Raw genomic sequence first — 57,671 nt, 5'->3', positions numbered from 1 at the left:
GCCGGGTCGTATACCGACCTGCCCGACACCGTCCAGGACGGCGCCGGCCTGCACGTCTCGATGCCCGCGTCCGACGCGCCGTTCGACGCCCTGGCCTACGTGATCAAGCTGACCTTCTCCGGCGGGATCCCCGACCTGCGCGGGTGAGGACCGCCCCGCACCGGCACTCCCGTCCCGACACCCGCATCCCCCACCCTGGCACCCGCAAAGGAGCAGCCAGTGCAGCCCTCATCGGTTCATCTCCCGGTACGCACCCCGCGCAGACGGCGCTCCCCGGCCGCGATCGCGGTGGCCCTCATGGCGCTGCTGGCCGCCGTGCTGGCCACCGCGTCGACGTCGTCCGCCGAGGTCTCGGCGCAGGCCGAAGGCCCCTGCGACATCTACGAGTCGGGCGGCACGCCCTGCGTCGCCGCGCACAGCACGACCCGCGCGCTCTACGGCTCGTACGACGGCAGCCTCTACCAGATCCGGCGTGCCTCGGACCGCACGACGCTCGGCATCGGCGTGCTGACGGCGGGCGGCCCCGCCGACGGCACGGCGCAGGACGCGTTCTGCGCCGGCACCTCGTGCGTCGTCACCGTCGTCTACGACCAGTCCGGCAACGGCAACGACCTCTGGTATCAGGGATCGGAGCAGGTCCCCGGCTCCGACCAGAGCAGCCCCGCGGACGCGATGACCGAGTCGCTGGCGGTCGGCGGCAGCAAGGTCTACTCGCTCCACATCAAGCCCGGGAACAGTTACTGGCGTGACGGCCACGAGACGGGCGTTCCCACCGGCAGCGAGCCCGAGGGCATGTACATGGTCACCAGCGGCACGCACGTCAACGGCGGCTGCTGCTTCGACTACGGCAACAGTGAGACGACGAGGACGGCCGACGGCGCCGGCACCATGGACGCGATCAACTTCAGCACGCAGTGCTGGTTCGGCGGGTGTGACGGGAGAGGGCCGTGGGTGCAGGCGGACCTCGAATGGGGCCTCTACCCCGGTGGCAGCCAGCAGTGGAATCCCCAGCAGCGTGCCTTCACCGACCCGTACGTCACGGCGATGCTCAAGAACAACGGGACGACACGGTTCGCGCTCAAGGGCGCCGACGCGCGGTCCGGCAGCCTCACCACGCTGTGGGACGGGTCGCTGCCCCCGGGATACAGCCCCATGAAGAAGCAGGGGGCCATCGTCCTGGGAAGCGGTGGCGACTGCTGCAAGCCCGGCGGCGGCGCCAACCTCAGCGAGGGCACCTTCTATGAAGGAGCCATGGTCTCCGGCTACCCGTCGGACGAGACCGAGGACTCGGTGCAGGCCAACATCACGGCCGCCGGCTACGCATCATCGACCGCCGGCGAGTGACACAGCGCCGGTCCGGCAGCGACGGTTCCCGCCGCCGCCCGGACCCGGCCCGCTTGCCCAGGACACCTTCCCTTCTCCGGCCGGCAGCGCCGGAGCCGCATCCCATTCGAGAGGAACCCCCCACATGAAGGAAGAACACCGCGGACGCCCACGCACCCTCGTGGCTCTCGCCCTGGCGCCGCTGCTCGCGGCCGGTGCCCTGATGACGACCGCGTCCCACGCGGAGGCCGCCGAGGACCGGGTCCTGCTCTTCACCAGGGCCGTCGGCTATGTCCACGGCTCCATACCGGCCGGCATCAGGATGTTCCAGGAGGAGGCAGCCGAGCAGGACATCGAGCTCGTCCAGACCGACGACCCGGCCGTCTTCAACGACGCGGAGCTCTCCGGCTTCGACGCCGTCATCATGCTCCAGAACTCCGGCATGGTCTGGAACACCGACGAACAGCGTCAGGCCATGCAGGACTACGTGACCGGCGGCGGGGGCGTGGTGGCCATCCACAACACCCTCGACGCGGGCATCGAGGGCGAGTTCCCCTGGTGGGACGAGGTCATCAACGGCGGCGCACACATGCCCGGCCACGCCGCCGGCATCCAGAACGGCACCGTCCACATCGAGGACCCGGATCACCCCTCGACCCAGGATCTTCCCGCATCCTGGACGCGGCCCGAGGAGTGGTACAACTTCGCCCCCAACCCGCGGCCGAACGTCCACGTGCTCGCCACCGTCGACGAATCGACCTACGACCCGGGCCAGTTCGCGATGGGTGACGACCACCCCATCTCCTGGTGCAGCGTCGCCTCCGGCGGCAAGGTCTGGGCCACCGCCATGGGACACGACGCCGCCGCCTACGCGGAGGAGGACTTCCGCAAGCACGTGATGGGCGGCGTGCAGTGGGCGACGGGCAGCCAGCCGGGAGAGTGCGGGGAGCCCGCACCCGCCCAGGCCACCTTCCAGAAGGTGACGCTCGACGACGACACCCTCGATCCCATGGAGCTGGACGTCGCACCGGACGGCCGCGTCATCTACATCCAGCGCGGCGGCGCGGTGCGCGTCTTCGACCCGGCGACCCAATCCGCCACCACCGCCGGAACCCTCAAGGTGTACACCGGAGGCGAGGACGGGCTCATCGGGCTGGCCCTCGACCCGGACTTCGCCACCAACAACAAGATCTACCTCAACTACTCCCCGGCCGACAGCGCCGAAGACGTCAACAGAGTGTCCGCCTTCACCCTTGCCGGAAACACCCTGGAGCTGGCGAGCGAGCAGAAGGTGATCGACATCCCCGCCTACCGGGACCGGACCTTCCCGGAACCCGGCCACACCGGCGGCAGCATCGAGTTCGGCCCGGACGGCACCCTCTACATCGGTGTGGGCGACGACACCGCGCCCAACCTCGAATCGGCCTGGCGGGGCTACGCCCCGCTGGACTGGCGCCCGGGCCACGAGATGCAGGACTCCGCGCGCACCGCCGGCAACACCAACGACCTGCGCGGCAAGATCCTGCGCATCCAGCCCACCAACGGCGGCGGATACACCGTCCCCGACGGCAACCTCTTCCCCGCGGGTACGGACAACACCCGCCCCGAAATCTACGCCATGGGCTTCCGCAACCCCTTCCGCTTCACCGTCGACCCCGCCACCGGCGACGTGCACATGGCCGACTACGGCCCCGACCGGCAGGGTGCCACCGACAACCGCGGCCCCGCGGGCCTGGGCGAGTACAACGTCATCACCGAGCCGGGAAACTACGGCTGGCCCTTCTGCCACGGCAACAACGAGCCCTACGCCCCGTACAACCCCGACAACGGCCAGGTCGGCCAGAAGTTCGACTGCGCCAACCCCGTCAACGAGTCCCCCAACAACACCGGCCTGACCGAGCTGCCGCCTGTCCAGAAGCCCGACATGTGGTACGGCTACGGCGCCTCGGCGGAGTTCCCCGAGCTCGGCTCGGGTGGCATCGCCCCGATGGCCGGACCCGTGTACCGCTACGACGCGGACAACCCCTCCACCACGAAGTTCCCGCAGTCGTTCGACGGCTCGGCGTTCTTCTACGAGTGGGACCGCGGCTTCATCAAGGAGATGCGCTTCGGCGGCGGCGGGCTGGGGTCCGTCAACGCCTTCATGTCCGGCACCAGGTTCATCAAGCCGATGGACATGACCTTCGGCCCGGACGGCTCGCTGTACCTGCTGGAGTGGGGCAGCGCCTTCAACGGCGGCAACAACGACTCCGGCCTCTACCGCATTGACAGCACCGGCTGACCCATCGACGTCCAGACGCCCTGAGGCGTCCCGACCCGGCACAGCACTCGTGCAGGCCCTCCGGCAAGGCGGAGGGCCTGCACGACCGTAACCCCCCGCACAAGGAGGCAACCCACCATGCGCAGACCCCACCGCAAGCGCCGCCCGCACCGCCTCGCCGCCGCCCTCGCCGCCGCGACGGCCACGCTTCTGATCACCACATCCCCGGGAGCCGCCCAGCCGCCGCCCCGGCCCCTCGACGACGCCGTCACCGTCGACTTCTCGGCCGACCTGGGCGCTCCGCAGCATCGCGCCTCCGGCATCCTCTACGGCATCACCGAGGACGGCGCCGATCCGCCGGACGAGTTCTTCACCGGCATCGACTTCCGCTACGAACGGGCCGGCGGCGCCCAACTGAGCCCCGGAGGGTGGGTCGCGGGAGGCTACGAGCGGCGCTGGAACTCCACGCTCGCCCAGTACCGGCGCACCGTGGACCTCGGCGGCACGTTCCAGATGCTGCCCCACGATCTCTGGGGTGCCGACGGCAGCGCCATCCCCCGCTTCCCCGGCGACAACGGCGACTGGTCGGACTACGACGCCTTCCTCGATCGCCTGATCTCGGACATCCAGACCGCCGGGATCAATCCCCAGTGGGATATATGGAACGAGCCAGACCTCTCGATATTCTGGAACAGGTCCCAGGAGCAGTACCTGGACATGTGGGACCGCACCTATGCCAGGATCCGCGAGGAACTCCCCGACGCGGTGATCGTCGGCCCGAGCAGCGCGAACGAGCCTACTGCGAACAACGGCTGGTGGAGCGCGTACCTCGACCACGTTGCGGCTGCCGGCACCGTGCCCGACATCCTTAGCTGGCACGAGATCGGCGGCAGCCCGCACGGCCAGGACCCGGTGGCCAGCAGGGCAGCCCTCCAGAACATGATCGCCGCGCGCGGCATCGCCGTAGACGAGTTTCAGGTCAACGAATACGCCTGGCCCGAGCAGCAGAACCCGGGCAACTCAGGATGGTTCATCGCCCGCCTGGAGCACGCCGACGTCGACGGCCTGCGCGCCAACTGGGGCTCGGGCAACGGCCTCCACGACAACATGGCCGCGCTTGTCACCCGGGTCGGCGGTGCCTACCAGCCACTGGGCGACTGGCAGCTGTACCGCGCGTACGCCCGGATGACCGGTACCCGCGCCGAGGTCACCCCGGGCGCCGATCTCGACGGATACGCGACACGCGACGACGAGGCGCACCGCGCCTCCGTCCTCCTCGGCACCAAGGGTTCCACCGGCAGCATGGCCGTCAACCTCACCGGGCTCGACGCCGTGACCGGCCTGATCCGGGACGGCGCCGTGCGCGCCGTCGTCGAGCGCGTGCCGTGGAACAACGGCGGGGTGGTGAACGGCCCACAAGCGGTGTCCGACGAGTTGGTGGCGGTCGAGGACAACGCGGCCACGGTCGCCGTCCCGTGGACCGACTTTCACGACGCCTACACCGTCACCCTGCTCCCGCCGGAGGCGTCATCGCCCTGACGTGTCGCACTCCCCGCCGGAGCCGGGTGGTGCCACCCCGACCGCCATCACCGCGGGCCGGTGCAGTCGGGCCCTGACCAGGACGTGCGTCCTGGTCAGGGCCGTTTCTCACGCAGCCTCTACTGGGCCGCCGGCTCGTAGGGGCATGTGTGCCGGTACCGACCAGGGACGCAGCCCCGACTCCGAAGCGAACTCCGCAGCAGCTCGGCCACCGCGTCCGCGCAGTCCGCGCACGCCGTCCAGGTTCGCAAGCGCCTACCGCCTACGCGGCGCGGCCGATCTCGCTGCGGGCTGCGGCACGCCTGATGTCACGGGCTTCCGGCCCGGTGATCACCCCGTCGTCCATGAGCGCGGCGGTCACCTCCCGTACGTGTCTACCGAACTCGCCCGGGCTGCTCCACGGCTGTTCGTCCAGGATGCGGTCGTTGATCGTGCACCCGCCGCCGGCCTCGTGGTTCCTCACCCCGCTGTCGACGTCGCCGACGACCACCGTCGCCCGCTGATCGGGAGTGGCGCACTCCCCCGGATCGACTCCGGACTTGCCGAACTCCATCCAGTTGACCCGCACCTGACCATCCGGGAAGACGAGGTACAGCGGGAACGTACCCTCGGTCGACTTCAGGTCCACCGTCACGTTCTGCCAGGTCGCAGCGGACTCGGCGAGTACGATGCGCGCGTCGTTGCCCTGCTCGGAGGAGTCCGCGACGTGCGCGCCGCCGTCCTCGTCGAACCGGTACCAGGCGATGTTTCCACCGCCCACGTCGCCGCCGGGGGCGGCGGTCAGCGACTTGATCTCTCCCGGCGCCAGCGCGCGGTCGAAGAGGTGGAAATCGTCGACCGTGCCGTTGAGCAGCGGGTCCGCCGACCACTGGGAGTCGCCGATCCAGTTCTGCGCCGTGGGGCCCAGATCCGACGGGTCCAACGTGATGTTGTCGTTGGTCCCGACCGGCTCTCCGTTGAGGTACAGCGTTCCCGTGGTGCCCGACAGCGTGACCGCGACGTGCTGCCAGCCGTCGGTGGGCAGCGGCTGCGAGCCGTCGATCTGCTGCTCGCCGGAGCCGGTCGTGATCGCGAACCTGAGGTTGCCGGTGCCGCCGGCGCTCGGCGTCAGGAACATGTAGGTGCCGGTGCCGGAGCCGAAGTCGAAGATCCGGGCCCAGCTCTGGCCGCCGGACCAGTTCACCCATGCCGAGGCGGTGAAGTCCTCGGCACCCTCGACGATGCCCGTGGGCAGTTCCACCTTCTCCGACTCGCCGGACCCGCCGAGTCGGACGGCGTTGCCGAAGCCCTCCGGGCCGCCGGCCCGCGGCACCTCGACGTTGCCCTCGATCTCCGCGCTGCCCAGCAGTTCGCCGTCGGGCGCACCGCGCCGTACCTCGACCGTGGCGTCCTCGGCCGCCGCCGCACGGAGCGTCACATCGCCGACGCCGTCGAGGTTGTAGGGGGCGTACGACGCCCAGGCGCCGTCCCCGGCGGTGATCGCCTCACCGCCCCCGGTCTCCTCGTCTTCCGCGTCGCCGACGCTCACCTTCGACGAGTCGCCGAAGTGCTCGACCTCCTTCCGCGTCTGCTGCAGGAAGTGCGTCACCCCGCCGGTGAGCGCAGGGGCGCCGGCCTCGCCACCGAGGTCGGTGTAGCCGGCGGTCACGGTGAGCGCGATGTCCGCGGCTTCGCCGTGCTCCGCGTCGCTCTGGGTGGCGAGTACGCCTTGGCACCCGTTCTGCGCCTCGCCCGGATGCACGTGCGCGTTACCGCCCTCGTCGTGGTAGAGCCCTTGCTGGACGGTCACGCGCTCGCAGTCGATCGCGTTGCCGGAGCCGTCCTCGGCGTCCGAGACCGAGACCTTGAAGGGGATCTCGTCGCCCCAGTCGAAGACCTGGCCGTTGTACGGCAGTTCCACGGTCACCTCGGGACGGGTGTTCCCCGCGGTGATCGTGACGTTGGAGCTGCTGGACCGTCCCGACGGGTCGCTGACCGTGAGTTGCGCGGTGTACTCGCCGGGCTCGGTGTAGGTGTGGGTCGGGTCGGGTTCGTCCGATGTCGTACCGTCACCGAGGTCCCAGGTGTACGTCAGTTCGTCGCCGTCCGGGTCGTGGCTGCCCTCGCTGGAGAAGGCGACGTCCAGCGGAGCGGGCCCGGAGTCCTTGTCGACGGCCGCCTTCGCGACCGGGGTGCGTGCGCCCTTGGTGTAGTTGATCTTGTAGAGGCCCGAGTCCGGGTTGACGTTCGCCCCGCCGTAGTTGAAGTCCATGCCCCACTCGATCAGGTACATCGCCCCGTCAGGACCGAACTCCATGTCGTGCGGGCTGCGGAAGGTGGTGTTCGGCATGAACCGCTCGAAGCTCTTGTAGTCGCCGTTCTCGTCCAGCCGGAGCGCGCCAATCCACTTGCGCGACCATTCCATGACGAAGACCGCGTCGTCGTAGTACTCCGGGAACTGCCCGTCTCCCAGCAGTCCGGGGTCGTAGTGGTACACGTCGCCGGCGTACGCGGAGCGCCCGCCGCCCTGGGGGAGCTCCGGGAACTGCGGCGACTCCCCGTACGGGTACCAGACGAAGGCGTCCTTGGCCGGCGGGACGGTCTCCAGGCCGGTGTTGAACGGGGACCTGTTGGCGGGACCGTTCTCGCAGTCGAAGGACTCACCCGGGGTGCCCGAGGCGAAGTCCCATTCGCGGTACGCCTGGTTGTCGGCGATGCAGTACGGCCAGCCGTAGTTGCCGGCCTCGCGGATCTGGTTCCACTCGTCGTAGCCGCGCGGGCCGCGGTCGGCGTTGTCGCTGCCCGCGTCGGGACCGACCTCGCCGGCGTAGACCCAGCCGGTCTCGTCGTCGACGGCGATCCGGAACGGGTTGCGGTGGCCCATCGTGTAGATCTCGGGCCGTGTCTTCTCCGTGCCCGGCGGGAACAGGTTGCCCTCCGGGATGGCGTAGGTGCCGTCGTCCTCGGGCCTGATCCGGAGGATCTTGCCGCGCAGGTCGTTGGTGTTGCCGGAGGTGCGTCGCGCGTCGTACGAGTGCTTGGCGTCCTCGCTGTTGTGGTCGTCGTGGACGCGCCCGTCGATCGGGGCGAAGCCGTTCGAGGCGAAGTGCGCGGTGTCGTCGCCGGTGGAGATGAAGAGGCTGCCGTCGGGACCGAACCTCATCGAGCCGGCGGAGTGGCAGCACACCTCCCGCTGGTGCGGGATCTCCAGCAGCACCTTCTCGGACTCCATGTCCAGGGTGTCGCCGTCGGCGGTGAATCTGGAGACGTGCTGTACCTCGGGCGACGGTGCGCTGTAGAAGAGGTAGACCCACTGGTTCGTCTCGAAGTCGGGGTCGAGGGCGATGCCCAGCAGCCCGTTCTCGTTGCCGCGGTGGACCGGGATCTGCGCTGCCGTCTGCACGCCGCCGGACTCGGGGTCGTAGAGCTTCACCGTGCCGCCCAGCTCGACGTAGAAGACACGTCCGTCGGGGGCGACGGCCAGTTCCATCGGGTTGGCCGTGTTGTCGTCCAGCGCGACCTTCTCGAAGGAGGACTCCGTCGGGCTCCCTTCGCGGGGCTCGCCGCAGTCGCCCTCGGCGGTGCCCGCCGCCCACTCGATGCCGCCGAGGATGTGCCGGCGCAACTGCGGCTCGTCGTAGTCGTCCGGGCTGTGGCCCAGCGCCGAGTACCAGGTCCGGCCGCCGTCGAAGGCGGAGCACCAGGCGATGGGGTGGTCCTCGCCCATGGCGTCCGGGCCCGGGTTGTATGTCGACTCGTCCAGCGTCGCCAGGACGTGGACGTCCTCACGCGGATTGGCGGTGAAGTTGTACCACTCGTCCTCGCGGACCCATTCGGCCGGCAGCCCGGCCGTCGACGGGTGGTCGGGGTCCTCTATCCGTACGGTCGCCTCCTGGAACTGGTCGGCCCCGGAGGGGTGGCTCTTGAAGAACGCGCCGCCCATGAGCTCGGACCACCAGGGCCAGTCCGTCTTGTCCATGTTCGACGACGAGTGCAGCCCGGCGAATCCTCCGCCGCGCTGGATGTAGCGCTCGAACGCGTGCCGCTGCCCGGTGTCGAGGGTTTTCTCACCGTCGGTGAAGAAGACGACGGCCTCGTACTGCGCCAGCCCTTCGTCGGTGAAGACCGAGGCGTCCTGTGTCTCGGTGACGGTGAAGCCGTTCTCCTGGCCGAGTTGTTCGACCGCCGCCAGGGCGGACGGGATCGAATCGTGCCGGAAGCCGGTCGTCTTGTGGAAGAAGAGCACATCGTATTCCTGCTCGGCGTCCTGTGCCGCGCTGGTGGCCATTCCTGGAAGGAACGAGACCAGGAGCGCGATCACCACCGTGAGCAGGGCATTTCTATGGCGTTGTCGCATAGTCCTCTCCGTCGCTTCGTGGCGGGTGCTGACCGAAGAATTCAGGGGGTGCGGTGGTGCCCGGCGGACAGCCCGGCGAGGAAGGACAGCCCGTCGACGGCGATCGCGTCCTGGCTCGGTGCCAGTGCCCGCCAGATCGAGGCGGCCGTCGCGATCGTCTCGTTGTCGCCGGTGAACGACTCGATCACGAGCGGCCCCCGGTAGCCGGCGGCGTCGAGCGCGGTGAGGATTCCCGGCCAGTCGAGGTGGTCCGCGCCGGGAGCGCCCCGGTCGTTGGCGCATACCTGGACGTGGGCGATCCGGTCGCCCGCCCTCCGGATGGCCGCCGGGATGTCCTGCTCCTCGATGTTCATGTGGTAGACGTCCAGAGCCACCCCGCAGCCTTCGGCCGGCAGCCCGGCCAGCGCGTCCAGAGTCTGGTCGACGGTGTTGACCACGCTGGTCTCGTACCGGTTGAGGGGCTCGACCGCCACGGTGACGCCGGCTGCACGCGCATGCTCGACCACCGGGGCGAGGCCGTCCCGCACCTGCGCGTAACAGGCGCGCCGCTCCGCGTCGTCCATCCGCCAGGTGCGCCCCACCGAGGCGTACAGCGGGCCCGCGACGACCGGCGAGGACACGGTGGCCGCCGCGTCGACCACGCGCCGCAGGAGATCCTGCGTGGCGGCGATCGTCTCCCCGCCGGCGGCCACCAGCTCGCGCCCCGGTCCCATCGCCACGACGAGGGTGGCCGACAGACCGAGCGAGTCGAGCAGCTTCGCCGCCCGGCCGGGATCCCAGTCGCCGACGTTCTCCACCGGGAGCTCGATCACGTCGAAGCCCCACTCCCGTACGCGGGGTGCCAGCTCGGCCAGCCTGCGGTCGGTCAGGGGCGAGGTCCACACCCAGGTGTTGACCCCGAACGTCCTTGTCGCCTTCATCGGTTCTCCCCTCGCGATCTTCTTCGTCCACCACACGGCGGAGCCGGACCTCTCACCGGAGTGCCCGGCCGGCGCCGCCGACGCCGAGGTACCTGCTCTGCAGGTCCGGCCGGTTGAGCAGGTCGTCGCCGGTGAACTCGGCCTCCAGCCGGCCGGACACCATCACGAGCTGCCGCCGGGCCATCCGGACCGCGGCGCGCAGGTTCTGCTCGACGACGAGTACGGCCACCCCCTCGTCGACGAGGTGGTGCACGACGTCGACGAGGACGTCGACGACGGTCGGAGCCAGCCCTTCGGACGGCTCGTCCATCACGATCAGGCGCGCGTTCAGCAGCAGCGCCCGTCCCACGGCGAGCATCTGCTGCTCGCCGCCGGAGAGGGCGGCACCGCCGTGCTTCTTGCGCTCGGCCAGCCGCGGGAAGAGTTCGTAGACCGCCTCGGGGGTCCATCGCTTGGCGCGTGCCCGCCTGGCCAGCATGGCCAGGTGCTCGTCGACGGTCAGCGACGGGAAGAGCCGCCGGCCCTGCGGGACGTAGGCGATACCGGCGCGTGCGATCTTCTCCGGCGTCCGGCCCTCGACCCGCTCACCGCGCAGCCTGACCTCCCCGCCCGACGCCGGAAGGAATCCGACCAGGGTGTCGCAGAGCGTGCTCTTCCCCATGCCGTTGCGGCCGACGATCCCGACGGCCTCGACGCCCATGCTGAAGCTGAGTTCCTCCAGGACCACAGAGGCGCCGTAGCCGGAGCGCAGCCGGCGAACGTCGAGAAGGGGGGCCGTGCTCATAGCGGTGCCTCCGTGCCCAGGTAGATCCGGTGGACGTGTGGATCACCGCGTACCTGGGCGGGGGTTCCGGCCGTGACCTGCTCCCCGTCGGCCATCACCACCACCCGCTGGGCGATGCTGAATGCCACGTCCATGTCATGCTCGACGAGCAGCAGGGTCAGCTCCTCGTCGAACGACTCCAGCAGTTCGACGAGGCGTTCGCGCTCGCCCCGCGACAGGCCGGACGCCGGTTCGTCGAGCAGCATCACGTCCGGCCTCGTGGCGATGGCCATGCCGAGTTCCAGTTGGCGCTGCTGCCCGTGGGCCAGTTCTCCCGCCGTGGCGTCGAGCTGTCCCGCCAGCCAGACCCGGCGCGCCACGTCGGCGGCCTCGTCGCTCATCCGCCGGTCGGTGGACGACCGCCACAGTGCCCGGTGCCGGCCCCGCAGTCCGGCGAGCGCGAGGTAGATGTTCTCGCGTACGGTGAGGCCGGCCAGGGCCCGGGCCTTCTGGTACGTCCGTGCGACTCCCAGCCGGGGGCGGTAGCGCGACGGCCGGTGGACGCACTCGACGCCCTTGATGAGGACGGATCCGCTGACAGGCGTCACATCGCCGGCGATCACGTTGAACAGGGTGGTCTTTCCGGCTCCGTTCGGGCCGATGACTGCCAGCCGCTCGCCCCGCGTGACGGCGAGGTCGATACCGTTCAGGGCGAGCAGCCCGCCGAACGCCACCGTGAGCGCGCGGACCTGGACGACGGGCGCCCTGCCGGCCGGCTCGGACGGCACCGTGCTGGTGTGGGCCATGACCGGGATCTCCTATCGCTGCGGGGCGCCGTCGACGACGGGGATGGCCTTGCCCTCCCAGGGCAGGTCCCGCTTCTCACACGCCGGGAAGTCCCGGCCCGGCGACGGGGTGTCCGGGCTGAACGTGCCGCCGAAGGTCTGGTCGACGCCGGGAACGACGGCCACGCTCTCCTGTACGACCTCGCCGGAGTCGTCGACGACGAGGCGCGAGAGCCCGACGTCGACGATGCCGCTGCGGTTCTCGTCCAGGCTGATGCTGCCGTGCGGCAGGTCGAGGGTGAGGCCGGCGACGGCGGCCTGGAACGCCTGGGGGTCGGAGATGTCGCCGTCGACCGCCTTGAGTCCTTCGACCAGCGCCACGCCGGCCGTGTAGTACCCGTAGAAGAAGCCGAAGGCCGCGGCGGTGGACGGTGGGGCGGGATCGTTGCCGCTCAGCGATCCCGGTATCGACTCCCACGTCTCGTCGGCGGCCGCCAGGTACTCCTCGATCTCCGGCGTCCGGATGTCGCCCGGCAGGGTGGCGAAGCCGCCGACGTGCGCGCCGGCGATGTCGGTGCCGAGCGCCTGGGCGAGGTCCGGGTTGAAGAAGAAGTTGCCCGCGTGCTCGTCGCCGGTGAGGTCGCCCTTGGCGTTGACGAACGCCTCAAGCGCGGCCTGCGTACCGGTGCCGCCCACGGCCCAGAAGTAGCCGTCCACCTCATCCGGGTTCGGGAGCTGGGAGATGTAGGAGGAGTAGTCGGTGGTGCCCAGGGGCGGGAACACCCGGTGGGTGACCTCGCCGCCGACGCCGCAGAAGTCGGCGATGAAGCCGGCCGCCGAGGTGTGGCCGAAGCTGTAGTCGTCGGCGATGACCGCGACCTTGCGCCAGCCCTCCTCGTGGTAGAGCAGGTCGCCGAGGCCGGCGTTCCAGATCGCGCCGTCCCCGTAGAAACGGAAGTAGTTCGGCGCCTGGACCTGCAGGGTCTGCTCCTGCGAGCCGGAGATGCCCGCGAACACCGTGAGGTCGGGCTTGCCCTTCGCGTACTCGGCGACCGCGATGCCCTCGTCGCCGGAGAGCGGGCCGATGATGACGTTGGCTCCCTGCTGCTCCACCAGGCGGCGTACCTCCTGGAGGATGCGGTCGGCGGTGTCGTCGCCGCAGCCGATGCCGACGAGTTCGATCGGGGTGCCCTCGACCTCCGCGCCGCTGAAGCCCTTCAGTGCGCTGGTGGACGAGTTCGGGCTCGCGCCGGCGAAGCGGGCGAAGGCGAGCGTCGTGCCCGCGGCCACGTCCTCGTGGAACCCGCCGAACGGGCCCTCGCACTGGCCCAGGATCCCGAGCCGGACGCCGTCGCCGTCCTTGGGCGAGAACGCGGACGACTGCTCGTCGGCGGGCAGCCCGGAGGAGCTGTCGTCCCCGCTGCATCCGGCGGCCACCAGAGCCAGGCTCGCCACCATGGAGAGTGTCAGTGCCACGGGGCGTCTGAGTGCACTCATGATCGTGTAACTCCCAGTTCCTTCTCGGTCGTACGGGTGGACGGCGCTTCTCCGGCGGACGGGTCCTGCCCTGTTCCGGCGCGCGGCCGGGGGCCGGGGCGCAGCCGCCGGGCGATTCCGGTGAGCCCTTCGGGAGAGAGCATCATGATCAGCAGGACGATCACTCCGATCACGGTGTTGAACCGCGCCTCGGTGATGCCGATCCGGTCGATCAGCGGCAGATCGCGCAGGTAGGTGAAGATCAGGACGTAGACGAAGGCGCCGAGCCAGGCGCCCTCGAAGGACGAGATGCCGCCGATCACCGCGATGATCAGCAGGATCAGGGTGGGTCCGATCGCGATCGACGCGGGGTCGATCTGGCCGTTCCACCAGACGTTGAGCAGGCCGCCCGCCCCGGCCACGAACCCGGCCATGGTGAAGGCCAGCGTCCGGTGCAGCGGCACGTTGAACCCCAGCGACGCCATCCGGACCGGGTCGTCGCGGACGCCCTGCAGCGTCAGCCCGAACCCGGTCCGCCCGACCGCCCGGAAGCCGAGGTAGGCCAGCACGGAGAGGCCGAGGCCCGTGTAGTACAGCCGCACGGGCGGCCCCAGGAGGTCCGGCCGCCGGATGCTGGTGAGCCCGCCGGGCCCGGAGATCTCGACGATCTGGGCGAACACGTAGTAGCCGATGACGGCGTAGACCATCGTGAGCATCAGGAAGTAGAGCCCTGTGGTGCGGCTGGCGAGGGCGCCGAGGACGAACGCGGCCGCGGTGGTGACCACGACGGCGAACGCGACCGCCGCCCAGGGGTGCCAGCCGAGGTTCAGGCCACGGGCGCCGGTCTCCTGGGCCGCGTTGCCGAACATGAAGCCGGCGATGCCGAAGAGCAGGAACTGGGCGAGCGAGGTCATCCCCCCGTACTTGGCGAGGAAGACGATGGTCGCCGCCGCCAGGCCCAGGATGAGCGTCTGCGTCATGACGAAGTTGACGAAGTACGCCGTCGCCAGATTCGGCAGGAGCAGCAGGACGACGACCAGGGCGGTCCCGAGGAGGTTGCTCCGGGTCAGCAGATGACGCGCCGTCATGCCGGTCTCCCGAACAGTCCGTAGGGCCGGATCGCCAGGACCAGCGCCAGCAGGACGAAGGTCATGATGATCGCGTAGTAGGAGTACGCGCTCGGCAGGTAGGCGGGCGAGAACGCGACGACGGTGCCGTACAGCAGCGAGCCGGCGGCGGCACCCCGGAGCGAGCCGAGGCCGCCGACGATGACGACGACGAGTGAGTTCAGCAGCCAGTTTCCGTCGGTGCCGGGCGCGGCTCCGGCGAAGGAGGCCCCGAGCACACCGCCCACCCCGGCAAGGAACGATCCGACGAAGAACGTGATCGCGAAGACCAGCTTGATGTTGATGCCGAGTCCGCGCACCATCTCGCGGTCGTCCACGCCGGCGCGTATCACCGTCCCCATGCCCGTCCTGGTGAGCCAGAGCCACAGCAGCATGCCGACCAGCACGGCCACGCCGAGGATGAACAAACGGGTGACCGGGTAGCGCTCGCCCTGGACGGAGAAGAAGTGCGTGACCGCACCGGGCCAGACCATCGTCTGGGCCAGCCCGCCGAACTCACGCAGCATCTGGTCGGCCAGGACGACCGTCAGGGCCAGCGTCATCAGCGCCTGGCGCAGTTCCTGGCCCTCGTTCCACTGCAGGAAGAGCTGCTGGATCGCCAGACCGGCGACGGCCGCGACGCCGGCGCCGGCCAGCATCGGCACCAGCCAGTCGAGCATGCCGACCTGTGCCGGTTCGATGTTGCGGGACTGGCCGACCATCGCCTCCTGCACGCGGATGGCGAGGTACGCGGCGAGCAGGAACAGGGAGCCGTGCGCCATGTTCACCGTGCGCATCAGACCGAAGATGAGGGTGAAGCCGGACGCCGCGACGAAGAGGAGCCCCGCGAAGGTGACCGCGTCGAGCACGGTGACGAGGAACTTGCCCGGGTCCTCCGCCGCGGGTCCGGCCGGTGTGCCGTCGGCGAGGAACGCCACCCACACGGCTACGGCGGTGACGGCCAGGCCGACCGCCCAGACCGGCAGCCTGCGGAGGGCCGTGCGCCCACGTGGTGCCCGGTGTCCCGGCCCGCGCCGCGGGCTCGTGTTCAGGCGGCTCCCGCCTTTGCGCGTACGGGCGCTCCCCTCTTCCGCATCGTCGTGCGCTGCCTGTGGTGGGTCGATCCGGGCAGGCTTCATCCATTCCTCCCGTTGCTCGGTGCCGTGCGGCGGCGCGTGTTCTGGTTCCCTCGGGCGGGCACACCGCGCGTCGCCGCACGCGCCCGGTCGATGCATCCGCCGCCGGTCAGTTCGCGGCGGAGCCCTGCTCGCGGAGTTCCTCGTAGTCGGGGACCGCCACCCGCGCTCCCCCGTCCATCGCCGACGCGTGCGCGCAGATGCCCACGGACGTCCAGTTCGCCGCGGTGACCTCGTCGATCGCGGACGCCCGCTCCTCGACGATGCTCCGGATGAACTCGTGTGCCAGATGCGGGTGCGAGCCGCCGTGGCCGCCGCCCTGGACGAAGGAGAGGTGCTCGTTCTCGTCGTCGTAGACGCCACGCGTCGTGAACGGAGCGATCTGAGGCGGCAGCCGGTGCCCGAAGTCCGGGATCCCGATGCTCTTCGGCTCCTCCCCGGTGTGCAGCACATGCCCGGAGCCCTGCGTCTGCTCCCATTCGAAGCTCGCCCGGCTCCCGAACACCGTGAAGCTCTCCACGTACTCACGTGCCGTCTCGAAGAGCGAACGCGCGATCTCGGCGCCGACGGGTGTACCGCGGAGGGTGATCAGGGCGCTTTCGACGGCGAACGGTGAACCGTACTTCTCGGCGAGGCGCGGGGAGATGCGGCCGGAACCGATGCACACGACGCTCTCCGCCAGCGCACCGGCGAGACTCAGCACCGGACTCACCGCGTGCGTCGCGTAATGCATGGGCGGCAGTCCTTCCCAGTACCCGGGCCAGCCCGCCATTTCCTGGTAGTGGGCGCCGCGCAGGAACTGGACCCGGCCAATGGTGCCGTTCGCCACGAGATCGCGGACGTGCAGGAACTCGCGGGAGTAGACGACCGTTTCCATCATCATGTAATTCCGGCCCGATTCCCGGACGGCGGCGACAATCTCCCGGCATTCGTCGAGCGTCGTGGCCATCGGCACCGTACACGCGACATGCTTGCCGGCCCGGAGCGCCGCGACGGTGTGCTCGGCATGTTCCGGAATCGGGGTGTTGATGTGGACGGCATCGATGCCGGGGTCCCGCAGCATCGCGTCGAAGCTGGTGAACCGGCCCGGGACACCGAAGTGATCGGCGACCTGCGTCAGCGCCGTCTCGGTGCGCTGGCAGACGGCCGCCAACTCGGCATCGGGGTGGGCCTGATAGATGGGGATGAACTCGGCACCGAATCCGAGGCCGGCAATCGCCACCCGTACCTTCTGCGTCATCGTTGACCTCCCATGGCCGTGTAGATTACGAACGGCGGTGGAGACCAAGCCATGCGTTATCCCGCAGTCTGGCTTAGAGTTTTTACATGCCCGCCCACCGGACTCGTCACGTCGCGCTGCTGGTCGAGACCTCGAACGCGTACGCCCGCGGTGTGCTGGTGGGCGTGAAGAAGTACGTCGAGGCCCACCCGGGCTGGTCGATGTATCTCGCCGAGCACAGCCGCCACGAGACCGACTTCTCCTGGCTCGAAGACTGGCAGGGCCACGGCGTACTGGCCCGCATCGAAAGCGCCGAGACCGCTTCTTTCATCCGGCGGCTCGGTCTGCCCACCGTCGATCTCAGCGCCGCCCGGCTCGTGCCCGAACTACCCGGCGTCGAGACCGACGACGGCACGATCGCGCGGTGGGCCCTCCGGCACTTCGAGGAACGCGGACTGCGCCACTTCGCCTTCTGCGGCGACGAGAGATTCGGCTGGTCCCTGAAGCGCGGCGCATGGTTCGCCGAGCACGTGCGCGAGCGTGGCTCGGTTCCGCGGGAGTTCCGGATGAAGTCCACGGGCATGCGCGCCGCCGACCGCGAACTCCTCGCGGAATGGCTCCGCGGCCTTCCCAAACCTGTCGGTGTCTTCGCTTGCTATGACATTGCCGGTCAGGAAGTGCTGGAGGCATGCAAGACCGCCGACCTGGCGGTGCCGGACTCGGTCGCCGTCATCGGTGTCGACAACGACGAACTCATCGGCAACCTCACGACCCCGCCGCTGTCGAGCATCGAGCCCGACACGACGCGGACGGGATATCTCGCCGCCGAACTCCTGGACCTCATGATGCAGGGCCGCGTCCTCGAACCGGGCCTGCGCCTGATCGAACCGACCCGGCTCGTCACCCGGCAGTCCTCGGACATCCTGGCCGTGGACGACCCCCTCGTCGCCGAGGCGCTGCGGTTCATCCGCGACCGCTCGGACCAGAATCTCGCGGTCACCGCCGTCCTCAGGCATATCGGGCTCTCCCGGCGCGCACTCGACCACCGTTTTCTCCGGAGCCTCGGCCGGACCGTCCACGGCGAGATCGTGCGCGTCCGGGTGGCCCACGTCGCCGAACTGCTCTCCTCCACGGACTGGACCCTCCAGCAGATCGCCCAGCGCCTCCGCTTCAGCCATTCCGAGTACATGAGCGTCGTGTTCAAGAAGCACACCGGCAAGTCACCGGGCCAGTACCGCCGGTCGGTGAACGGGTCCGTCGCCCGCCAGGCTTTCTGGAGTGAGTAGCCGCACGAGTCGGTGACATGTACGGCGCGTCCGTGCCGCGCACGGCCGGTTTCCACCCGGTCCTTTCACACCGGGCCCGGGTCACGCGGTGCCGCGGGCAGCCACACGCGCATGGTGGCGGGACCGCGCTCCGCCCAGCGGTGATAGGGGGTCAACGGCAGCTCCCTCGCGGGCCCGGAGGACGCCGCCGGCCCGGGCTCCGGCGCGTAGGGCCAGGCGGGTTCCGCCTCCGGGGCATGACGGGGCGCGGGCACCGCGCGTGCCAGGACGGTGCCGTCACGCTCCACGGGCGGGGCGGTGGTGTCCAGCAGGACGTCGTCCAGGCTCAGGCCGTCCGGCAGATCGGTCGACTCGGCGCAGTACACGAGCGGTCCCCGCTCGACGGCGACGCTGCCGCGCAGGGCGTCGATGCGGCGGTCCGGCCAGGTGAAGCGGGAGGTGACGGGGAGGTTCAGCCGGATCTCCTCGCCCGGCACGAGGACGCGGTCGACCACCACCGGGCCCGGGGCGGCGGGGCGTTGCCGGCCACCCTCGTGGAGCACCGCGCCCCGTGCCCACCCGGGCACCCGCAGCCGCAGGGCCATCGCGCCCGCGGGCGCGTCCACCACCCGGACCGTCACCAGTCCTGCCACCGGATACGCCGTCTCCACCTCCACGGCCACCGTCCTGCCGTCGCCCAGCTCGGCCGCGATCCGGCCGCTCGCGTACTGCAGCAGCGTCAGCTCCCGCGGCCCTGCCGTGGCCAGGTAGGTGTGCCAGGAGGCCAGGGTGCGGGCGACGTTGGTGGGACAGCACGAGACGTCGAACCAGGCCGCCCGGGTGCCGCCCTCGGCGCGCGGGCTGACCTCCCCGTCGGCGGAGCGGCCGGGACCCTCGCCCCGAGTGCGCTGCTGGAGCGGGTTGGCGTAGAAGAACGCGCGGCCGTCGGCGCTCGGCGAGGTGGCGACGACGTTGAAGAGCGTGCGCTCCATCAGGTCGGCGTAGCGCATGTCGCCGGTGGCCAGGTGCAGTCGCCAGGACACCATGACCGACGCGACGCCCGCGCACGTCTCGCAGTACGCGCGGTCGGGCGCAAGCTCCCAGTCGTCGCCGAAGCCCTCGTCCCGGTGCCGTGAGCCCATGCCGCCCGTCAGATGCGTACGGCGGGCGACGGCGTGGGCCCACTGCCGCTCGACGGCGGCGATCAGTTTCCGGTCGTCGCGCTCCACGGCCACGTCCACGGCGCCGGCCGCCAGATAGAGCTGGCGCACGGCGTGGCCGCGCCAGCCGCCGGCCTCGCGGACGGGCACGTCGTCCTGGAAGTATCCGGCGCCGCCGATGCCGAACGGCACCGCCAGGGTGCGGTGGCCGCGGCGGTCGAGGAAGAGCTGCGCCTGGTCGGTGTACGCGGGCTCGCCGAGGGCGCGGCCCAGTTCGGTGAGGGCGGTCTCGATCCCGGGGTGGCCGCAGACGCCCTTCAGCCCGTCGGGGCCGAAGGTGGCGCAGACGTGGTCGGCGGCCCGGCGGGCGACGGCGACGAGTTCGTCCTCGCCGGTGGTGCGCAGCCGGGCGACAGCGGCCTGGAGGAGGTGCCCGGTGCAGTACAGCTCGTGGCCGAACTCCAGGTCGCTGTAGCGCGGCGGGCGGCCGGGGTGCCCGTAGCAGGTGTTGAGGTAGCCGTCGGGGTCCTGGGCGCGGGCGATACGGGCCGTCAGCCGCCGTACGGCCGCGCCGTGAACGGGGTCGCCGGTGCTGCCGTACTCCCACGCCAGCGCCTCGACGAGCTTGTAGACCTCGGAGTCGGCGAAGGACCAGCCGGCCCGGTCCGGCCCGGTCGTACCGTCGGCGACACGGTCGAAGTTGGCGAGCCAGCCGAGCCGCTCCATCCACCGCTCGCAGTGCGCCAGCGTGGCCGCGGCGTTGGTCCGCTGCAGGTCCTGCCAGAATCCGCCGCCGGTGGGCGTCACCTCCGCCAGACCCAGGGGGCGCCGTTCGCCCCTGCTCGGGACGACCGGCCGGCCGCCCCTGGGATCGGTGCCGCCTGGCACCCGGGCCACCTGCGCGTTCTCCTTCATGCGGTCGCCGCCGCGCCGGTCACGCCCAGCGGCACGTCGGCGCCTTCGCGGGTGAAGACGGGGATCCGGTCGAGGGGGGCGGCGGCCGTGACCGCGCTTCCGCCGTCGTACGTCCGGCCGGTCGCGGCGCAGACCCAGCGGGCGCCGGCCGGCAGGTACACCTCCCGGGCGCGCTGCCCGGCCTCGGCCACCGGCGCGACGAGCACGTCGGGGCCGAAGAGGAACGCGTCGTCCACGGTCCACGTGCGCGGGTCGCCCGGGTGGTCGAGGAAGAGCGGTCGCATCGGCGGCAGCCCGGTGCGGGCGGCGGTGGTCATCTGCTCGTGGAGGTACGGACGCAGCCGCTCGCGCAGGTGCAGGAGCCCGGCGATGATCCCGTACGCCTCGTCGCCGTAGGACCAGACCTCGTTGGGGCCGCCGGTCTGGGCGTACGAGGTGGGGGTGCGCGGCTCGCGGTCGCCGTGCAGCCGGAACAGCGGGCAGAACACGCCGAACTGGAACCACCGGATCATCAACTCCCGGTACGCGGGGTCGCGGGCGTCGCCGCCGTGGAAGCCCCCGATGTCGGTGGTCCACCACGGGATGCCGGAGACGGCGACGGACAGCCCGGCCCGTATCTGCCGCCGCAGCGACTCCCAGGTGGCGGGGATGTCGCCGGACCAGAGCGCGGCGCCGTACTTCTGCGCGCCCGCCCACGCGGAGCGGCACAGCAGCACGGTCGGCCCGGCACCGTCGGCCGCCATGCCCTCGGCGAAGAGGCGGGCGTTGTCGCGGGGATAGACGCCGGCGACCTCGGCGCCCGGACCGGCGTAGAGGGCGAGGTTCTCCGGCTGGGCGGGATTCAGCTCGGGCTCGCAGGCGTCCAGCCAGAAGACCCGGATGCCGGCGTCTCGGTAGCCGCGCCGGATCCGCTCCCACACGTACGCCCGCGTCTCGGGGTTGGTCGGGTCGTAGAAGGCGACGGGCATGGGCACGGCCATGCCCTTGTCCTGGATGGTCTGGTGGAACTCCACCCCCTGCGCGGTGCCGGCGAGCAGCCCGCGGTCGCGGTAGTCGGGCCAGGACTCGGCGAGCGGCGAGACGGTCGGCCAGACGGAGACCATCAGCTCCACGCCCTGCTCCGCCAGTTCTTCGACCATCGCCCGGGGCTCTGGCCACTCGGCGGGATCGAAGCGGTGGTCGCCCATCGCCGGCCAGTGGAAGTAGTCGGCGACGATCACGGACAGGGGCAGGCCGCGGCGGCGGTGCTCGCGCGCGACGGCGAGCAGCTCGTCCTGGTCGCGGTAGCGCAGCTTCGACTGCCAGAAGCCGCTGGCCCAGCACGGCAGTTCGGGGGCGTGCCCGGTGGCGTCGGCGTACCGGGCGAGGATCCCGGCGGGCGTCGGCGCCGCGGTGAGCCAGTAGTCGATCTCCCGGGCGCGGCCGGCCTGCCACCGGGTGCCGTTCTCCGCGAACTCGGCCCGGCCGACGGCGGGCAGGTTCCACAGCAGTCCGTAGCCGCGGCTGGAGAGCACGAACGGGATGGACACCTCACCGTTGCGGTGGACGAGGTCCAGGGCCAGGCCCTTGAGGTCGAGCCGGCCGTGGGTGCGCTGGCCCATGCCGTAGAGACGCTCGCCGGTGTACGCGGTGAACCGCTGGCGGACTTCGTAGGCGCCGGTGCCGTCCCCGCGGAAGACGCGGGCGCCGGGCAGCCAGAAGTGCTCGCGACTCTCGGCCAGCAGCTCGGCGCCGGTGCTCGTGCGGGAGAAGGCGAGCAGCGGCTCGGGGTACGCGGCGCGGCGGTCGAAGGCGGCCGTCACGGTCAGCTCCCCGTGGACGAGGACGGCGCGGTCGCCGTCGACGGTGATCCGCGGGGGTGCGGGCGACGGCGGAAGCTCGCCGAGAGCGCCGTGGCTCTCCGCCGGGAGCCGGAAGGGCGCGGCCCGTACGCGGACGCTGTCCGCGCCCCATGCCTGGACGGTCAGCACCTCGTGCCGGTGGCGGATCTCCAGAGCGGTCCGGGTCGGTCGGAAGCTCACCATGTACGCGTATTCCTCACAGGTGGGGTCGTCGTGGCGTCATCTGCGTCAGTCCTTGACGGCGCCGGCGACGACGCCGCCGGCGACGAAGCGCTGCGCGATGACGAGCAGCACCGCCGCGGGGACGGACGCGACGACGGCGGTGGCCATGATCGAGTTCCATTCGGTGGTGTTGTTGCCGATGTACTGGTAGATGCCGAGAGTGATCGGGATCGCGTCGGCGTTGCGGCTGAGGGTGGAGGCGAAGACGAAGTCCGACCACGCCCACAGGAACGCGAACAGCGACACGGTCAGCAGTGCGTTGCGGCTCAGCGGCAGGACCACGGAGACGAACGTCCGCCAGGTGCCCGCGCCGTCGATCCGCGCGGCCTGCAGCAACTCGGCCGGGATGCCGGACATGAAGGCGGTCAGCACCATGACGCCGAAGGGGACGGCGATGGTGGAGTCCGCGAGGATCAGGCCCCAGACGGAGTTGAGCCAGCCGAGCCGCACATAGACGGCGTAGAAGCCGATCGCCATGACCACGCTGGGGATCATCTGCGCGACCAGCAGCAGGAACCCGACCGCGCCCACGCTCCGCGGACGCAGCCTGGCCAGTGAGTACGCGGCGGGCGCGGCGACGGCGAGGGTGAGCGCGACGCAGCCCAGGCCGATGCCCAGGCTAGTGGTCAGCGCCGGGATCTGATCGCGCAGCACGTCGGCGTAGCCGGCGAAGGTGGGGTTCCGGGGGAACCAGTGCGGCGGGTCGGCCCGCATGTCCCCGGTCCTGGTCAGCGAGACGTTGACCATCCAGTAGACGGGGAAGAGCATCACCGCGGTGAACAGGATTCCGAGCGCGGTCCTGCCCCGGCTGGCGCGCCGGGTCCGGTGCCTGGTCACGATGGATCCCCCCGGCGCGCCCGGCCCTCAAGGCGGATGTAGAGGAGGCCGAAGGCGAGCGCGAGGAAGATGAGCAGGTTGCCGGCGGTGGCGGCGGGCGAGAAGTCGGGCAGCCCGGTGCCGAATGCCTCGCGGTAGGACCAGACGGCGAGCGTGGTTGAGGAGGTGCCAGGCCCGCCGGTGGTCATGATCCAGATGACGTCGACCACCTTGAGCGTGTAGACAAGGCCGAGCAGCAGGGTGATCGCGGAGACCGGGCGCAGCAGCGGGAAGGTCACCCGCCGGAACTGCTGCCAGGCGCTCGCGCCGTCCAGGGCAGCCGCCTCGTACAGCTCGTCCGGGATGTTCTGCAGCCCGGAGTAGAGGATGACGAGGTTGAACGGGATGCCGAGCCAGATGTTCGCGATGATCACGGAGGTGAGTGCCCAGCCGGGATCGGTCAGCCAGTTGATCTGCCCGATGCCGAACGCCTCCAGGACGGAGTTCACGATGCCGTTGTCACTGTTCAGCATCCAGGACCAGGTCGATCCGGAGACGATCAGCGGCAGCAGCCACGGCACCAGGAACATGCCGCGCAGCAGTCCCGACAGCCGGAAGCCGTTGCGGAAGAAGACCGCGAGCGCGAGGCCGATGGCGTATTGCGCGGCGATGGAGACGAAGGTGAACACGAGCGTGTTGCGCAGCGCGGGGACGAAGGCGTCGGCGCCGATCACGTCGCGGTAGTTGGCGAGCCCGGTGAACTCGGCACCACCCTGCACGAACGAGCGGACGGTGTACTCGTGCAGGCTGAGGTCGACGTTCCGGAAGAGCGGATAGGCGTAGAAGGCCAGCAGATAGACGAGGAGCGGGGCCAGAAACGCGCGGCCGGCCCAGCGGACGGAGCGCTCCTGCGCGGTCCGCCCTCCGCGGCGCCGGGCGGACGGCTCCGCCGGGCCGGACGCCTGGGATCCTGAGCCCGCTGCCTGCGGCACGGTCGTGGTGGTGGTCTCCATGGTGCGGCTCCCGGTGCGGCGTCAGCCGCCGGCCTCGTCCTCGGCTGCCGACTGCGCTTCGCGCAGGGCGTCCTCGGGGCTCGTGGACCCGCTGAGCGCCTTCTGCACGGCGGTCCAGAGCTGCTCGGAGATCTTCGGGTAGTCGGTGCCGAGGTTGTCGCTTGTCCGGCCCCGGGCGGTGCGCACGGCCTCGGTCCACGGCTTGAGCCCGGCGTTCTTCGCGAGCAGCTTCTCCTGGCCGGCCCGCGTCGGCGGGATGTAGTACGCGAAGGTCGTCGCGGTCTCCACCATGCCCGCGGGCGTGGTCATGCACTCGACGATCTTCTTGGTGACGTCGTAGCGGGAGGTGTCGTCCTGCATGGGGGCGGTGATGAACTCGCCGCCCGTGGGGGCCGGGGCGGCCCCGCCGTCCTTGCCGGGGATCTGCACCACACCGGTCGGGAAACCGGCCTCCGCGGCGCTGTTGACCTGCCAGGTCCCGTTGACGGCGAAGGCGAAGTCGCCGGTGAGGAACTCCTCCCAGGTCGTGTTCTGGGAGTTGTTGATCACCGAGTTGGGCGCGTAGCCCTCCGCCAGCCAACCGGTCCACAGCTCCAGGGCCGAGACGGCCTGCGCCGAGTCGAGGTCGCGCAGTTCGGCGCCCGCGCCCCAGAACCAGGGCAGGAACTGGAAGGATCCCTCCTCGGTGTTGGTACCGGCGAAGGTGATGCCCTTGTGCCCGGCGCCGGTCGCCTTCCGCAGAGCGGCGGTGAGCGATTCCCAGTCCTCGACCGAGGCGGGGTCGACACCGGCGTCGTCGAGGACGTCCTCGTTGTAGTACAGCGCCAGGGTGTTGGCGCCGATGGGGATGCCGTACGCCTTGTCGTCCACGACCCCGGCCGCGAGCAGGTTCTCGTCGATGCCGGACGTGTCGAGCCCGAACTCGTCCGTGGTGGTGAGCATCCCGCTGTCGGCGAGGGTGGAGACGGCCGGGTTGTCCAGCAGGATGACGTCGGGCGAGGTGCCCTCCTGGGCGGCGAGCAGCGCCTGGTTCGTCAGGGCGGAGGTGTCGTACGCGGTGCGCTTGATGGTCACCCCCGCCTCGTCGCCGCAGGCGGTCACGCGCTTCGCCCAGTCCGAGGACTTGTCGTGCTGCGGATAGGGGTCCCACCAGGTGTACGTGTCGTCGGACTGATCGCCGCCGGTGCCGCCGGTCTTCGATGAGCAGGCGGCGGGCGCCGTCATGACGAGGAGCGCGGCGGCCAGAACGCCGGCGGCCCGGACGGGAGTGGGCAGGGATATCACGGTGTTCCTCCTTGGGCACGTGCGGTGCTGGGGTCCGCGGGCGGGGCTCCTGTGCTCCCTCGGTCGACGAGTTCGGGCGGCACGAGCCGCAGCACGTGCGGTTCGTCGCGGGCCGCGGGGGAGACGAGGCGGCTGACGAGCTGGCGCACCGCCAGCGCGCCCAGCAGGTCGGGGGCGGATTCGATGGAGGAGAACGGCAGCGAGAAGGTGCGGGCGAATTCGTCGGAGTAGCGGCCGATGACCGACAGGTCCCGCGACACCCGAAGGCCGCGCGCGTGCAGCACGGAGGGCAGGGCCGCGGCTGCGGCCTCGTTGTTCAGCAGCAGCCCCGTCGCGGCCGGATGCGCGTCGAGCAGTGCGCTCAGGTGCCGGCCGACGCCGGGCTGGCGGGAGAAGCCGAAAGCCGCGTGCAGGCGGATGCCGCGGAACCGCGCCTGCTGCACCACGGCGTCCTGCAGCCGCCATACGTACGCGCCGCCCCGCTCGATGACGTGCTCGGGCTGCGATACGAGGATCAGCTCGCGGTGGTGCAGCCGGTGCATGTGGTCGACCATCGCCCGGCCGGCGGCCTCGAAGTCCAGGTCGAAGACGTCGACGCCGGTCGGGTCGCCCGGCAGCCCGACGAGCGCCCCGGGCTGGGGTGCGTCGCGCAGCAGCGGCAGCCGGGCGTCGTCCTGCGCGACGTTGAGCAGGACGACGCCGTCGACCATGCGGGAGTCGGTGATCCGGCGCAGTGCCCTGGCCCCGTCCGCCTCGGTGACGAGCAGGGTGTCGTAGCCCAGCTCGCGGGCGGTGTCGGAGACGCCCAGCATGTACTGGAGCATCGCCGGGGCGAACTCGTCCTCGTGGAACTGGGCGAGCAGCCCGAGGACCATGGTCTCCGCGGTGGCCAGGGCCCGGGCGCCGGCGTTGGGCGTGTAGCCCAGTTCCCGCGCGGCGTCCGCCACGCGCTGCCGGACCTCGGCGGAGATGGACCGCTTGCCGGACAGTGCGTACGAGGCGGTGCTGCGGGACACGCCGGCCGCGTGCGCGATGTCGCCGATGGTCACCATTCGGACCCCCTTTCCGGATGTGCTGCGGGCTACGGCTGCCCGACCGCGTACGGCGCGAGCGTGATCCTGTCGAGGACGGGCGCGTACTGCGAGCGCAGCAGCACGCCCGGCCAGGTGTCGGAGGCGTAGGACTCGCCGTCGAAGTTCGGCAGTTCCTCGGCGCGGAAGGCGATGGTGTTGTCGCCCCGCTCCAGCCGCACCGGCACGGTCAGGTCCCAGAAGTTGTTCTCGTGGAACGAGTGCGGGAACGTGACGCGCCGGGCCTCGCCGCCGTTGACGGACACGTCGGCGTGCCGGACGAGTGGGTCGGGGTTGTAGTGCGTGGCCTCGGACTGCTCGGGGTTGGCGTAGCGGACACGCATGGCGTACAGGCCGGCCGTGTCCGCGGTGACGCGGAAGGTAGCGGTGTTGCCGTTGCCCGGCTCGCCGCCGACGCCCTGCACCGCCTTGCCGCCGTCGGCGAGGGAGAAGTCCGCGACCTCGGCGGTACCGGCGAGGTCGGCCGCCTCGGCCTGGTACTCGCGCGGCTCCAGCACTCCGCCGCCCGGGGCGACGGCGAGGTGGTCGATGAGCACGGTGCCGGCGGTGGCGGTGACGGTGACCTTGTTGACCCCGCCGGAGAGGGAGACGGCCACCTCGCCCGACGCCCGGGTCACGTTCTGCACGTCCTGCCCGTTGACGGCGAGCCGGGACCGCCCCCCGCCGAGCGCGGCGACGCCGAGGCGCGCCTCGGCGTCGGCCTCCGAGTAGACCCAGAAGGTCGCGCTCTCGCCGTCGGCGAGCCGCGCCGCGCCGGCGCCGGCGCCGGTGGTGCTGCCGTCCTGCGGCAGGTCGTACACGGGGCCGCCGCCGTCGAAGGAGGCCAACTCACCCTCGTAGACCGCCTGGTCGGCCGTGGCGGCGGGCTGGGAGAGGGTGATGCGGTCGATGATCGCGTCGCCCTTGGTGGCCCCGGTGCCGTCGAGGCTCCGGGCGGCGAGGGAGAGGGTGTGTTCACCCTCGGTCAGCTCGACGGTGGTGTCGGCGTGGTCCCAGACCACCCACTTGTAGCCGAGCGGCAGGTGGAGCTCCTGCTCGTCCTCGCCGTCGACGCGGAGGAAGACGTTGGTCGGGCCCTGCTCCGCGACGAGGCCGTAGGTGTTGAGGGAGTTGGCGAAGACTCGGAGGTCGTACGTGCCGTCCGCGGGCACGTCGACGGTGAAGTCGAGCCGGACGTCGGAGCCCGTGCGCAGGCCCCCGACGTTGTAACCGCCGGAGGTGTAGAACTTGGACACCTCCTTCGGCGAGCCCTCGGGGCCGTTCAGGCTGTAGCCGGAGCCGGTGTGCGCGGCGTCCTCGGCCTCGTAGCTGCCCTGCCAGAGGGCGCGCGGCGGTGACGCATCCCCGCCGCCGCCCGGTGCCAGGACGATCTCGTACGCGGACGACTCCTCCAGCTCCGGCAGGTCGCCGCCGAAGTCGAACTCGACGGCGCCGTCCTGGACGTCGGCGTCCCCCTCGGCAACCGGCTCGGGGCGGTCGGAGTCGCCGATCTGGCCGGTCCAGGGGATCTCGCGGACCCAGGCGTGGACGGTGTCGCCGAAGACGGCGGCGGGCACGTTGTCGAACCGGACGCGGCTCGGGCCGTCCGCGCCCCCGAACAGCGCCCGTGCCTGCCGCTTCTCCTCATCCAGCGTGGCGACGCCCTGCATGGTGTAGTTCTCGCCGGGCGACGGCGGGGTGACCTCGACGGTGTGGCCGGACATGGCGCCGTAGGCGTTGAACAGCCACCACTGGCCGTTGCCGCGGTTGGACTGCACGGCGGAGTCGGAGATGTTGCCGTCGATGTTCCAGTACGCCATGTCGGCGTCGACCTTCGACTCCTCGATCGCGGAGATCCACTGAATCATCTGGCCCGGTACGGAGGTGTGGTAGTTGAACGCGTACTCGTTGACGTTCACGGGCAGCGGCGTCTTCTCCTCGTACGCGGTCCCCGCGAAGACCTCCTTCTCCCACGCGCGGTACGTCGCCACGCTGGTGCGCACCTGCTCGGGGTGGCTCAGCTCGTGCCAGGTGACGACGTCGGGCACCGTGCCGGCCTCGACGGTGTGCTCCAGGAAGCCCTTGACCTGGTCGTAGAGGATGCTGGTGTTGGGTCCTGCGATACGGGCGCCGGGCATCTTGCCCTTGATCAGCCGGTAGAAGTCGTCCCAGGTGGCGAAGTAGTCGGCGGGGTCGTCGAGCCAAGAGGTGCGGTCGTAGCTCCACTCGCCGGTGCCGAACATGTTGCCCTCGGGCTCGTTGAACGGCACGAAGACGATGTTGTCCCGGTACTCCTCGGGCAGTTCGAGCACCTGGTCTACCTGCTTGGCGATCTTCTCGCGGTAGATCGAGACCTTCTCCCCGGGGGTGTCGCCCTCCCACTGGTACGGGAAGCCCCGGTGGATGTCGGTCATGTAGATGTACACGTCGCCGCCGGTGGAGTCCGCGAGCGGTTTGACCACGTCGAGCGCGTCGGCGCCGGGGTGCTGGGGGCCGTCCTGGGCCTTGGTCGAGACGGTCCGGAGGTTCATTCCCTCGATGAGGTTGTTCGTCGGTACGTCCTGGCCGTAGAGGCCGTAGAGGGTGCCGGCGGCGCCGCCGTGGAACGCGCCGGTGCCGGCGGCCAGATCGATGCTCAGCTCCTGCTCGTCGGCGGTCGCGGCGGGCATCCCGAGGCCCGAGGCCAGCAGCCCGGCGCCCGCGGCGACGGCCAGTGCGTGACGCAGACCGCGGCGGGGCCGTTTCGCTCTCGTATGCACCATCGTCACTGCTCCTGTGAGTTGCCCGGTGGGGGGCGAACCGGTTCGACAGCGAGACTTTGTCGAACCGGTTCGACAACGTTCTGGTTCGAAATCTCAGACACAATTCGGGATCTCGTGCGGCAGGATGCTCGCTCCACCGGTGCGCGTCAATAGACCTCACACACATCCGCCGTCGGGGCGGCGAGGCGGGTACGGTGAGCCCGCACCGGCTGAACCGGGTCCGGTGGTACCGCACGCCGACCGGCACCACCGCGGGTGTCGTTGCCGAGGAGGGGCCGGATCGCGGGACACCGGGACCGTGCATTCAGGTCAGACGGATGACGTTCCAGGACATGGGCTCCAGCACGGCCCGCAGGACCCCGCCCGACAGCGCCGTGCCCTCCGCCCCGTGCGGGGTGACACGGTCCGGGTCGGCGGCGGTGTTGCGGGCCTCGGGGTCGGTGTCGGAGAGCACGCTGTGCCCGGCGATGCCGGTCACGCCCGTCCCGTGCACGGCGATCTCCACCGGGAGTACGGCCTGCTGCGCCCGGTTGACCGCGAAGACCGTGACGGCGCCGCTCGCCTCGTCCCGTACCGCCGTGGCGTGCAGCAGCGGGACCCGGCCGTAGCGCGCGGTGTCGTACGTCGGGGAGTCGGCGCGCACCTCCAGGACCGTGCCCCGGCCGTGGCGCGCCGCCTGCGCGAAGGGATGGAACGTGGTCTGCCGCCAGGCCGTGCCGCCCGGCTCCGTCATGATCGGCGCGATGACGTTGACGAGTTGTGCGAGGCAGGCCAGCTTCACCCGGTCCGCGTGCCGCAGCAACGCGATCAGCAGCGAGCCGACGACGACGGCGTCGGTGACGCTGTAGCTGTCCTCCAGCAGCCGCGGGGCCTCGGCCCAGCCGGGCGGGTTCCGGTCGAACTCGGCGTGGAAGCGGCTCTGGTACCAGACGTTCCACTCGTCGAAGGAGAGGTTGATCCGCTTCTCCGACTTCAGCCTTGCCCCTACGTGGTCGCAGGTGGCGACGACGTTGTCGATGAAGGACTCCATGTCCACGGCCGAGGCCAGGAAGGAGCCGCGGTCGCCGTCCACTTCCTCGTAGTAGGCGTGCAGGGAGATGTAGTCGACCAGGTCGTAGCACTCGGTGAGGACCGTCCTCTCCCACTCGGCGAAGGTCGGCATGGCCTGGTTCGAGCTTCCGCACGCGACCAGTTCCAGGCCCGGGTCGATCTGCCGCATCGCCCGCGCGGTCTCGGCGGCCAGCCGCCCGTACTCCGCCGCGGTCTTGTGACCCGTCTGCCACGGCCCGTCCATCTCGTTGCCCAGGCACCACAGCCGGATCCCGTACGGCTCCTTGCTCCCGTGCGCGATACGGAGGTCGGCCAGCGCCGTGCCCTGGGGATGGTTGGCGTACTCCTGGAGCTCGACGGCCTCGGCGACGCCCCTGGTGCCGAGGTTGAGGGCCAGCACGGGTTCGCAGCCCGTCTTGCGGAGGAAGTCGGCGTACTCGCCGAGCCCGAAGTGGTTGCTCTCCGTGGTCTGCCAGGCCGGGTCGAGGCGGCGCGGCCGGTCCTGCCGGGGGCCGACGCCGTCCTCCCACTTGTAGCCGGAGACGAAGTTGCCGCCGGGGTAGCGGACGGCGGTCACCCCCAGCTCGCGGACGAGGTCCAGCACGTCCGTGCGCAGCCCGGCCGGGTCGGCGGCGGGGTGGCCCGGCTCGTAGATGCCCGTGTAGACGCACCGGCCGAGGTGCTCGACGAAGGAGCCGAACAGCCGCGGGCCGGCCTCGCCCACGGTGAAGGCGGGGTCGAGGGTGAAGCGTGCGGTGGCGCTCATGGGTTCCTCTCTGTGGCTGCGGGGCCCGGTTCGCTGGACGGCTGTCGTCACTTCCCCGCGAGGCCGGTGTGGGCGACGCCGCGGACGATCTGGCGCTGGAAGAGGGCGAAGACCACCAGCAGCGGCAGCCCTGCCATCACCAGGGAGGCCATCACCTGGGAGTAGCGGACGCCGTAGCTGGACTGGATGTTGACGAGGCCCACGGGCAGCGTCATGCCGTTCGGGTCGGTGGTGACCAGGAAGGGCCAGAGGAAGTTGTTCCACGTGTGGATGAAGACGAAGATCGAGACCGCGGCGAGGATGGGCCGGGAGAGCGGCAGCACGATCGTGAAGAACACCCGCCAGCGCCCGGCGCCGTCGCAGAAGGCAGCCTCCTCCAGCTCGCGCGGCACCCCTTCGAAGAACTTCACCAGGATGAACACCATCGCGGGGACGGCGACCTGCGGCAGGATCACGCCCCAGTAGGTGTCCACCAGGCCGAGCGCCGCCATCTCCGCGAAGAGCGGCGCCATCAGCACCTGCGGCGGCACCATGATGCCGGCGAGGACGAGAGCGTAGAGCGCCTTCCGGCCGCGGAACTCGGTGCGCGCGAACCCGTACGCCGCCATGGCGCACAGCAGCACGGTCAGCAAGGTGGTCATCACCGAGATGTAGAGGGTGTTGAGCATCCAGCGGGGGATGTCCCCGGCCGCCCACACCTTGTCGTACGCGTCGAAGGTGACGCTGGAACCGATCCAGGTGAGCGGGGTCTCGACCTCCTCGCCCATGGGCTTGAGCGAGGTGGCTAGGGCGTAGGCGAGCGGCAGCACCCAGGCGGCGGCGAGGACGAGTGCGGCCAGCAGCATGGCGACGCGGCCCCGGGTCCAGCGCGGCCGCCGGCCGCCGCCGGTGCCGCCGGCGGGGGTGGGCGCGGTGGAGGAGACCGGGTCCTGGCGGGAGGTGCCGGCCGCTGCGCTCATGAGGTGCTCTCCTGCCGTGTCCTGCGGGCGAGGTGCAGGTGGATGAGGGAGACGAGGACGATCAGGGCGAAGAAGATGTACGAGGCGGCGGAGGCGTAGCCGATCCGGTAGCCGGTGAAGCCCTCCTCGAAGACGTAGAGCAGGGTGGTCCTCGTGGCGCCGTCCGGCCCGCCCTGGGTCATGATGTAGACCTGGTCGAAGATCTTGAGCGAGGCCAGCAACTGGAGGATCACCACCACTCCCGTGGTGCGCCGCAGCATCGGCAGGGTGATGTGCCACAGGCGCTGCCAGGCGGTCGCGCCGTCCAGCTCGGCCGCCTCGTAGAGGTGCTGCGGGATGGACTGCAGTGCCGCGAGGTAGAGCAGGAAGTTGAAGCCCACGGTCCACCAGATGGTGGTGATGACGATGGAGAGCATCGCGTACTGCGGGTCGGTGAGCCAGCCGATGCCCGGGTGCAGGCCGAACTCGGCCAGCAGTTGGTCGGCGAGGCCGAAGTCGGCGGGATAGATGATCCACAGCCACAGGAGCCCGACGACGCCGGAGGGCAGCAGGTAGGGCGCGAACCAGCTCAGCCGCCACAGCCAGTCCACGAACCGCAGGCCGTGCGCGAGCAGGGCCATCACCAGGCCGAGCAGCACCAGCGGCACCGTGGACAGGAGGGTGAACCAGACGGTCTGCCAGAGCGCCTCCCACATGTCGGGGTCGGAGAGCGCCTCGGTGTAGTTGTCGAACCCGACGTACTCGCCGCCGCTGCCGGTGATGTTGTCGCTGGTCAGGCTCATCTTGATGCCGAGCACCACGGGCCAGACCAGGAAGAGGGCGTAGAGGGCGAGGAAGGGCGCGACGAACATCAGCCCGTGCTCGAAGCGGCCGTGCCGGATGGCGGTGCCGCCGGGTACGGGGGCGGGGGCGCCGGTGGCCTCGTGCGCGGCGGTGGTGTCCGGTTCTGTCCGCGCGGGTGCGGTCATGCCTGATCACCTCCCGGGGCCGGGATGTCGCCGAGCGGACTGGGCGTGTCCAGCAGCTTCTTCAGGCCCGCCCTCGCCTCGGCCAGGGCGCTTTCCGGCGTACGGGATCCCGTGAACACTCCGGAGAAGATGTGCCCCAGCTCCAGCCACATGAGGGAGGCGGAGCCCGCGAACCAGGCGGGCGGGTCGAGTGCGACGTAGTCGATCACGTGGCGGTACTCGGACTGCGGTTCCAGCTTCAGGTAGGCGGGCTTGCTGAGCGTGGGGGTGTACGCGGGTATGTGCCCGCCGCTGGCCCAGTCGGCCGAGTGCCTGAGCATCCAGGCGACGAACCGGTGGGCGGCGCGGTTCGCCTCGCCGCCGCGATCCTCCTGGTGCGGCAGGACGAAGGAGTGGGAGTCGGCCTGAGCCGCGGGACGGTCGAAGAGGGTCGGCACCGGGGCCATGGAGAACGGCAGCTCGGTCTCCAGATACGTGCTGACCTCCCAGTCGCCGTTGAGCGCCAGGCCCGTCTCGCCCGCGTTGAAGATCCCGACGCTGCCCTGGTAGTCGGCGACGCGGACGGCGAGGCCGTCGTGGGTGAGCATGCGCATGAACTCCAGCACGCGCAGCGCCTTGTCCTCGTCGAGGGTGAGGCGGGTGCCGGTGTCGTCCAGCAGGGTGCCGCCGGTCTGCGCGTAGAAGGTGGCGAAGACCCGGGCGGGGCCCGCCGCGTCCGCGCCGGTGGTCTCCATGACCAGCGGCGGCCGGCCGGTCACCCGGCGGATCGCGCGCAGCGCGTCGACGAACTCCCCGGCGCCTTCCAGGGTCTTGATCCGCCCGTCCGCCCGCAGCAGCCCGGCCTGCTCGCAGATCTCGGTCTGGTAGTAGAGCACGAGGGGGTGGGTGTCGAGCGGTACGGCGTACTGCTTGCCGCCGATCGCGCCGCGGTCCCAGATCTCCGCCGGGAAGTCCCCGGGCCGTACGCCGTATTCGGCCAGCAGGTCGAGGTCGAACGCGTCCAGCAGCTTTCCGGGCCCGAAGCCCGGCAGCCGCGCCAGGTGCAGCACCGCCACCTCGGGCGCCCGGCCCCCGGCGCCGGCCATGCCGAGCTTGGTGTAGTACGGCGCCCCCCACTCCAGTTGGGCAGCGTCCAGCGCGATGCCGGCGTGCTCGGCTTCGAACGCGTCGAGCATCGCCTGCATGGTGACGCCGTCGCCGCCGCCGAACAGGTGCCAGTAGCGCAGCGGCGTCTTGCCGGACGCCACGGAGGAGGGCGCGGCGCAACTCGCCGTGCCGGCCGCGCCGGCACCGGTGAGCGCGACGAGCCCGGCGAGCCGCGCGGCCGAGCCGAGCAGACGCCGGCGACTGGGCGGAGGGACGGAGGGAACGGTCGGAACAGGAGGCGGTGGGGACATGAACGGCTCCTTGCCGGAGGCGAGGCGGTTCGCAATTTCGAACAACGACCGGCTTTCCGGACGGAAAGTAGGCTCGAAGCGTGCCCACGTCAATGCCGGAGCAGCCGCCAATCCCCTCCGGGATGCTCCGCCGGGGACGTGTTCGTGCGGGGCGGAGGCGGCTCCACGGAAGCCGCACGTCTCGCCCGGGTTGCCCCTTCTGACGCGGCACTTCCGGCTGCTTCCACCGCGGCCCACGTCCACGTGATCACTGCCGTGGAGGGTCAGCCGCCCTGAAGTAATTCGTATTAGCACCTTGACGGCGCCTCCGGGCCCGAAGAGTCTGTCCGATCAGCAGGACGGCCACGCACCGTCGGCTTCTCGCCACTCTCATGACCTCCAGGAGACGCCCATGACGTCCGGATTCCCGCTGTCGCGCCGCGCGCTCATCACGGCGGCCGGAGCGGCCGGCCTCGCCGCCGCCATGCCCGCCCCTCATGCACTCGCCGCCGGCACCCTGCCGACACTGCCGGCCCTGCCCCCGGGCTCGCCCTCCCGGCGCGCCTTCGCCGCCGGCGAACAGCTCTACGCCCCCTATCTGGTCAGCCTCGCCCCGATGGCCAACGACGTCGAGGACGACGGCTTCATGGGCGGCGGCTGGTGGCGATCGCCCGCGGCCCCGTACAACACGCGAGTCCAGGAGCATGTCTACACACTGAGCTGGTTCCTCACCCAGAACCGCTCCTGGAACCCCTACCGGGGCGACTCCGCCCTCCTGGCGCGGCTCGACGCGGCGCTCGGCCACTACCTCGGCCTCCAGCACTCCGACGGCTCATGGCCGGAGTACAGCGCGGGCGAGCACTCCCTCGCCGCGACCGGCTTCGCCCTCGGCTACCTGAGCAAGACCCATGTGCTGCTGAAGGACGCGGGGCTGCTTCCCGGCCGGCGCAGCCAGATCGCCCGCGCCCTGCACGGGGCGATGACCTGGCTTCTCGACCCGTCCAACACCCGCGCCTGGCAGGCCCCGATCAGATACACCAACCAGGTCACCGCCGGACTGGCGGGAGCTGCACTGGCGCTCAGAACCAACCCCGACGGAACCCTGCGGAGCCGGCTGAACGACGCCTTCGCCCGCATGGCCGGGAACGGGCAGGGCCCGGCCGGCTTCTTCTACGAAGAGGGCGGGATGGACATGAACTACAACTTCGAGGTCATGCTGCCCGAGATGGCCGACGCCTGGCGGCAGTCGCACAACGGGCACCTGGTCACCATGGCCCGGACGTACACCGACTGGCTCGGCTACAACCTGCTGCGGGAACCCGACGGCTCGGGCTGGTTCTGCAACATCGCCCCTTCCTCCCGTACCAGCACCCTCGCCTACGACGACACCCGGCCCGACCCGGAACGCACCGCGCTCAACAACCAGTTCGTCCCCCTGGTGCCCGCGCTGGGCGCGTTCATGTCCGCCCGGGAGGACCTTGCGTCGGCCCGCGACGCCTGGGCCGCTGACCCCTCGCCGGTGGCCGGGCTCACCAAGCAGAACACCTCTCCGCGGATCCTCACCCACGCGATGTACGACGAGGAGTACCCGACGCGGTCGGCCAAGACCCGGGCGATCAAGGCCGTCCCGTACCTCGCCTCGACGAACTTCACCGAGCACCGCACCGACCAGGGCCAGGACTTCCTCTACGTCCGCCGTCCCGGCGTCTACCTGGGTGCCTACCTCGGTGCCCGGCCGACGAGCAGGGCCCGCACCGGCCTCAGCTTCCTGTGGCACCCGGTCGCCGGGACCGTCATCCAGTCCCTGAACGACAACAACCACGGCGTGTGGGCCACCGTCCTCCCGGGCCAGGCACCGGACTCCAACGGGCCCCAGGCCGGGCAGTTCTTCGGCGGCAGCCCCTACGCCTTCCGCTTCGGCACGCCCAGCGGGTCGGTCGTCACCGACGTCGAGGTCGGCAACGGACTGGTCCGGCGGTCCGTCCGGGCCAACTCGGCGGCGACCGAGACCGTGCCGCTGATCCTCCGGGCATCCGACCGCGTGGTCTTCACCGACGGCACCGTCCTCTCCTGGGGAGGCTCCGCCTCGGCCACCGCAACCGGCATCGACGTGCACCGCAACTCCGGCGTGGTCCGGATCCGCTGGGGCGCTGCCCGGAACGCGAGCATCGCCGCCGCCTCCCTCGTCTACCTGCGCGACGGCAGCAGGCGGATGCACATCCTGAAGGTCCCGCACGACGGTTCCCTGGACGTCGGCATCCGGCTCGCCTACTGACGGCCCGGCCGGTCCGCCCTCCTGGCGGACCGGCCGCAGGACGGGTGGCCGGCAGGCGGCCTGCTCGCGGACGGACCGTAGAGTACGTGCCGGTTCAGTCGCCGGAGGGGTCCGGCAGGAGTTGAGCCGCGAGCGATCGTGCCGTGGCGGTACGGGTGGCCGCGTCCATCCCGGTCCGGCTCACGAACACGAGCCCTTGCTGCGCGGCCAGGAGGGCGCGCGCCAGTGCGATCGGATCCGCTCCGGCCGGTAGGCCGCCCACGCGTTGGGCGCGGGCGACGCAGGATCGACGGCGGATACGGCGCACAGCCGACCGCTCAACTGAGCTCTCGACTGAGCTCTCGTGCGGCGCAGTCCGTGAAGAAGGGTGGGTATGCGTCGCGGCATTGTCGTCGTGGTGGCCGTAGTACTTGCTGGTTCTCAGGGAGGTGAGGAAGGTGAGGAGGGTGGTGGCGAGTTCGGCCGGGGCGTCGAGCGGGGCCAGGTGGCCGGCGTCCGGGAAGGTGTGCAGGCGGGCGCCGGGGATGAGTGCGGCGAGTCCGTGGCCGCGAGGGAGCGGCACCCAGCTCGTGTCGTCCTCGCCCCAGCAGATCAGGACCGGCAGGTCGATCGCGGAATAGCCGGGCTGCATGGCGTCGGTGTAGCGCCGGTCGTCCAGACGGTGGGTGAGCGCCACACCGACTTACCAAATTTCGTCACATATGTATAAACAGTATGCCCGAGGGGTGAGTTGACCTTTTGTCGAGCCCGAGTCGGCGCCTGTACCGTAAACCCACCCCGCCGCATCACGACCACGTCGAGGTGGTCGCCAACGGGGGTGTGGCCCTCGCCGCCGCCGGGGCCTGTGGCGGTCCCCCCAGCCCTTCGCCGACTGGAGCATGCGCCCCCGCACGCTGACTCCGACCTGAGCATCGGAGGTTGTGGCCGTGACGCGGATCGGCGTGACCGGACACCGGGACATCCCCGCCGCCGCCCTGGAGTCCGTGCGCTCGGGGATCCGGGCGGCGCTGTGCAGGCGCAGCGTGGTGGAAGCGCTCAGCAGTCTCGCGGCGGGTGCCGACCAGCTCTTCGCGGACATCGCCCTGAGCTGCGGCGTCCCCGTCACCGCGGTCATCCCCGGCATGGACTACGAGCGGAGCCTCGGCACCGGAGACACGCTGACCGCCTACCGCCGGCTACTGACGTCGAGTGTGTCCCAGGTGCGGTTGCCGCGCGAGGCGAGCGACGAGGCGGCCTACCGCGCGGCGGGACGCTGGATCGTCGATCACGTCGACTCCATGGTCGCCGTCTGGGACGGGCGCCCCGCGCGCGGGCCGGGCGGCACGGGGGACGTGGTGGCGTACGCGCACCGCGTCGGTGTCCCCGTGACTGTGGTGTGGAGCCCCGGGGTGCGCCGGCAGTGAGTCCGCCGCGGCCCTCGGGCCCCGCGGGCCGGAAGCCGTCAGGAGCCGAACCGCCCCAGCCAGTCGGTGTGCTGGGGGGAGACCAGCCGCTCCGTCTCCGCCACCGCGTCCGCCCAGCCCTCCTCCGTCACCGTGGTGCCCATGGCGACGCGCATCCCGTCCAGTTCCTGCTCGATGCGGGAGTGGGCGTAGGTGAGCGGCCGGTGCCGCCGCACCTCATGCCAGGCCACCGCGGCGGCAGCGGCCGCGGAGAGCAGGCCGGTGAGGTCCCAGCCGCCGGTCATCCCCAGGGTGCGTAGCACCGCCGCCAGCAGCGCGAAGAACGTCAGGCCGGCGGTCACCGCCGACCAGCGGACGGCGGCCTGGTGCTCCTGGACTGATTTGTTCCGGTACCAGACGAGCTGTTCCAGCACCCGTTCCCGCAGGTAGAAGTTGCGGCGGGCCTCGAAGGACCCGGCCCGTACCGCGCGCATGGCCGGGGTGATCTGCCCGGCCCCGAGCAGGTCGGAGGTGGCGCGGGAGTCCTCCCATCCCACCTGCCGCAGTTGGTTGAGGCGTTCCTCCAGGCGTTCCGCGAACAGTGCCTCCGGGTTGGGCACACCTGTGTGGAGGGGACCGCCACGGACCATGTAGTGCCACGCCAGCGACTTGACGGTCTCGGCGACGGCCCGGTGCACCTGCCACGCGGCCCGCGCCCGCCGGCGGGCGGTGTGCAGCCCGACGGCGATCGTCAGCCCGTACAGGACCGCCGCGAGGGCGGTCGGCGCCCGGCTGTCCATCTGCTCGGCGACCATCGCCGCGGTGGCGGCCAGAAGCAGGATCGTCAGATGCCGGCGTAACGACTGAAAGGACTCCCGCTGCCGGGCGATCGCCTGGAGGTCGTTCACGCGGAACAGCGGCGGAAGATCCTGGTCACGTAATGTGGTACTCGGCCCCGGAGTTCTCGCAGCGGCCATTCCCGCCCCCCACCCACGAAGGTGCCTTCGCTCTTACCCGCCTTGTGGGCTAATCACTCGGGCTCTGTCCACTTCAAGTCCACCACGGTGCTATACACTCCGTGCTCCCGGCCGGGGTTTTCCGGCAGGAATCGTCGGACAGTTCCAGTCCTCTCCAGGTGATCGGCTGAAGATCCCAGGCTGAGCCGGGGCGGCTGGCCCGAGCCAAAGGTCTGGAGTCATGCGCCTTCCAGTGACCGCGTTGAAGCGGCGATCTTCCACCCCCCGGCCGGCGAGCAAGCAGCACGTCCCTCTTTCTGCCGTTGATCCCGACTGCACCGAGGCACTGCGCTCCGCCTGGCGTGTGACGGACTTCGCGGGCACAACGTCCACGAGGCCGATCACCTTCGACTCGGCGCTCTGACCCGTCCTGCTGCCGCCCGATCGGGTGCACTGTGACGTCGCAGAATCGCGGTCACTCCCGGTGAGAACAGCAAGACCCTGCTAACACGGCACGTGCGGGCTTCGGGACGCGGCGAAGCCTGGGAGACTCGAGTGTGACGAGCATCCCGACCCGCCCTCCTCTCCGGCAGGTTGTCCTGAAGGTGCACAGCAGATGCGACCTGGCCTGCGATCACTGCTATGTGTACGAGCACGCCGACCAGAGCTGGAGAGCGCGGCCGGTCGTCATCTCCGAGGACACGGTCAAGCATGCCGCCCATCGGCTCGCCGCCTACGCGGAAGAACGGGCCCTCGACTCCGTCTCGGTGATCCTGCACGGCGGCGAGCCCCTGCTCGCAGGTCCCGCCCGGCTCCGCAGCACGTGTGCGGAGCTCACCCGGACCATCACCCGGGTCGCCCGCCTCGACCTTCGCATCCACACCAACGGCGTTCAGCTCGGCACCCGCCATCTGGAGGTTTTCCGCGAGTTCGGCGTCAAGGTCAGCGTCTCCCTCGACGGCGACCGGGCCGCCAACGACCTCCACCGGCGCGACCGCAGGGGCGGAAGCAGCTACGACCGGGTCATCCGCGCGGTCCGGCTGCTGCGCACGCCGGAGTACCGTCACCTGTTCGCGGGTCTGCTCTGCACCGTCGACCTGCGTAACGACCCCGTAGCCGTGCACAGGGCGCTCACGGCGCTCGACCCGCCCCGTATCGACTACCTGCTGCCCCATTCCACCTGGGAGAACCCACCACCCCGGCCGGACACTGGCTCCCCGACGCCGTACGCCGACTGGCTGCTGAAGATCTTCGATGTATGGCAGCGCGAGGGCCGCAGCGTCCGCGTGCGCACCTTCGAGTCGGTGCTCAGCACCCTGCGCCACGGCCCCAGCCTGACCGAGGCCATGGGGCTGGCGCCCTCGGACCTGGCGGTGGTGGAGACCGACGGCTCGTTCGAGCAGGCCGACTCGCTCAAGACCGCGTACCACGGGGCGCCGGCCACCGGATACGACGTCTACTGGAACGGCTTCGCGGAGCTGGCCGAGCATCCGGGCGTACGGGCCCGCCAGTCGGGCATCGACGGGGTCAGCGCCGAGTGCCGCCGCTGCCCGGTGGTGGAGTCCTGCGGCGGCGGACTGTACGCGCACCGGTACAGCGCGGAGCGCGGCTTCGACAATCCGTCCGTGTACTGCGCCGACCTGCGGGCTCTCGTCGACGGGGTGGCCGAGCGGATCACGGACAGGAGCCACAGTCCGGCGGTGTACAGCGACGACGAACTCCGCTTCGCCCAGGAGCGGCAGACCCGCGACCTGCTCGCCCGGCTGCACCACCGGCATGCCGGGACGGCGGACTGGGACGAGGCGTGGCGGCTCCTGCTGCGCCTCGACTCCGACGAGGCCGCAGCCCCCCAGCTCAACGCCGTGCTCGCCCACCCCTACGTCCGCACCGCCCTGCGCCGCGCTCTCTCCGGGGAGGAGCCGGCCGACGCCGGCCTGCTGCCCGCCATCGCCATGGCCGCCGCCGTACGGGCGCGGGCGGAGGCGGCGCTGACGTGGGACCACGCGGGGCCGGAGCTGCACCTGCCGACGCTGGGCACGCTGCGGATGCCCGGTCCCGGCCGGGTCGAGGTCCGGTCCTGTGGCGGCCGGTTCGCCGTGCGGCAGGGCCCGGACTCCTCCGGCACCGGCGACCCCGAGCGGTGGCGGCCGCTGCGCTCGTGGGACTCCTCGGCCGGCCGGGACGACGCGACCGGGCCGCGCCTCCTCGTCGACGACGCCGACCCGTACCGCGACTGCTTCCCCCGCCCCGCCGCCGGTCCGATGAGCCCCGACGACCTCGACGCCTTCCTCGAACGGCTGGCCGGCGGATGCGCCCTGCTGCGCGAACGCACGCCCGGCTGGTGGGAGAGCGACGGCGCCTGGCTCGTCACCACCGTCACCCCGCTGGCGCCGGGCGCAGGACTGAGGCTCGGCGCACACGGGCTGGGTGCGCTGGGCGTGGCCGTCGACGTCGACCCCGCGGAGTTCGCCCGCGCCCTGCCGCGTGTCGCGCGGCGGGCGAGGTTCGCCGCGTTGAAGGAGTCGGCGGACCTGGCCGTGCCCGGCAGTCCCGCCGAGCGGCTGCTGGACGAAGCGGACGACTGGGTCGGCAAGGCGTCCTTCTGGCAGCGGGACCCGGCCGGGGGTGCGGACCGCCGCGGCGACGCGCTCGGCCGGGCCGGCCGGGCCCTGGTGCGGCTCGGCACCCGACCGGGACGCGAGCTCACGCCGAACGGTGCGGTGCTGGCAAGCGGCCTGTGGACGCAGTGGACCGAGCAGCACGGCCATGTCGCCCGGCTGGCCGGATTCTTCCGCGGGCTGGGCGTACGAGAAGGCGGTTCCCTCCTCGTACACGCCTCTCTGGGCGGCAGCGGACTCTCTCCCGACGAGGTACGGGACGCGCTGCTGGACGTCCTCGGCCCCGACGGCACCCTGGTCGTCCCGGCCTTCACACCGGAGAACTCCGACACCTCCTCCGCCCACCGCGCACGTACCGCGGGCATGAACGAGCGGGAGAAGGCGCGATTCCGTGCCTCGATGCCGCCGTTCGAGCCGGAGACCACCCCGTGTCCAGGCATGGGAGCGTTGGCGGAATGCGTGCGCACCACACCCGGTGCCGTGCGCAGCGCACATCCCCAGACCTCGTTCGCCGGCCTCGGACCACGGGCGGCAGAGCTGCTCGACGAGCACGACGTGACCTGCCATCTCGGGGAACGCTCGCCGCTGGCCCGGCTTTACCGGGTCGGGGCCCAGGTGCTGCTGCTGGGTGTGGGGTTCGAGGTGTGCAGCTCTTTCCATCTCGCCGAGTACCGGATGAATCCGGCCCGCCCCCTGCGAACCTATCGCTGCGTGCTGCGTGAGAAGGGATACTGGTTCGCGTACGAGGATCTCGACCTGCACGACGAGGACTTCGGTGAGATCGGCCGCATGCTGCCGCCAGAGCTCCTGAGTGTCGACCAGGTGGCCGGAAAGCGGGCGACGTTGTTCGGCATGAAGGAGGCGGTCGACCGCGCGGTCAGCTATATGGCCGCGTCTCGCCGTTGAGGCATGTGGGAGGCGGACCGTACGTGGGGGGCGGGATACGGGGCAGGCCACCTGCCTCTGTCCGGGCAGCTCCGCCGGCGGGAGGGCCAGCCGTCCGGAGGCGGTCACATGGAGACAGCGTGGTGGGAGCGGGCGGCGGACAACCAGCCCTACTTCTTTCTCAGTTACGCGCACATGCCGCGCTGGGAACAGGGCGGCGGCGATCCCGACCACTGGGTGCACGTCCTGTACAAGGATCTCTGTGAGAACATCATGCATCTCACCGACCTGCCTGCGGGCGCGCCCGCGGGCTTCATGGACAGGGAGCTGCGGTCGGGAGAGGGCTGGTCGGAGAAGCTCGCCGAGAATCTCGCCACCTGCCGGGTCTTCATCCCGCTGTTCTCGCCCCGCTACTTCGGCAGCGAGATGTGCGGCCGGGAGCTGTTCGCGTTCAACCAGCGCCTCGTCGAGGCCCGGACCACCGGACTGGGTGCCATTCCCGCCATCGTGCCCGTGATGTGGACACGCGTCGCCTACAGCCAGCTCCCGGAGTCGGTAGGGCACCTGCACATCGACAACTCCGCCTTCGGCGGCACCCACGCCAACGAGGGCCTGTACCGGCTGATCAAGCTCAACCGGCGGCGGGACGAGTACCAGGAGACCGTCCTGCAACTCGCCGAGCACATCGTGCGCGTCGCCCAGGAGTCCCCGCTGCCGCCCGGTACGCCCCGTGATTACCACGCCACGCCCAGCGCGTTCAAGCCACGCGGCCAGAGCCCCCGCCGCATCCGGCTGACGGTCGCCGCCCCCACCCGGGACACGATCCCGGAGCACCGCGACGTCCGGCCCTACGGGGAGCGGGCGCAGGACTGGAACCCCTACCACAGCGAGGCCACGCGCCCGCTGTCGGAACACGCCGCGGAGCTGATCCGCTCGCTCGACTACCGGGTCACCGTCTCCTCCCTGGACGAGTCGGACGCCTCTCTCGTCGCCGGGAGGGAGCCCGGCGTCGACAGCACCCCGGTCGGTGACGACGAGCCCCACCAGCCGCACGTCCTGATCGTCGACCGCTGGGTGGTCACCGCCAGGAAGCACTGCGACGAGCTGAGGCGCTTCGACGACCACGCCCAGTCCTGGATGCACGTGGTCGTTCCCTGGAACGATGCGGACGTCCAGTGCCACAGCGCCGAGGGCCTGGAGCTGCGCCGGTTACTTGAGGACCTGCTGCCCAGGCTGCTCGACCGGGGGCGGCGCGCCCCCTGGCACCGGGCCGTCGACGGTGTGCCCACGCTGAAGGAGTTCACCGACGTGCTGCCGGCCGTCGTGGCCCACGCGGCCGGGCAGTTCTTCAAGCACGCCCATGCACATCCCCCCAGAGGGCCGCACGTCCCCAGACCCCGTCTCCTGGGCCCGGCACCGCGGACCGCCGCCCCGGGCCCCCACGAGGGAGGAGAGGAATGACGACCCGACCCCAAGGACGGATCATCACCTTCTACTCGTACAAGGGCGGCACCGGCCGCACCATGGCCCTCGCCAACGTGGCGTGGATCCTCGCCGCCAACGGCAAGCGCGTACTCGCCGTCGACTGGGATCTGGAGGCCCCCGGGCTGCACCGCTTCTTCCACCCGTTCCTTGACAGCAACACCCTGGCATCGACCACCGGCGTCATCGACATCATCACCGAGTACTCCTGGGCCGCGACGACCGGGCCGCCGCGCGTCGGGGAGTGGCACCGGGAGTACGCCAGGACGGAGGACCACGCGGTCTCCCTCAACCCCGGGCGGCTCCGCTGGAGCTTCCCCGAGAACGGCTGCCTGGACTTCCTGTCGGCGGGCCGGCAGAGCCGCGAGTACTCGGCCACGGTGACCTCCTTCGAATGGGACAACTTCTACGAGCGGCTCGGCGGCGGCCTGTTCCTGGACGCGCTTCGCGACGACATGAAGTCCCTGTACGACTACGTCCTCATCGACAGCCGCACCGGCCTGTCGGACAACGCAGACATCTGCACCATCCACATGCCCGACGTGCTGGTCGACTGCTTCACGCTCAGCGACCAGTCCCTCGACGGTGCCGCGCTGGTGGCCCACAGCGTGGCGGGCGGCTACCGCGGCCGGGAGATCCGGGTGCTGCCGGTGCCGATGCGGATCGACGAGGGTGAGAAGGACAAGATGGACGCCGGACGCGCGTTGGCCCGGCTGAGGTTCGACGGGCTTCCCGCCGGGCTCGGCGGGGAGGAGCTGACCGCGTACTGGGGTGCCGTGGAGATCCCGTACCGGCCGTACTACGCCTACGAGGAGACCCTGGCCACCGTCAGCGACGAGCCGGGGCTCGCCAGCTCCCTCCTTTCCGCCTTCGAACGGCTCACCGACGTGATCACCGAGGGTGACGTGGATGCCCTGCCGACCATGCCCGAGCCAGTGCGACTGCGGTGCAAGGACGCGTTCACGCGGCGCCGGCCGTCGGCTACGAGGACCGACGTCGTGCTCGTGTACGTGGCCGAGAACCGGATGTGGGCCGACTGGGTCGAGTCGCTGCTGACGCGCTCCGGCTGCCAGGTCACACCGGTCGACCTGTCCGTGAGGGCGATGGAGCAGCCGGACGGCCCGGCCCGCACGGTGGTGCTCTTATCGAAGTCGTTCTTCAAGGCCCGGGGCAGGGAAGCCACATGGCGCGCTCTGGCCGAGACCGACCTGGGCAGCCCTCAGGGCGGACTGGTCGCGCTGCGCCTCGACGACGTATACGCACCCGGCGCCTATCCCGACCGCAACCTGGTCAGCCTCCGGGTGGACGAGGAGGCGGATACGGCGAGCGTGCTGAGGGCCCTGGACCTGCCCGCCCTGCCCGCCGACACCGGCCCCTCGGCCTGCCGCTACCCGGGCAGTACGCCGCGGATCTGGAACGCCCCTCAGCGCAACGCCGCGTTCACCGGGCGCAACGTCGTCCTGGAGAGGATGCGCGACCAGCTCAGCAGCGGCATGTCGGTCGTCCTCCCGCGGTCCCAGGCGCTGTTCGGACTCGGCGGGGTCGGCAAGACGCAGGTGGCCATCGAGTACGTGCACCGGTTCATGGCGGAGTACGACCTGGTGTGGTGGATCTCTGCGGAGAACACCGACAACGTGATCGCCTCACTCGCCGAGCTCGCCGCCCGGCTCGGCACGCACAGCGGCGAGAACATGGCCATGGCCAGCCGCGAGGCCGTGCGGATGCTGTCCCGCGGGGAGCCGACCAGCCGATGGATCCTGGTCTTCGACAACGCGGCCGAACCGGAGGCCCTCACCGACTACTTCCCCTCGGAAGGCAGCGGACACATCGTCATCACCTCCCGGAACCAGGCGTGGGCACAGCACGGCGACTCGCTGCCCATCGACGTGTTCCTCCGCGAGGAGAGCGTCGACCACCTGATGAGCCACGACGCCAGGCTCACCGCGGAAGAGGCCGACCGGGTGGCGACCGCCGTGGGCGACCTGCCGCTCGCCGTGGTGCAGGCCGCGGCCTGGCTCGCGGAGACGGCGACCCCGATCGAGGACTACCTGCAGCAGCTGGCGGACCAGACCACCGCCGCGCTCAGCCTCAACCAGCCCGCCGACTACCCGCATCCGGTGGCGGCGACGTGGAACATCTCCATAGCCCGGCTCAAGGAGCGCTCCCCCGCCTCCGTACGGCTGCTTGAGCTGTGTGCGTTCCTGGCGCCCGAACCGATCTCCGCCCAGCTCCTCTACAGCAGGGAGATGATCGACGCGCTGAAGCCGTACGACCCTGCGCTCCAGGAGAAGCTGGTGCTCGGCCGGGTCATCCGGGAGATAGGCCGGTTCGCGCTGGCCAAGATCGACCAGGTGAGCAACTCCCTGCAGGTACACCGGCTCGTGCAGGCGGTCGTTCGCTCGCAGCTCACCGAGGAGGAGCAACGGGAGGCCCGGCACCTCGTGCACACCGTTCTCGCCGGCGCCCGGCCCGACGGCGAAGAACCGATCGACGACCCCGAGACGTGGCCGCAGTTCGGCATCATCTGGCCGCACCTGCTCCCCTCGGACACGCCCCACTGCGTCACCCACGAGACCCGCCGGCTGCTGATCGACCGCGTCCGCTATCTGTGGAAGCGCGGCGACTTCCCCCGTGCCCAGCAGCTCGCCGAGGAGGTCCTCGACCACTGGCGGCCGACTCTCGGCGAAACGGACGTCCAGTACCTGTACCTGCGCAACCAGCTCGCCAACGTGCTGCGCTCCCAGGGGCGGTACGTCGAGGCGCGGGACATCGACACCGAACTCCTGGAGCAGCAGCGCCAGGCTCTCGGCCCCGACCATCCGCACACGTACGTGACCATGTCCAGCCTCGCCAGCGACCTCGCCGCGCTCAGCTCCTACGGCCGCGCGGCGGAGCTGGCCCGCGAGGCGCACGAGGGCTTCAGCCGGATCTTCCACAGCTCCCACCGGCGCACGCTGAGCGCCGCCAACAACCTGGCGCTGGCCCTGCGCCTGGACGGCCGTTACCGCGACGCCCTCAAGCTGGACCAGGACGTGCTGGACATGCGCAAGGAAGTCCTCGGCCCGGACCATCCGTACACCCTGGCGTCCGCCGAGCGGCTCGGCCGCGACCTGCGCGAGGTCGGCCGCTACGCAGAGGCCGTGTCACTGCTCCAGCGGACGTACGAGGCGCACACGCGAGTCCTCGGCAAGGACTTCCCCGGCACGCTGCGGTGTGCCAAGTCCCTCGCCGTATCGCTGCGCAGGAGCGGACAGTTCGAGAACGCCCGCCGGCTTACCGCCGCGACCCGGGCCCAGTACAGGGCCCAGTACGAGGAGGCGACTCCGGACTCGCTCGCCTGCGACCTCAACATGGCCGCCGACCTGTTCGCCGCCGACGAGCGCCAGGCGGCCCGCGAGGTGGCCCGGGAGGCCATCGCCGAGTACACGAAGGTGCCCGGCGAAGCGCACCCGTACACCCTGGCGGCGCTCAACAACCTCGCGATCTTCCACTGGGGCTGCGGGGACGACGACGAGGCCGAGACGGTGTTCCGTGCCGTGCTGCCCCGCATGACGGAGGTGCTCGGTGACGCGCACCCGCACACGATGTTCTGCGCCATCAACTACGCCAACGTGCTCGCCGGCCAGCGCCGCTGGGAGGATGCGCGGAAGCTGGAGGCCAGGGCGGTGGAGGTGCTGGGCACATCCCTCGGTCGCCACCATCCGGAGACTCTGGCCATCGTTACCAACGCCGCGCTCACTCTCAAGGCCCTCGGGCACACGGACGAGGCCCAGGTGATGCGCGACGAGGCGATGGCCGAACTGCGGCGGCAGCTCGGCGAGGACAACGGGATCACGAAGGTCGCGGGTGACAGCCGGCGAATCTACCGGGACCTGGAGCCCCTCGCGGTGTGAGCCCCCGACGCGGCCGGCGTGTCCGACAGCAGCCAGGCGATGGCCTCCGGCAGGGCGCGCAGCGCTGCGAAGTGGGCCGCGGCGGGGTCGAGCACAGCCGTGGCCCGGGCGATGCGCCCGGCGAGCCAGGAGTGGTGCGCCACGGGGGAGAACGCGTCCTTCCTGCCGTGCCACAGCAGCACCGGCACCTGGATGTCCGCCGGGTCGAAGCCCCAGTCGGAGATCAGCGCGAGGATGTCGTCGACCCATCCGTACGGCGACTTGCGCAGCGCCTCGCGATAGTTGCGCAGCAGCATGGCCCGGATGCCGCGATCCGAGACGATCTGCCGGTCCTCGTCGGTCAGATCGCCGCGCAGCTCGTTGAGCAGCCGGGCCGGGTCCTCGCGGATCGCGGCGGAGCGCGGAATGAGCCGGGCGACGAACCGCTCCGGGTCGGTGGCGGCCGTCCGGAACACCCGCACGTTGCCGGGAGCCATCCCCTCGAACCAGTCGAGCCCCTCCGCGTCCCGCGGCGCCAGCCCGACCAGCGCGGCGGCCCGCGTCACACGCCGCGGCAGCAGCGCGGCGCAGGCCAACGCATGCGGAGCGCCCCCCGATCGGCCCGCCACGACGAAGCGATTCAGCCCCAGCGCGTCGGCGACCTGGGTCACGTCCTCCACGACGTCGGCCACGCGGCGCCCCGGCCTGCGGTCGGAACCGCCGTAACCGGGACGGTCGTACGAGATGAGCCGGATTCCCCGCTGGTAGAGGAACATGGGCCGTGGCCGGGGACCGACGCGGCACCCCGGCATACCGTGCAGCAGGAACACGGGCCGCCCGCACGGATCTCCTGAGCACTCCACCCGCAGTATCCGGCCGTCCGTCGCCCGGACCCGGTCGGGCGCCGGCACGACGTCATGCACAGCGCATCCCCTCCCCGGGGCCCGAACTGGGGCCACCTTCCCACAAGTTCCCGCCCTCTCCGCCCGCGAAACGACCCGCGTACCGCCCGAGCCGGCCGGGCTCCTGGGCTGCTTGCGACGTCCTCACCCACCACCGGCTCGTCGTGTCTGCGCCGTGCCGTGGCAGGCCGGGGTCGAGGCCGCGGCGGCTGTGCATGCGCCCGTTGAGGGTCTGCGCGCCCTCACTCCGTGGGCGGTGCGCCCCGGCTCGTACCGCCGGTATGGCCAGCCGGCGTCCAATCGGCGTCCAGACCTTCTGCGTAGCTTGTGGCCTGCTCTCCAACCACGAGGGGGAAAGCCAGTGACAGGGATCAAGAAGAGAGCCGTTGCGGCGGTCGCCGCACTCTCCGCTGTCGCGACGCTCGCCGTGGCCACCCCGGCCGCCGGCAGCTCGGCCTCGCAAAGCGCCGCCGGCCTGCGCGGCTTCGGCATCTCCAGCGACGGCACGCTCATGGCCACCTTCACCACCGACCGGCACACCGTGCTCGACTGGGTCCGGGGCGTCACCGGGCGGAAGGGCGCCACAGCCCTGCTCGGCATCGACGAGCGCGTCCAGGACGGCACCATGTACGGCCTCGGCGACCAGGGCGGGGTCTACACCATCAGCACCCCGCCGCAGACGCCCGGCGTGGTCGTCACCAAAGTCTCGCAGTTGCAGGTCCCGCGGTACGGGAAGAACGTCGGTTTCGACTTCAACCCCGCCGCCGACCGGCTGCAGGTGGTCAGTGACAACGGCCAGAACCTGCGGCACCACCTGAAGGATCACACCACCGTCTGGTCGGGCGCCGCTGCGGGCCGAGAACGTGACACTGGCCTACGATCCGGCGGACCAGACCCTCACCGCCGCCCGACGAGTAAAGAATCCGCACGAGCTACCGACGGCATACGGATACCGCGGCACGCGGCGAGCCCCCCGACCACGATGCGCCTCACGCAGCGGCGGCGTCTGTGCACTGTCCGTCGCGCTGATGGCAAGGGATGCCTGCTGCCCTGAGGCCCCGTCCACCAAGGCGCGGCCCGCACCTCATGACGCCGCCGCGCTTGAGATGCCCGGGAGGCCCGGCCGCCCCCTGCGGGATTGTTCACGAACCCCCGAACCGGGTACCCGGGCGCCATGCCTGCTTCTAATCCCGATCCCGACCCCGACCGCACTACCGGCCTGGAGCCCGGTGGGTCGGTGCCCCCGGGCGAGACTCCGCCTGCCGAGGGCAGCACGCCCGGGGCGGGACCGGACGAGACGCACAACCCGACGAAGGGCTGGGCGAAGGGTCCGCTGTTCCTGATCGGGCTCGTGGTCGTGTTGTTCGCCGTCGGTTACGTCGGGTATGCGCTGGCACTCACCCGCTGACGCCGCTCGCGCCCGTCCGAGCAGGGCGACGAGCCCTCGTGGCGGCCACGGGAGAGGGCCGACGAGCCCTGCGCGCCCCTTGCCGGGGCCCCGCGTCCTGAGGGGGTCCCGGGCGGGGTCGTACTCCTTCGGCGGGTCAGGTCTGGAGGGTTGCGGGGCCGCCCGACAGGCCCAGCTCCAGGCCGCCGTCGGTGACGGCGAGCGAGCTGGGCTCAAGGCGCAGGGGGAGGCCGCCGAGCGGAATCCGCCGCTCGGCGCGCGCCGAGACGGCGTCGGCGGCCTCCGCGGGCAGCGGCCGGCCTTGAGGGTCGGTTCGCCGGGCTCCAGCTCGATGGCGGAACCCCGCAGCCGCGGCGTCAGCGGCAGCTCGACGATTCCGCCGGGCCCGGCGCGTACCACCAGGCGGCCGGCCTGCGGATCGGGCTCGATCTGCGCCGCGCCGCCGCCCGGCGCAACCGCGGCGGCGCCGGCGAGCAGCCGTGGCACCGCCTCGCGGCCGGCGGAGATCTCGCCCCCAGTCCGTACGGCCCAGCCTAGCCAGCTCACCGTCCGCGGGCCGCTCGCTTCACGTGCGGCGGTTCTCCCCGCCGAGGCCGAGGGCGTCGGCGATCGCCTGGAGGTTGCCGTACTCCCCGTCGGGGAGGCGCTCGGCCAGCTCCGTCAGCCGGTCCGGGGCGTTGTTGCTGCGCAGCGTCTCCAGCACCGCCTCGCGGTCGGCGGGATAGACGGCGCGACCGAGGTTCCGGCCCAGCTCGCTGCGGAGCTCGACGCCTTCCGCGGTGATCCCCGGGGGCGTGCCACCGACGAGCGCGGTGCCGGGTGCGCGGTCCGTCTCCGGCTGATCTCCTCCCGGTGGCTGCAGCTCGCGCTCTTCCTCCGCGCGGGTGGACCGGCTCGCGCGCAGCTCGCCGCTCATCTCCTTGGCGATCACGTCGTCGCGTATCGCGCTGGTCTTGTTCCTGCCATGTTCGGCCATGTCTGCCTCGCCTCCCTGTGTGCTTGAGGCGTGAGCCATACGGGCCGGGTTCCCAGAAGTGCCCGGAAGAACCGGAGATCCCGGGACGCGACGGCCACGCGGGAACGACGACGACCGCGGGGCGGGGACGCCCGCGGGATCGCTGCATGACCGGACTCCGGCTGGATACCCTAAATCCATGCATAACATGCCATACGAGCCGGCCTTGCCGGTCGGCCGCGGAGAACTGTCCGCGGCGACGCTCGCCTACCTGCGAGGCGACTCGGCCTCGCTGCCCCACGCGGACGGCCCTGCGCGCAGCGACCCGTACGGCGACGACCTGCAACTGGCCCTCTACCTCTGCTACGAACTCCACTACCGAGGATTCGCAGGCGTAGACGACGAGATGGAGTGGGACGCCGCCCTGCTGGCCTTCCGCCGTGCACTGGAGGACCGCTTTCTGACGGCGCTGCGAGAGGACGCGCCGCTGCCCGTGGATGTCGGCACCGCCCTCACGGCGCTGCTGGTCGAACCCGTGAAGGGCGACTCCGTCTCCCACCACCTGCGGGACGACGGCACGATGTGGCAGCTACGGGAATACGCGGTACAGCGCTCGCTCTACCACCTGAAGGAGGCCGACCCGCACGCCTGGGTGCTCCCCCGTCTGCACGGGCGGGCCAAGGCGGGCATGGCGGCGGTGGAGTACGACGAGTTCGGTGCCGGCCGCGGCGAGCGGGTACACGCCCGGCTGTTCGCCGATCTCATGCGGGACCTTTCGCTCGACCCCGGCTACGGGCGTTATCTGGACGCCGCCTGCCCTCAGATGCTCGCCGTCGTGAACCTCATGTCGCTGCTCGGCCTCCACCGCAGCCTGCGCGGTGCGCTGGTCGGCCACTTCGCCACGGTCGAGATCACCTCCTCCCCAAGCTCCCGCCGACTCGTGCAGGCCATCGAGCGGCTGGGCGCGGGTCCGGCCGCGGAGCACTTCCACCGCGAGCACGTGGAGGCCGACGCCGTCCACGAGCAGGTCGTACGGCACGAGGTGGTGGCCGGGCTGCTGGAGGCGGAGCCGCAGCTCGCGGCCGACGTGACGTTCGGGATCGCTGCCACCGGCCTGGTCGAGGACCGGTTCACCGAGCACGTCCTCGGGTCGTGGCGCGCCGAGCGCTCGTCACTGCGTCTCCCCCTGTAGGACGCCTTCCTGCAAAGCGGGCGTTTCATCCGGAATGTTCGGGTACCCGAGATGTGGCTCTCGGTGCCTCGACGGGCCTGAACCGGACGGAAAGGCTGGTGGTGATCCGTGCACAGCGCCCGAGACGAATCCCCGTGCCGGCTGCGCGTCCAGCGCACGGGCCCTCTGCTCATCGAGGGCCCGGTGGAGGTCATGCTCGACGACGGCACCGTCGCCGACTCGGACCGCTTCACCGTCGCCGTCTGCACCTGCCGGCGCAGCCGTACCTACCCCTGGTGCGATACCAGCCACCGCCGCCGAACCGGGGACTGACCCGGCCGTGGCACGATCGCTGTCGGCGGCGGGGCAGGCGGTCCCCGGTTGAGCGGGACCCGGGCGTAGTACCGGGACGGGAGATCTTCGTCGCACGGCCGGCGGATCGACACCGCCAGGCTGCCGGCCCTCACCCGCAGCGGCTTCGTCGTCACCGACGTCGTCCCCACCTGACCGACGACGCGGCAGCTCGCCCGCGCCGCAGCCGGGACCCCCGCGGCGTGCGGACCCCGTTGCCCGTACGCGCCGATCCCCACCGGAGGCCACCATGAGCGAAGCGAAACGTGAGACACCGCACCCGGCCGAGCAGCACCCGCGGCCGGAACTGCCGGCGCAGGACCAGCCCCACCCCGGCTGGACCGGCCCGATGGACCCGCCGCCGGACCACGGCGAGGACACCTACCGCGGCGCCCGGCGGCTGCAGGGACTCAAGGCCGTGATCACCGGCGGCGATTCCGGCATCGGCCGCGCGGTGGCCATCGCCTACGCACGCGAAGGCGCCGACGTGCTGCTGACCCACCTTCCGGAAGAGGAGGACGAGGCCCACGAGACGGCCGGCTGGGTGAAGGAGGCCGGGCGCAAGGCCGTGACCGTCCCCTGCGACATCCGCGAGGAGAGCGCCTGCGCCGACCTGATCGGCCGGGCGGCAGAGGAGTTCGGGCGCATCGATCTCCTGGTGAACAACGCGGCTTATCAGATGTCGCAGCCCGACGGGATCGAGGCGATCACCACCGAGCAGTTCGACCGGGTGATGCGCACCAACCTGTACGGGATGTTCTGGCTGTCGAAGAAGGCCCTGGCGCACATGGGCCCAGGCGGGGGCATCATCAACTCCGCATCGGTGCAGGGATACAAACCCAGCCCGCACCTGCTCGACTACGCCATGACCAAGGCGGCCATCGTCGCGTTCACCCAGGGGCTGGCCCAGATGCTCACCGACCGCGGCATCCGCGTCAACGCGGTGGCCCCCGGCCCGGTGTGGACGCCCCTCATCCCGGCCACACTGCCCGACACCGTCCACTTCGGGAAGCAGTCACCGCTGGGCCGCCCGGCGCAGCCCGCGGAGATGGCACCGGCGTACGTGTTCCTGGCCTCACCGGAATCCGGCTTCATCACCGCGGAGATCGTCAACGCCACAGGCGGCACCCCGCTGCCGTAGCGGACGGTCACCGGCCCCCGGCGGTGGCCGGCGGGTCGTCGCGGCGATTGCAGCCCGGCGGCATCTCCTGGACCTCGGCCGCGATCTGGGCCGCGATCTGGGCGGTGTGGAACGCGGTGCCGCTCGCGTAGCGACACGGCGACGTCTTCACGGTGACGGCGGGTCGTCGCCCAGGTGAGGGAAGTCGTCCAGCAGGACGATAGCCACGGCGTCGGCCGCGGCGGCGCACCGCTCGTGCTCCTCCTCCGACAGTGCGCCGGGCGTGTGCCTGACCAGGCCGATCGACCCGAGGACGTGGCCGCGGAACCGCAGCGGGAAGGCGTACAGCGCGCCGGCGTCCGGCGGCGGCGTCCGCCCCGGAGGCCGGAGCGCCGGCCGCTCCCCGGGACGGCGCAGGTCGGCGGCGACGGGCCGGCCCAGGGTGGCCGCGCGTACGGACGGTCCCTCGCCCGGCGCGAAGTGCCGCGCCTCCAGGTCCAGCGCAGCGGCGTCGGAGGCGTAGCACACGTGCTGGTGCGGGCCGTGGCCGAGCAGCGAGATCGTCACGGCGTCCATGGCGAGATCGCCGCGAAGCAGCCGGCACAGCCGACCGGGCAGCCCGCCCGGTCCGCCGCCGGCCGCGGTGTCGAACACCGACTGCCGGACGGTGAAGGGGTCGTCCATTCCTCTTACTCGATACGAGACGACGTCTACTGGTCACCGCCATGAGTACCCGCGGTACGGCATTCAGTCACCCCGACTTTGCCAGCGGATACAGGGCCCGTACACCCTCAGGGATTGGCGCATGCCGTACGGGGCACTCGGGGTGTGTCCCGTCGACGTCGAGGAGGTCGCCATGCCCGTCGCCACGTTCTGCCTGGTCGCGGTGGACTGCCCGGAGCCGCTCCGGTTGGCCGGGTTCTACCGCGGGCTGCTCGGGGGCGAGGTGAAGGCGTACAGCGACGACTGGTACGACCTCTTCGCGCCGGACGTGACCCGGCTCGCCTTCCAGCGCGCGCCCGGCCTGCGCCCGCCGGACTGGCAGCGCGCCGACCAGGACTCGCAGCAACTCCACCTCGACCTGCGGGCCACGGATGTCGAGTCGGCGGAGCGGCATGCCCTGGAACCGGGCGCCCGGCCGCTGGACACGGACGACGACGGGGGCAGGCGCGAGTTCCGCGTGTACGCGGATCCGGCGGGCCACCCGTTCTGCTTCGTCTACGGGTCGTGAGCGTCGGGGCGGGTACCCGGGCGAGGCACACGTAACGACCCCGGAGGTGAGCCGATGAGGGCCGCAGTATGGCACGGCAAGCGGGACGTACGCGTCGAGGAGGTCCCCGATCCGTCGCTGAAGCACCCCACGGACGCGGTGGTGCGGATCACCTCATCCGGACTGTGCGGCTCGGATCTGCACCTGTACGAGATCCTCACCCCGTTCATGACGCCCGGGGACATCCTGGGCCACGAGCCGATGGGCGTGGTCGAGGAGGTCGGCGGCGAGGTCACGAACCTCTCGCCCGGTGATCGGGTCGTCGTGCCCTTCCAGATCGCCTGCGGCGACTGCCACATGTGCCGGCAAGGGCTGCAGACCCAGTGCGAGACGACCCAGGTGCGCGAGCACGGCATGGGTGCCCGGCTCTTCGGCTACACCAAGCTCTACGGTGCCGTCCCCGGGGCGCAGGCCGAGTACCTGCGCGTGCCGCAGGCGCACTACGGCCCCGTGAAGGTGCCCGAGGGACCGGCGGACGACCGCTACCTGTTCCTGTCCGACGTGCTGCCCACCGCGTGGCAGGCGGTGGAGTACGCCGGCATCCCCGAGGGCGGCAGCGTCGCGGTCATCGGTCTCGGCCCGATCGGCGACATGTGCTGCCGCATCGCGCTGCACCGGGGCGCCGGACAGGTCATCGGCGTGGACCTGGTCGACGAGCGGCTGCGGCGCGTCCGCGAGCGCGGCGCCGAGGCGATCGACCTGCGCGACGAGAAGGACGTGGCCGCCGCCGTCCGCGACCGGACCCGGGGGCGCGGCCCCGACGCCGTCATCGACGCGGTCGGCGCGGAGGCACACGGCAGCCCCGCCGGCAAGCTGATGCAGACCATCGGCGGGCTGCTGCCCGGCAAGCTCGCGGAACAGGTGGCCGGCAAGGTGGGCGTGGACCGGATGGCCGCCCTGTACACGGCCTTCGACATGGTGCGCCGCGGCGGCACGGTCTCGGTGATCGGCGTCTACGGCGGCGCGGCCGACCCGCTGCCGCTGCTGACCGTCTTCGACAAGCAGCTCCAGCTCCGCTTCGGCCAGGCCAACGTCCGCCGCTGGGTGCCGGACATCCTGCCGCTGCTGGAGGGCGAGGACGTCCTGGGCGTCGACTCCTTCGCCACCCACCATCTGCCGCTGGAGCGTACGCCCGACGCGTACGAGATGTTCCAGAAGAAGGCGGACGGTGCGGTGAAGGTCGTGCTCGAACCCTGAGCCGGCGCGCAGCCGGCGTCCGCGCTCCCGCCGGGAGCGCGGGCGCCTCCTCACGCGTGCCTCCTCCCACAGCAGGGAGTGCACGCCGGCCTTCGGCTTCCAGTGCCACTTCACCAGTGTGGTGCCGCCGTCGGCGGCGACCAGCCGGAAGGTGTGGATGCCGAAGCCCTCCATCATCCGGTACGACCGCGGGATCCCGCGGTCGGACATGTTCCAGATGGTGTGGTGAGTGGCCTCCGTGTGCAGGGTGACGAAGTCCCAGAAGGTGTCGTGCGCGCTCTGCGCCTGCGGGATCTCCCGGTCGGGGTGGGGCTTGCCCGCGTGGATGACGTCCGGGAACTTGACGGCGTCCTGGATGAAGAAGGCGGGGATGTTGTTGCCGACGAGGTCGAACGTTCCTTCGGCGGTCTAGAACTTCGTCGCGAAGCCGCGCGTGTCGCGCACGGTGTCGGCAGAGCCGCGGGAGCCGAGGACGGTGGAGAAGCGCACGAAGACGGGCGTCTCGGCACCCTCGGCGAGGAACGCCGCCTTGCACACCGGCGTGGCGGTGCCGTAACCGCGGAAGATCCCGTGCGCGGCGGCGCCCCGCGCGTGGACGACGCGCTCGGGGATGCGCTCGTGGTCGAAGTGCGTGATCTTCTCACGCAGATGGTGGTCCTGGAGCAGCACGGGCCCGCGCGGGCCGGCCTTGAGCGAGTGGTCGCTGTCCGGCAGCCGCAGACCCTGGGCCGTCGTGAGGTAGGCGCCCGTCTGCGCCCGCACCGCGGGATCCGCGGCGACGGGGTCGCCGGTGGGCGAGTACATCCCGGGACCGGCCTGGTCGGGAGCGGGCGGGAGGGGCTCGCGGGGTGTCGTCGGCTCGTCGTGCGCGGGTGTCCCGGAGTGAGCGGGGGTACGCGCTGCCGCGCCGGGGCCGTTGTCGTTCGTGGACGGCATCGCGGTTCCTCGTTCCTGTCGGACCTCGGGCACCGCCCGGGGCAGCCCCCGTATTGCGGCTCGAAACGCCGTGAGGTCCAGACTTCCACGGTTCGTACGGGTCCATCCCGATGAGATCCCCCAGCAGTGGCGCGGGAGGGCGCCGGGGCGGGGCGGGCGGCGTCCGGTCGTGCGATGGGCCGCGGCGGCGTAATCTGAAGAAGTCGTCCGCCGCACCCTCGTTTGCGTCGCCTGGTGCCGGGCAGGCGGACTTACGTGCTTCGGACCAGAGGCACGCCGCGGGAGTCCTCGGCTTCTCATCGTGGGCGCTCCGGACGGTCGGCGGTCCGGAGCGTTGCCGTTTCCGGCTTCCTCACCGCTGACGCGGTGCGGCGCCGCCGTCCTCCCGCGAGAACTGAACGCTGACCCACCCGCCCGAGGGAGGCCACCCGTGGCGTACATCCGGGCAAAAACCAGCAAACACCCCCACGACGACGCACCCGACACCTCCGCACAGTTCCGCCGGCTCTCCGGCATGCCGGAAGGGCCGGAGAAGAAGGCGCTGCGACAGGACGTCGTACG

41 protein-coding genes and 4 pseudogenes (1 of these 45 running past the window's edge) are annotated in these 57,671 nt (G+C 71.1%); 18 read left to right on the top strand and 27 right to left on the bottom strand.

Annotated features, from left to right (window positions below; all coding sequences use genetic code 11):
- The 4 genes and pseudogenes from FB457_RS28030 to FB457_RS28015 all read left to right on the top strand — a co-directional run.
- Positions 1–141: pseudogene (locus FB457_RS28030) on the top strand (alpha-L-fucosidase) (its annotated part extends 1,416 nt beyond the left edge of the window); the annotation flags it as partial.
- Positions 142–219: 78 nt separating this feature from the next.
- The gene (locus FB457_RS28025) at positions 220–1,344 is read left to right on the top strand and encodes an arabinofuranosidase catalytic domain-containing protein (RefSeq protein WP_253911496.1); all 1,125 of its coding nucleotides are present in this window, start codon (positions 220–222) and stop codon (positions 1,342–1,344) included.
- A 124-nt stretch (positions 1,345–1,468) separates the two neighbouring features.
- Positions 1,469–3,592 (top strand): annotated as a pseudogene (locus FB457_RS28020) (ThuA domain-containing protein); the annotation flags it as partial.
- A gap of 129 nt (positions 3,593–3,721) precedes the next feature.
- Entirely contained in the window at positions 3,722–5,122 is a 1,401-nt protein-coding gene (locus FB457_RS28015) for a hypothetical protein (protein WP_052770533.1), read from the top strand.
- A 262-nt stretch (positions 5,123–5,384) separates the two neighbouring features.
- On the opposite strand, the gene FB457_RS28010 is transcribed toward FB457_RS28015, so the two are convergent.
- From FB457_RS28010 to FB457_RS27975, 8 genes are all read right to left on the bottom strand, one after another.
- On the bottom strand, positions 5,385–9,458 hold the full coding sequence (locus FB457_RS28010; protein ID WP_145783664.1) for a ThuA domain-containing protein: 4,074 nt from the start codon (positions 9,456–9,458) through the stop codon (positions 5,385–5,387).
- Between the two features lie 41 nt (positions 9,459–9,499).
- Positions 9,500–10,378, bottom strand: a complete 879-nt coding sequence (locus FB457_RS28005) for a sugar phosphate isomerase/epimerase family protein (protein WP_047018948.1) — start codon at positions 10,376–10,378, stop codon at positions 9,500–9,502.
- A 52-nt stretch (positions 10,379–10,430) separates the two neighbouring features.
- The gene (locus tag FB457_RS28000) at positions 10,431–11,162 is read right to left on the bottom strand and encodes an ATP-binding cassette domain-containing protein (RefSeq protein WP_145783663.1); all 732 of its coding nucleotides are present in this window, start codon (positions 11,160–11,162) and stop codon (positions 10,431–10,433) included.
- On the bottom strand, positions 11,159–11,947 hold the full coding sequence (locus FB457_RS27995; RefSeq protein ID WP_047018946.1) for an ABC transporter ATP-binding protein: 789 nt from the start codon (positions 11,945–11,947) through the stop codon (positions 11,159–11,161). Before FB457_RS27995 ends, FB457_RS28000 begins: the two co-directional genes overlap by 4 nt.
- Positions 11,948–11,959: 12 nt before the next feature.
- A complete protein-coding gene (locus FB457_RS27990) occupies positions 11,960–13,423 on the bottom strand; it encodes an ABC transporter substrate-binding protein (protein WP_078898519.1) in 1,464 nt (487 codons plus the stop codon).
- Positions 13,420–14,490 (bottom strand): branched-chain amino acid ABC transporter permease, encoded by a 1,071-nt coding sequence (locus tag FB457_RS27985; protein ID WP_145783662.1) that lies wholly within the window; start codon positions 14,488–14,490, stop codon positions 13,420–13,422. The genes FB457_RS27990 and FB457_RS27985 overlap by 4 nt, the downstream gene beginning before the upstream one ends.
- A complete protein-coding gene (locus FB457_RS27980; RefSeq protein WP_164492603.1) occupies positions 14,487–15,647 on the bottom strand; it encodes a branched-chain amino acid ABC transporter permease in 1,161 nt (386 codons plus the stop codon). The genes FB457_RS27985 and FB457_RS27980 overlap by 4 nt, the downstream gene beginning before the upstream one ends.
- Positions 15,648–15,753: 106 nt before the next feature.
- Positions 15,754–16,932, bottom strand: coding sequence for a Gfo/Idh/MocA family protein (locus FB457_RS27975; RefSeq protein ID WP_216725732.1), 1,179 nt, complete (start codon positions 16,930–16,932; stop codon positions 15,754–15,756).
- Positions 16,933–16,970: 38 nt separating this feature from the next.
- Here FB457_RS27975 and FB457_RS27970 point away from each other — a divergent pair, with 38 nt between their 5' ends.
- On the top strand, positions 16,971–18,149 hold the full coding sequence (locus FB457_RS27970) for a XylR family transcriptional regulator (RefSeq protein WP_047018943.1): 1,179 nt from the start codon (positions 16,971–16,973) through the stop codon (positions 18,147–18,149).
- Between the two features lie 65 nt (positions 18,150–18,214).
- Here FB457_RS27970 and FB457_RS27965 read toward each other — a convergent pair whose 3' ends face one another.
- From FB457_RS27965 to FB457_RS27915, 11 genes are all read right to left on the bottom strand, one after another.
- Complete coding sequence (locus tag FB457_RS27965; RefSeq protein ID WP_486589153.1) at positions 18,215–20,185, bottom strand: glycoside hydrolase family 127 protein; 1,971 nt, start codon at positions 20,183–20,185, stop codon at positions 18,215–18,217.
- A 14-nt stretch (positions 20,186–20,199) separates the two neighbouring features.
- On the bottom strand, positions 20,200–22,227 hold the full coding sequence (locus FB457_RS27960) for a TIM-barrel domain-containing protein (RefSeq protein ID WP_145783659.1): 2,028 nt from the start codon (positions 22,225–22,227) through the stop codon (positions 20,200–20,202).
- A 45-nt stretch (positions 22,228–22,272) separates the two neighbouring features.
- Positions 22,273–23,034 carry a carbohydrate ABC transporter permease gene (locus FB457_RS27955; protein ID WP_047020529.1) on the bottom strand — a complete coding sequence of 254 codons (762 nt, stop codon included), beginning with the start codon at positions 23,032–23,034 and terminating at the stop codon, positions 22,273–22,275.
- Between the two features lie 65 nt (positions 23,035–23,099).
- On the bottom strand, positions 23,100–24,095 hold the full coding sequence (locus FB457_RS27950; protein ID WP_145783658.1) for a carbohydrate ABC transporter permease: 996 nt from the start codon (positions 24,093–24,095) through the stop codon (positions 23,100–23,102).
- A 21-nt stretch (positions 24,096–24,116) separates the two neighbouring features.
- Positions 24,117–25,379, bottom strand: coding sequence for a sugar ABC transporter substrate-binding protein (locus FB457_RS27945; protein WP_486589152.1), 1,263 nt, complete (start codon positions 25,377–25,379; stop codon positions 24,117–24,119).
- Positions 25,376–26,431 (bottom strand): LacI family DNA-binding transcriptional regulator, encoded by a 1,056-nt coding sequence (locus FB457_RS27940; RefSeq protein ID WP_047018939.1) that lies wholly within the window; start codon positions 26,429–26,431, stop codon positions 25,376–25,378. The genes FB457_RS27945 and FB457_RS27940 overlap by 4 nt, the downstream gene beginning before the upstream one ends.
- Positions 26,432–26,460: 29 nt before the next feature.
- Positions 26,461–29,211, bottom strand: a complete 2,751-nt coding sequence (locus FB457_RS27935; protein WP_486589151.1) for a carbohydrate-binding protein — start codon at positions 29,209–29,211, stop codon at positions 26,461–26,463.
- A gap of 304 nt (positions 29,212–29,515) precedes the next feature.
- A complete protein-coding gene (gene arfA, locus FB457_RS27930) occupies positions 29,516–31,027 on the bottom strand; it encodes an arabinosylfuranosidase ArfA (RefSeq protein ID WP_145783657.1) in 1,512 nt (503 codons plus the stop codon).
- A 47-nt stretch (positions 31,028–31,074) separates the two neighbouring features.
- Positions 31,075–31,986: a carbohydrate ABC transporter permease gene (locus FB457_RS27925; protein ID WP_145783655.1), complete on the bottom strand. Its 912-nt coding sequence runs from the start codon at positions 31,984–31,986 to the stop codon at positions 31,075–31,077.
- Positions 31,983–32,954 carry a carbohydrate ABC transporter permease gene (locus tag FB457_RS27920; RefSeq protein WP_047018936.1) on the bottom strand — a complete coding sequence of 324 codons (972 nt, stop codon included), beginning with the start codon at positions 32,952–32,954 and terminating at the stop codon, positions 31,983–31,985. Before FB457_RS27920 ends, FB457_RS27925 begins: the two co-directional genes overlap by 4 nt.
- On the bottom strand, positions 32,951–34,291 hold the full coding sequence (locus FB457_RS27915) for an extracellular solute-binding protein (protein WP_078898738.1): 1,341 nt from the start codon (positions 34,289–34,291) through the stop codon (positions 32,951–32,953). The genes FB457_RS27920 and FB457_RS27915 overlap by 4 nt, the downstream gene beginning before the upstream one ends.
- Before the next feature lie 451 nt (positions 34,292–34,742).
- On the opposite strand from FB457_RS27915, the gene FB457_RS27910 reads away from it, so the two are divergent.
- A complete protein-coding gene (locus FB457_RS27910; protein WP_047018934.1) occupies positions 34,743–36,605 on the top strand; it encodes a hypothetical protein in 1,863 nt (620 codons plus the stop codon).
- 94 nt (positions 36,606–36,699) lie between these two features.
- On the opposite strand, the gene FB457_RS35730 is transcribed toward FB457_RS27910, so the two are convergent.
- Positions 36,700–37,281, bottom strand: a complete 582-nt coding sequence (locus FB457_RS35730; RefSeq protein WP_222439520.1) for an alpha/beta fold hydrolase family protein — start codon at positions 37,279–37,281, stop codon at positions 36,700–36,702.
- Between the two features lie 250 nt (positions 37,282–37,531).
- On the opposite strand from FB457_RS35730, the gene FB457_RS27900 reads away from it, so the two are divergent.
- Positions 37,532–38,008, top strand: coding sequence for a hypothetical protein (locus FB457_RS27900; protein WP_047020525.1), 477 nt, complete (start codon positions 37,532–37,534; stop codon positions 38,006–38,008).
- A gap of 38 nt (positions 38,009–38,046) precedes the next feature.
- Here the strand turns inward: FB457_RS27900 and FB457_RS27895 are convergent, their stop codons facing one another.
- Positions 38,047–38,964, bottom strand: a complete 918-nt coding sequence (locus FB457_RS27895) for a DUF4231 domain-containing protein (protein ID WP_047018933.1) — start codon at positions 38,962–38,964, stop codon at positions 38,047–38,049.
- 536 nt (positions 38,965–39,500) lie between these two features.
- Here FB457_RS27895 and fxsBH point away from each other — a divergent pair.
- The 3 genes from fxsBH (at position 39,501) to fxsT (ending at position 47,821) form a co-directional block, all read left to right on the top strand.
- Positions 39,501–42,467, top strand: a complete 2,967-nt coding sequence (gene fxsBH / locus FB457_RS27890; protein ID WP_347612971.1) for a radical SAM/SPASM protein FxsBH, inactivated beta-hydroxylase extension form — start codon at positions 39,501–39,503, stop codon at positions 42,465–42,467.
- A gap of 108 nt (positions 42,468–42,575) precedes the next feature.
- On the top strand, positions 42,576–43,907 hold the full coding sequence (locus tag FB457_RS27880) for a TIR-like protein FxsC (RefSeq protein ID WP_186462053.1): 1,332 nt from the start codon (positions 42,576–42,578) through the stop codon (positions 43,905–43,907).
- Positions 43,904–47,821 carry an FxSxx-COOH system tetratricopeptide repeat protein gene (gene fxsT, locus FB457_RS27875; protein WP_145783654.1) on the top strand — a complete coding sequence of 1,306 codons (3,918 nt, stop codon included), beginning with the start codon at positions 43,904–43,906 and terminating at the stop codon, positions 47,819–47,821. Before FB457_RS27880 ends, fxsT begins: the two co-directional genes overlap by 4 nt.
- Here fxsT and FB457_RS27870 read toward each other — a convergent pair.
- A complete protein-coding gene (locus FB457_RS27870; RefSeq protein WP_047018932.1) occupies positions 47,791–48,723 on the bottom strand; it encodes an alpha/beta fold hydrolase in 933 nt (310 codons plus the stop codon). The two genes, fxsT and FB457_RS27870, sit on opposite strands and share 31 nt — an antisense overlap.
- A 406-nt stretch (positions 48,724–49,129) precedes the next feature.
- On the opposite strand from FB457_RS27870, the gene FB457_RS27865 reads away from it, so the two are divergent.
- Both FB457_RS27865 and FB457_RS27860 read left to right on the top strand, forming a co-directional pair.
- Positions 49,130–49,756: a DUF4394 domain-containing protein gene (locus FB457_RS27865; protein ID WP_486589160.1), complete on the top strand. Its 627-nt coding sequence runs from the start codon at positions 49,130–49,132 to the stop codon at positions 49,754–49,756.
- Between the two features lie 120 nt (positions 49,757–49,876).
- Positions 49,877–50,110 carry a DUF6480 family protein gene (locus tag FB457_RS27860; protein WP_047020521.1) on the top strand — a complete coding sequence of 78 codons (234 nt, stop codon included), beginning with the start codon at positions 49,877–49,879 and terminating at the stop codon, positions 50,108–50,110.
- Positions 50,111–50,246: 136 nt separating this feature from the next.
- Here the strand turns inward: FB457_RS27860 and FB457_RS36475 are convergent, their stop codons facing one another.
- Positions 50,247–50,642 carry an LmeA family phospholipid-binding protein gene (locus tag FB457_RS36475; protein WP_486589159.1) on the bottom strand — a complete coding sequence of 132 codons (396 nt, stop codon included), beginning with the start codon at positions 50,640–50,642 and terminating at the stop codon, positions 50,247–50,249.
- A 33-nt stretch (positions 50,643–50,675) separates the two neighbouring features.
- Complete coding sequence (locus FB457_RS27855) at positions 50,676–51,086, bottom strand: DUF2795 domain-containing protein (RefSeq protein WP_047018931.1); 411 nt, start codon at positions 51,084–51,086, stop codon at positions 50,676–50,678.
- A 178-nt stretch (positions 51,087–51,264) separates the two neighbouring features.
- On the opposite strand from FB457_RS27855, the gene FB457_RS27850 reads away from it, so the two are divergent.
- The 3 genes from FB457_RS27850 to FB457_RS27840 all read left to right on the top strand — a co-directional run bounded on the left by FB457_RS27850 (position 51,265) and on the right by FB457_RS27840 (position 53,728).
- Entirely contained in the window at positions 51,265–52,257 is a 993-nt protein-coding gene (locus tag FB457_RS27850) for an iron-containing redox enzyme family protein (protein WP_047018930.1), read from the top strand.
- Between the two features lie 108 nt (positions 52,258–52,365).
- The gene (locus tag FB457_RS27845; protein ID WP_047018929.1) at positions 52,366–52,569 is read left to right on the top strand and encodes a CDGSH iron-sulfur domain-containing protein; all 204 of its coding nucleotides are present in this window, start codon (positions 52,366–52,368) and stop codon (positions 52,567–52,569) included.
- Between the two features lie 268 nt (positions 52,570–52,837).
- The gene (locus tag FB457_RS27840; protein WP_047018928.1) at positions 52,838–53,728 is read left to right on the top strand and encodes an SDR family oxidoreductase; all 891 of its coding nucleotides are present in this window, start codon (positions 52,838–52,840) and stop codon (positions 53,726–53,728) included.
- Between the two features lie 7 nt (positions 53,729–53,735).
- Here the strand turns inward: FB457_RS27840 and FB457_RS35435 are convergent, their stop codons facing one another.
- The gene (locus FB457_RS35435) at positions 53,736–53,879 is read right to left on the bottom strand and encodes a hypothetical protein (protein WP_164492601.1); all 144 of its coding nucleotides are present in this window, start codon (positions 53,877–53,879) and stop codon (positions 53,736–53,738) included.
- Positions 53,876–54,391, bottom strand: a complete 516-nt coding sequence (locus FB457_RS27835; RefSeq protein WP_047018927.1) for a GAF domain-containing protein — start codon at positions 54,389–54,391, stop codon at positions 53,876–53,878. The genes FB457_RS35435 and FB457_RS27835 overlap by 4 nt, the downstream gene beginning before the upstream one ends.
- Before the next feature lie 172 nt (positions 54,392–54,563).
- Between FB457_RS27835 and FB457_RS27830 the strand changes: the two genes are divergently transcribed.
- Together FB457_RS27830 and FB457_RS27825 are read left to right on the top strand one after the other, a co-directional pair.
- The gene (locus FB457_RS27830) at positions 54,564–54,938 is read left to right on the top strand and encodes a VOC family protein (protein ID WP_145783708.1); all 375 of its coding nucleotides are present in this window, start codon (positions 54,564–54,566) and stop codon (positions 54,936–54,938) included.
- Positions 54,939–54,992: 54 nt separating this feature from the next.
- Positions 54,993–56,174, top strand: coding sequence for an alcohol dehydrogenase catalytic domain-containing protein (locus FB457_RS27825; RefSeq protein WP_047018926.1), 1,182 nt, complete (start codon positions 54,993–54,995; stop codon positions 56,172–56,174).
- A 51-nt stretch (positions 56,175–56,225) separates the two neighbouring features.
- Here the strand turns inward: FB457_RS27825 and FB457_RS27820 are convergent.
- Positions 56,226–57,110 (bottom strand): annotated as a pseudogene (locus tag FB457_RS27820) (catalase); the annotation flags it as partial.
- A 430-nt stretch (positions 57,111–57,540) separates the two neighbouring features.
- Here FB457_RS27820 and FB457_RS36470 point away from each other — a divergent pair.
- Positions 57,541–57,671, top strand: a pseudogene (locus FB457_RS36470) (B/F/G family RNA polymerase sigma-70 factor); the annotation flags it as partial.

It is taken from the genome of Streptomyces sp. CNZ287 (genome assembly GCF_007827615.1).
Note: the sequence above shows the minus strand (reverse complement) of the source record. Positions and strands in the feature narration are given on the sequence as shown.

Excerpts from the sequence above, each read along its gene's own strand:
- FB457_RS27880 (WP_186462053.1), top strand. The coding sequence starts at position 42,576 with ATGGAGACAGCGTGGTGGGAGCGGGCGGCGGACAACCAGCCCTACTTC.
- FB457_RS27835 (WP_047018927.1), bottom strand. The coding sequence starts at position 54,391 with ATGGACGACCCCTTCACCGTCCGGCAGTCGGTGTTCGACACCGCGGCC.
- FB457_RS27850 (WP_047018930.1), top strand. The coding sequence starts at position 51,265 with ATGCATAACATGCCATACGAGCCGGCCTTGCCGGTCGGCCGCGGAGAA.
- FB457_RS27910 (WP_047018934.1), top strand. The coding sequence starts at position 34,743 with ATGACGTCCGGATTCCCGCTGTCGCGCCGCGCGCTCATCACGGCGGCC.
- FB457_RS28010 (WP_145783664.1), bottom strand. The coding sequence starts at position 9,458 with ATGCGACAACGCCATAGAAATGCCCTGCTCACGGTGGTGATCGCGCTC.
- FB457_RS27970 (WP_047018943.1), top strand. The coding sequence starts at position 16,971 with ATGCCCGCCCACCGGACTCGTCACGTCGCGCTGCTGGTCGAGACCTCG.
- FB457_RS28015 (WP_052770533.1), top strand. The coding sequence starts at position 3,722 with ATGCGCAGACCCCACCGCAAGCGCCGCCCGCACCGCCTCGCCGCCGCC.
- arfA (WP_145783657.1), bottom strand. The coding sequence starts at position 31,027 with ATGAGCGCCACCGCACGCTTCACCCTCGACCCCGCCTTCACCGTGGGC.
- FB457_RS27940 (WP_047018939.1), bottom strand. The coding sequence starts at position 26,431 with ATGGTGACCATCGGCGACATCGCGCACGCGGCCGGCGTGTCCCGCAGC.
- FB457_RS27935 (WP_486589151.1), bottom strand. The coding sequence starts at position 29,211 with ATGGTGCATACGAGAGCGAAACGGCCCCGCCGCGGTCTGCGTCACGCA.
- FB457_RS27955 (WP_047020529.1), bottom strand. The coding sequence starts at position 23,034 with ATGCTCTTCCCCGTCTACTGGATGGTCAACGTCTCGCTGACCAGGACC.
- FB457_RS27990 (WP_078898519.1), bottom strand. The coding sequence starts at position 13,423 with ATGAGTGCACTCAGACGCCCCGTGGCACTGACACTCTCCATGGTGGCG.
- FB457_RS27995 (WP_047018946.1), bottom strand. The coding sequence starts at position 11,947 with ATGGCCCACACCAGCACGGTGCCGTCCGAGCCGGCCGGCAGGGCGCCC.
- FB457_RS27985 (WP_145783662.1), bottom strand. The coding sequence starts at position 14,490 with ATGACGGCGCGTCATCTGCTGACCCGGAGCAACCTCCTCGGGACCGCC.
- FB457_RS27920 (WP_047018936.1), bottom strand. The coding sequence starts at position 32,954 with ATGACCGCACCCGCGCGGACAGAACCGGACACCACCGCCGCGCACGAG.
- FB457_RS27925 (WP_145783655.1), bottom strand. The coding sequence starts at position 31,986 with ATGAGCGCAGCGGCCGGCACCTCCCGCCAGGACCCGGTCTCCTCCACC.
- FB457_RS27840 (WP_047018928.1), top strand. The coding sequence starts at position 52,838 with ATGAGCGAAGCGAAACGTGAGACACCGCACCCGGCCGAGCAGCACCCG.
- FB457_RS28000 (WP_145783663.1), bottom strand. The coding sequence starts at position 11,162 with ATGAGCACGGCCCCCCTTCTCGACGTTCGCCGGCTGCGCTCCGGCTAC.
- FB457_RS28005 (WP_047018948.1), bottom strand. The coding sequence starts at position 10,378 with ATGAAGGCGACAAGGACGTTCGGGGTCAACACCTGGGTGTGGACCTCG.
- FB457_RS27825 (WP_047018926.1), top strand. The coding sequence starts at position 54,993 with ATGAGGGCCGCAGTATGGCACGGCAAGCGGGACGTACGCGTCGAGGAG.
- FB457_RS27860 (WP_047020521.1), top strand. The coding sequence starts at position 49,877 with ATGCCTGCTTCTAATCCCGATCCCGACCCCGACCGCACTACCGGCCTG.
- FB457_RS27980 (WP_164492603.1), bottom strand. The coding sequence starts at position 15,647 with ATGAAGCCTGCCCGGATCGACCCACCACAGGCAGCGCACGACGATGCG.
- FB457_RS27960 (WP_145783659.1), bottom strand. The coding sequence starts at position 22,227 with ATGGTGAGCTTCCGACCGACCCGGACCGCTCTGGAGATCCGCCACCGG.
- fxsT (WP_145783654.1), top strand. The coding sequence starts at position 43,904 with ATGACGACCCGACCCCAAGGACGGATCATCACCTTCTACTCGTACAAG.
- FB457_RS27830 (WP_145783708.1), top strand. The coding sequence starts at position 54,564 with ATGCCCGTCGCCACGTTCTGCCTGGTCGCGGTGGACTGCCCGGAGCCG.
- FB457_RS27855 (WP_047018931.1), bottom strand. The coding sequence starts at position 51,086 with ATGGCCGAACATGGCAGGAACAAGACCAGCGCGATACGCGACGACGTG.
- FB457_RS27895 (WP_047018933.1), bottom strand. The coding sequence starts at position 38,964 with ATGGCCGCTGCGAGAACTCCGGGGCCGAGTACCACATTACGTGACCAG.
- FB457_RS27950 (WP_145783658.1), bottom strand. The coding sequence starts at position 24,095 with ATGGAGACCACCACCACGACCGTGCCGCAGGCAGCGGGCTCAGGATCC.